The organism is Micromonospora sagamiensis, from assembly GCF_014680085.1.
Lineage (GTDB): Bacteria > Actinomycetota > Actinomycetes > Mycobacteriales > Micromonosporaceae > Micromonospora > Micromonospora inyonensis.
This window is the reverse complement of the sequence record NZ_AP023438.1, coordinates 3,780,568-3,838,238: the sequence shown is the minus strand read 5'-3', so window position 1 is coordinate 3,838,238 and position 57,671 is coordinate 3,780,568. Positions and strand designations below refer to the sequence as shown.

50 protein-coding genes and 1 pseudogene (1 of these 51 running past the window's edge) are annotated in these 57,671 nt (G+C 72.7%); 32 read left to right on the top strand and 19 right to left on the bottom strand.

The window, feature by feature from the left end; translation table 11 throughout:
• Positions 1–177 carry the start of a serine/threonine-protein kinase gene (locus IGA62_RS16970; RefSeq protein WP_145820005.1) on the bottom strand. 1,773 nt of this gene lie to the left of the window's left edge, so only the first 177 of its 1,950 coding nucleotides appear in the window; it begins with the start codon at positions 175–177; the stop codon falls past the left edge of the window.
• A gap of 92 nt (positions 178–269) precedes the next feature.
• Between IGA62_RS16970 and IGA62_RS16965 the strand changes: the two genes are divergently transcribed.
• From IGA62_RS16965 to IGA62_RS16940, 6 genes are all read left to right on the top strand, one after another.
• Positions 270–479 (top strand): acyl-CoA carboxylase subunit epsilon, encoded by a 210-nt coding sequence (locus tag IGA62_RS16965; protein ID WP_145820007.1) that lies wholly within the window; start codon positions 270–272, stop codon positions 477–479.
• Between the two features lie 121 nt (positions 480–600).
• A complete protein-coding gene (locus IGA62_RS16960) occupies positions 601–1,065 on the top strand; it encodes a hypothetical protein (RefSeq protein WP_145820009.1) in 465 nt (154 codons plus the stop codon).
• A complete protein-coding gene (locus IGA62_RS16955; protein ID WP_232624673.1) occupies positions 1,062–2,426 on the top strand; it encodes a hypothetical protein in 1,365 nt (454 codons plus the stop codon). Before IGA62_RS16960 ends, IGA62_RS16955 begins: the two co-directional genes overlap by 4 nt.
• Before the next feature lie 14 nt (positions 2,427–2,440).
• Positions 2,441–3,550 (top strand): type VII secretion-associated serine protease mycosin, encoded by a 1,110-nt coding sequence (mycP, locus tag IGA62_RS16950; RefSeq protein ID WP_145820011.1) that lies wholly within the window; start codon positions 2,441–2,443, stop codon positions 3,548–3,550.
• Positions 3,551–3,628: 78 nt separating this feature from the next.
• Positions 3,629–4,282: a Maf family protein gene (locus IGA62_RS16945; RefSeq protein WP_145820013.1), complete on the top strand. Its 654-nt coding sequence runs from the start codon at positions 3,629–3,631 to the stop codon at positions 4,280–4,282.
• 51 nt (positions 4,283–4,333) lie between these two features.
• Positions 4,334–4,987 (top strand): O-methyltransferase, encoded by a 654-nt coding sequence (locus tag IGA62_RS16940; protein ID WP_145820014.1) that lies wholly within the window; start codon positions 4,334–4,336, stop codon positions 4,985–4,987.
• Positions 4,988–5,083: 96 nt separating this feature from the next.
• On the opposite strand, the gene IGA62_RS16935 is transcribed toward IGA62_RS16940, so the two are convergent.
• Positions 5,084–5,839, bottom strand: coding sequence for an ABC transporter permease (locus IGA62_RS16935; RefSeq protein WP_091457016.1), 756 nt, complete (start codon positions 5,837–5,839; stop codon positions 5,084–5,086).
• A gap of 24 nt (positions 5,840–5,863) precedes the next feature.
• Positions 5,864–6,823: an ATP-binding cassette domain-containing protein gene (locus tag IGA62_RS16930; protein WP_145820016.1), complete on the bottom strand. Its 960-nt coding sequence runs from the start codon at positions 6,821–6,823 to the stop codon at positions 5,864–5,866.
• A gap of 203 nt (positions 6,824–7,026) precedes the next feature.
• On the opposite strand from IGA62_RS16930, the gene IGA62_RS16925 reads away from it, so the two are divergent.
• Positions 7,027–8,778, top strand: coding sequence for an acetyl/propionyl/methylcrotonyl-CoA carboxylase subunit alpha (locus IGA62_RS16925; protein WP_145820018.1), 1,752 nt, complete (start codon positions 7,027–7,029; stop codon positions 8,776–8,778).
• 134 nt (positions 8,779–8,912) lie between these two features.
• Here the strand turns inward: IGA62_RS16925 and IGA62_RS16920 are convergent, their stop codons facing one another.
• Positions 8,913–9,809 (bottom strand): LysR family transcriptional regulator ArgP, encoded by an 897-nt coding sequence (locus IGA62_RS16920; protein ID WP_145820020.1) that lies wholly within the window; start codon positions 9,807–9,809, stop codon positions 8,913–8,915.
• A 69-nt stretch (positions 9,810–9,878) separates the two neighbouring features.
• Between IGA62_RS16920 and IGA62_RS16915 the strand changes: the two genes are divergently transcribed.
• From IGA62_RS16915 to IGA62_RS16895, 5 genes are all read left to right on the top strand, one after another.
• Complete coding sequence (locus tag IGA62_RS16915; protein WP_145820022.1) at positions 9,879–10,484, top strand: LysE/ArgO family amino acid transporter; 606 nt, start codon at positions 9,879–9,881, stop codon at positions 10,482–10,484.
• Between the two features lie 101 nt (positions 10,485–10,585).
• Positions 10,586–12,025, top strand: a complete 1,440-nt coding sequence (locus IGA62_RS16910) for a GuaB1 family IMP dehydrogenase-related protein (RefSeq protein ID WP_145820024.1) — start codon at positions 10,586–10,588, stop codon at positions 12,023–12,025.
• A gap of 131 nt (positions 12,026–12,156) precedes the next feature.
• The gene (locus IGA62_RS16905; protein WP_145820026.1) at positions 12,157–12,711 is read left to right on the top strand and encodes a MarR family winged helix-turn-helix transcriptional regulator; all 555 of its coding nucleotides are present in this window, start codon (positions 12,157–12,159) and stop codon (positions 12,709–12,711) included.
• A complete protein-coding gene (locus IGA62_RS16900; RefSeq protein WP_145820028.1) occupies positions 12,705–14,435 on the top strand; it encodes an ABC transporter ATP-binding protein in 1,731 nt (576 codons plus the stop codon). Before IGA62_RS16905 ends, IGA62_RS16900 begins: the two co-directional genes overlap by 7 nt.
• Positions 14,432–16,573, top strand: coding sequence for an ABC transporter ATP-binding protein (locus tag IGA62_RS16895; protein ID WP_377465440.1), 2,142 nt, complete (start codon positions 14,432–14,434; stop codon positions 16,571–16,573). Before IGA62_RS16900 ends, IGA62_RS16895 begins: the two co-directional genes overlap by 4 nt.
• Positions 16,574–16,627: 54 nt before the next feature.
• Here IGA62_RS16895 and thrS read toward each other — a convergent pair whose 3' ends face one another.
• Positions 16,628–17,827, bottom strand: a complete 1,200-nt coding sequence (thrS, locus tag IGA62_RS16890; protein ID WP_145820032.1) for a threonine--tRNA ligase — start codon at positions 17,825–17,827, stop codon at positions 16,628–16,630.
• 573 nt (positions 17,828–18,400) lie between these two features.
• On the opposite strand from thrS, the gene IGA62_RS16885 reads away from it, so the two are divergent.
• Positions 18,401–19,033 (top strand): DedA family protein, encoded by a 633-nt coding sequence (locus tag IGA62_RS16885; RefSeq protein WP_145820034.1) that lies wholly within the window; start codon positions 18,401–18,403, stop codon positions 19,031–19,033.
• A 26-nt stretch (positions 19,034–19,059) separates the two neighbouring features.
• On the opposite strand, the gene IGA62_RS16880 is transcribed toward IGA62_RS16885, so the two are convergent.
• Positions 19,060–20,463 carry an NAD(P)H-quinone dehydrogenase gene (locus tag IGA62_RS16880; RefSeq protein ID WP_145820036.1) on the bottom strand — a complete coding sequence of 468 codons (1,404 nt, stop codon included), beginning with the start codon at positions 20,461–20,463 and terminating at the stop codon, positions 19,060–19,062.
• 107 nt (positions 20,464–20,570) lie between these two features.
• Here IGA62_RS16880 and IGA62_RS16875 point away from each other — a divergent pair, with 107 nt between their 5' ends.
• On the top strand, positions 20,571–21,026 hold the full coding sequence (locus IGA62_RS16875; RefSeq protein WP_091456986.1) for a gamma-glutamylcyclotransferase: 456 nt from the start codon (positions 20,571–20,573) through the stop codon (positions 21,024–21,026).
• A 106-nt stretch (positions 21,027–21,132) separates the two neighbouring features.
• Here the strand turns inward: IGA62_RS16875 and IGA62_RS16870 are convergent, their stop codons facing one another.
• From IGA62_RS16870 to IGA62_RS16860, 3 genes are read right to left on the bottom strand one after another with little or no spacing between them, the layout of a single operon-like run.
• Positions 21,133–21,903 (bottom strand): SCO6745 family protein, encoded by a 771-nt coding sequence (locus tag IGA62_RS16870; protein WP_145820038.1) that lies wholly within the window; start codon positions 21,901–21,903, stop codon positions 21,133–21,135.
• A gap of 43 nt (positions 21,904–21,946) precedes the next feature.
• The gene (locus IGA62_RS16865; protein ID WP_145820040.1) at positions 21,947–22,939 is read right to left on the bottom strand and encodes a hypothetical protein; all 993 of its coding nucleotides are present in this window, start codon (positions 22,937–22,939) and stop codon (positions 21,947–21,949) included.
• Positions 22,940–22,943: 4 nt separating this feature from the next.
• Positions 22,944–23,576: an MBL fold metallo-hydrolase gene (locus tag IGA62_RS16860; RefSeq protein ID WP_145820042.1), complete on the bottom strand. Its 633-nt coding sequence runs from the start codon at positions 23,574–23,576 to the stop codon at positions 22,944–22,946.
• Between the two features lie 142 nt (positions 23,577–23,718).
• On the opposite strand from IGA62_RS16860, the gene IGA62_RS16855 reads away from it, so the two are divergent.
• Positions 23,719–24,858 (top strand): DUF4349 domain-containing protein, encoded by a 1,140-nt coding sequence (locus tag IGA62_RS16855; RefSeq protein WP_145820044.1) that lies wholly within the window; start codon positions 23,719–23,721, stop codon positions 24,856–24,858.
• Here IGA62_RS16855 and IGA62_RS16850 read toward each other — a convergent pair.
• Positions 24,815–26,074, bottom strand: coding sequence for an amidohydrolase (locus tag IGA62_RS16850; RefSeq protein WP_145820046.1), 1,260 nt, complete (start codon positions 26,072–26,074; stop codon positions 24,815–24,817). The genes IGA62_RS16855 and IGA62_RS16850 overlap by 44 nt on opposite strands.
• Positions 26,075–26,586: 512 nt before the next feature.
• Positions 26,587–28,170 carry an acyl-CoA mutase large subunit family protein gene (locus IGA62_RS16845; protein WP_145820048.1) on the bottom strand — a complete coding sequence of 528 codons (1,584 nt, stop codon included), beginning with the start codon at positions 28,168–28,170 and terminating at the stop codon, positions 26,587–26,589.
• A 208-nt stretch (positions 28,171–28,378) separates the two neighbouring features.
• Between IGA62_RS16845 and IGA62_RS16840 the strand changes: the two genes are divergently transcribed.
• The 3 genes from IGA62_RS16840 (at position 28,379) to IGA62_RS16830 (ending at position 32,780) form a co-directional block, all read left to right on the top strand.
• Positions 28,379–30,580, top strand: coding sequence for a serine/threonine-protein kinase (locus IGA62_RS16840; RefSeq protein ID WP_145820051.1), 2,202 nt, complete (start codon positions 28,379–28,381; stop codon positions 30,578–30,580).
• 47 nt (positions 30,581–30,627) lie between these two features.
• Positions 30,628–32,301, top strand: coding sequence for a phospho-sugar mutase (locus IGA62_RS16835; protein ID WP_145820053.1), 1,674 nt, complete (start codon positions 30,628–30,630; stop codon positions 32,299–32,301).
• Between the two features lie 116 nt (positions 32,302–32,417).
• Positions 32,418–32,780, top strand: coding sequence for a hypothetical protein (locus tag IGA62_RS16830; RefSeq protein WP_145820055.1), 363 nt, complete (start codon positions 32,418–32,420; stop codon positions 32,778–32,780).
• 82 nt (positions 32,781–32,862) lie between these two features.
• Here the strand turns inward: IGA62_RS16830 and IGA62_RS16825 are convergent, their stop codons facing one another.
• The gene (locus tag IGA62_RS16825; RefSeq protein ID WP_145820057.1) at positions 32,863–33,237 is read right to left on the bottom strand and encodes a hypothetical protein; all 375 of its coding nucleotides are present in this window, start codon (positions 33,235–33,237) and stop codon (positions 32,863–32,865) included.
• 238 nt (positions 33,238–33,475) lie between these two features.
• Here IGA62_RS16825 and IGA62_RS16820 point away from each other — a divergent pair, with 238 nt between their 5' ends.
• Positions 33,476–33,664, top strand: coding sequence for a winged helix-turn-helix domain-containing protein (locus IGA62_RS16820; RefSeq protein ID WP_232624672.1), 189 nt, complete (start codon positions 33,476–33,478; stop codon positions 33,662–33,664).
• A 131-nt stretch (positions 33,665–33,795) separates the two neighbouring features.
• Positions 33,796–34,293, top strand: coding sequence for a hypothetical protein (locus IGA62_RS16815; RefSeq protein WP_145820061.1), 498 nt, complete (start codon positions 33,796–33,798; stop codon positions 34,291–34,293).
• A 373-nt stretch (positions 34,294–34,666) separates the two neighbouring features.
• Here the strand turns inward: IGA62_RS16815 and IGA62_RS16810 are convergent, their stop codons facing one another.
• Positions 34,667–35,347: a GOLPH3/VPS74 family protein gene (locus tag IGA62_RS16810; protein ID WP_145820063.1), complete on the bottom strand. Its 681-nt coding sequence runs from the start codon at positions 35,345–35,347 to the stop codon at positions 34,667–34,669.
• Between the two features lie 181 nt (positions 35,348–35,528).
• Between IGA62_RS16810 and IGA62_RS30960 the strand changes: the two are divergent.
• A pseudogene (locus IGA62_RS30960) lies at positions 35,529–36,796 on the top strand (RNA-guided endonuclease InsQ/TnpB family protein); the annotation flags it as partial.
• On the opposite strand, the gene upp reads toward IGA62_RS30960, so the two are convergent.
• Complete coding sequence (upp, locus tag IGA62_RS16800) at positions 36,735–37,367, bottom strand: uracil phosphoribosyltransferase (RefSeq protein WP_145820065.1); 633 nt, start codon at positions 37,365–37,367, stop codon at positions 36,735–36,737. The pseudogene IGA62_RS30960 and the gene upp sit on opposite strands and share 62 nt — an antisense overlap.
• A gap of 153 nt (positions 37,368–37,520) precedes the next feature.
• On the opposite strand from upp, the gene deoC reads away from it, so the two are divergent.
• From deoC to cydC, 9 genes are all read left to right on the top strand, one after another.
• Positions 37,521–38,480 carry a deoxyribose-phosphate aldolase gene (gene deoC / locus IGA62_RS16795; RefSeq protein ID WP_145820067.1) on the top strand — a complete coding sequence of 320 codons (960 nt, stop codon included), beginning with the start codon at positions 37,521–37,523 and terminating at the stop codon, positions 38,478–38,480.
• Positions 38,481–38,485: 5 nt separating this feature from the next.
• Positions 38,486–39,916, top strand: a complete 1,431-nt coding sequence (locus IGA62_RS16790) for an aldehyde dehydrogenase family protein (RefSeq protein WP_145820069.1) — start codon at positions 38,486–38,488, stop codon at positions 39,914–39,916.
• Complete coding sequence (locus IGA62_RS16785) at positions 39,909–40,775, top strand: aldehyde dehydrogenase family protein (protein ID WP_145820071.1); 867 nt, start codon at positions 39,909–39,911, stop codon at positions 40,773–40,775. The genes IGA62_RS16790 and IGA62_RS16785 overlap by 8 nt, the downstream gene beginning before the upstream one ends.
• Before the next feature lie 204 nt (positions 40,776–40,979).
• The gene (locus IGA62_RS16780; RefSeq protein ID WP_145820073.1) at positions 40,980–41,432 is read left to right on the top strand and encodes a BlaI/MecI/CopY family transcriptional regulator; all 453 of its coding nucleotides are present in this window, start codon (positions 40,980–40,982) and stop codon (positions 41,430–41,432) included.
• Between the two features lie 10 nt (positions 41,433–41,442).
• Positions 41,443–42,348 (top strand): M56 family metallopeptidase, encoded by a 906-nt coding sequence (locus tag IGA62_RS16775; RefSeq protein WP_145820075.1) that lies wholly within the window; start codon positions 41,443–41,445, stop codon positions 42,346–42,348.
• A 165-nt stretch (positions 42,349–42,513) separates the two neighbouring features.
• Positions 42,514–43,767 (top strand): cytochrome ubiquinol oxidase subunit I, encoded by a 1,254-nt coding sequence (locus IGA62_RS16770; RefSeq protein WP_145820077.1) that lies wholly within the window; start codon positions 42,514–42,516, stop codon positions 43,765–43,767.
• Between the two features lie 10 nt (positions 43,768–43,777).
• Complete coding sequence (locus IGA62_RS16765; protein ID WP_145820079.1) at positions 43,778–44,785, top strand: cytochrome d ubiquinol oxidase subunit II; 1,008 nt, start codon at positions 43,778–43,780, stop codon at positions 44,783–44,785.
• Between the two features lie 7 nt (positions 44,786–44,792).
• Positions 44,793–46,544 carry a thiol reductant ABC exporter subunit CydD gene (gene cydD, locus IGA62_RS16760; protein ID WP_145820082.1) on the top strand — a complete coding sequence of 584 codons (1,752 nt, stop codon included), beginning with the start codon at positions 44,793–44,795 and terminating at the stop codon, positions 46,542–46,544.
• Complete coding sequence (gene cydC, locus IGA62_RS16755) at positions 46,541–48,346, top strand: thiol reductant ABC exporter subunit CydC (protein ID WP_145820084.1); 1,806 nt, start codon at positions 46,541–46,543, stop codon at positions 48,344–48,346. Before cydD ends, cydC begins: the two co-directional genes overlap by 4 nt.
• A 131-nt stretch (positions 48,347–48,477) precedes the next feature.
• On the opposite strand, the gene IGA62_RS16750 is transcribed toward cydC, so the two are convergent.
• On the bottom strand, positions 48,478–48,816 hold the full coding sequence (locus tag IGA62_RS16750) for a PadR family transcriptional regulator (protein WP_145820086.1): 339 nt from the start codon (positions 48,814–48,816) through the stop codon (positions 48,478–48,480).
• Positions 48,817–48,933: 117 nt separating this feature from the next.
• On the opposite strand from IGA62_RS16750, the gene IGA62_RS16745 reads away from it, so the two are divergent.
• Complete coding sequence (locus tag IGA62_RS16745; RefSeq protein ID WP_145820088.1) at positions 48,934–49,887, top strand: DNA primase; 954 nt, start codon at positions 48,934–48,936, stop codon at positions 49,885–49,887.
• 55 nt (positions 49,888–49,942) lie between these two features.
• Positions 49,943–52,321, top strand: coding sequence for a serine/threonine-protein kinase (locus IGA62_RS16740; protein WP_190289185.1), 2,379 nt, complete (start codon positions 49,943–49,945; stop codon positions 52,319–52,321).
• A 336-nt stretch (positions 52,322–52,657) separates the two neighbouring features.
• Here the strand turns inward: IGA62_RS16740 and IGA62_RS16735 are convergent, their stop codons facing one another.
• The 4 genes from IGA62_RS16735 to IGA62_RS16720 form a co-directional block, all read right to left on the bottom strand.
• A complete protein-coding gene (locus IGA62_RS16735) occupies positions 52,658–53,254 on the bottom strand; it encodes a GTP-binding protein (protein ID WP_088980735.1) in 597 nt (198 codons plus the stop codon).
• Position 53,255: 1 nt separating this feature from the next.
• A complete protein-coding gene (locus tag IGA62_RS16730) occupies positions 53,256–53,633 on the bottom strand; it encodes a DUF742 domain-containing protein (protein ID WP_088985313.1) in 378 nt (125 codons plus the stop codon).
• 102 nt (positions 53,634–53,735) lie between these two features.
• Positions 53,736–54,140, bottom strand: a complete 405-nt coding sequence (locus IGA62_RS16725) for a roadblock/LC7 domain-containing protein (RefSeq protein WP_091456908.1) — start codon at positions 54,138–54,140, stop codon at positions 53,736–53,738.
• A complete protein-coding gene (locus IGA62_RS16720; protein WP_145820090.1) occupies positions 54,137–57,529 on the bottom strand; it encodes a sensor histidine kinase in 3,393 nt (1,130 codons plus the stop codon). The genes IGA62_RS16725 and IGA62_RS16720 overlap by 4 nt, the downstream gene beginning before the upstream one ends.
• Positions 57,530–57,671: the final 142 nt, after the last annotated feature.

Here is a 57,671-nt window from a genome sequence, read left to right as displayed (position 1 = left end):
GCGCATCTCCCGACGTTCCTCGTCGGTGAGGCTGGGCGGCGGGACCAGTTCCTTGATCGCCACATCGCGGTGCAGCACCTCGTCGCGCGCCTTCCAGACCCGACCCATGCCGCCCTGACCGAGCGGCGAGATGAGCCGGTATCGGTTGGCGACGAGTTGGGGAAGCGCGTTCGACATTGCCGAGACGGTACCCGGCGCGGCGGACCCTTACACCGCCGGCACGCCACTATGCGGGATAGGTCAACTTGCCGACGCGTACCCTTGACACCATGTCTGCCGACGAGCCGCTGTTCCGGGTGGTCCGGGGTGTCCCCACCCCCGAGGAGTTGGCCGCCCTGGTGGGCGCGATCCTCGTCCGGTCGCGTCCGGCCACGCCGGCCCCCACCGCTCCGTCCACCTGGGCACGTAGCGGCCGGCCGCGCACCGCGCCCCTCGTCGCCGGTCCCGGCGCTTGGCGCACGTCCGGCCTGCCCCACTGACGGAACGTATCGACATACTCACATGCAGTGACCTGGGCCACCCCGGCGCGGGGCTGCCCGTCGTCACACCGACCGATTAACCTCACTCAGGGGCACCGGGCTGTGACGGGCGGGAGGGCCGATGATCCCTGAGGAAGACCTCGGACCGAGTTGGCTGCGCGACTACGGCGACATCGAGGCCGACATCCGCCAGATGCGGGAGTTCGCCACCCGGCTCGAAGCCGAGGTACGCCGCAACTACGCACCCCACCTGGCGTACATCGCGGACGACATGTCGGTGAAGCTGCCCGACCCGTGTGACGCCTTCATCGAGCTGGTGCACTTTCTCACCGCACACCAGCAGGTCCAGCAGGACTCGACGAACCGGGTCTACGACGTGGCCAGCTACACCGGCGGCCTTGCCAACGCCGCCGGCACGATCAGCCAGCGGTACGAGGGCAGCGACGCGTTCGCCCAGGCCCGGGTCCAGGACGTCGAACGGGCGCTGCGCGGGGTGCAGGGGCCGGTACGCGGCGACCAGCCCTCGGGCCCACCCACCGTGCCCGACCCGGCCGGTGCGCCCACCACGCCGGAGGTGCTGCCGTGATCGAACAGGGCGGCGGCCCGACGTCCGGCCTGACCAACTGGCACAACATGGACGTGGCCACCATGTGGGCCACCCTCCAGGACCACCAGACGGACAACCACTGGCGGCAGGTCGCCGGCTGGCGCAAGACCAGCGAACTGGCCCAGACGCACCTCAGCCGGCTCCGGGAGTACTGGCGAGGGCTCGCCCAGGCGTGGCCGCCGGAGAAGAGCGCCGCCTCGCGGACGTACCTCGCCGAACTGGACCAGCTCATCGACACGGTGCAACAGACGTACGACGCCGCGGTCGCCAACTACACCGCACTCTCCGCCGCCACGAGCGCGATCGGCAGCACGCGCACCGAGCTCAAGAAACTCCACGACCGGTACGCGGAGAAGGTGCGGCTCAAGCAGGCGTACGAGGCGACGCTCGACCAGCGTCCGCTGCACCGGGTCGGACGGTCCACCCCCGCCCGGCCACCGGTCACCGACTCTGAACTGGAGCAGTTGAACGGTCAGGCCCGCAACCTGATGTACGGCCTCAGCGGCGAACTCCAACAGGCCCAAGCCATGCTCAAACCACCCCCTCCCGCACCAACACGGCCCATTCGCCAAGACAGCAATCCCGATATATATGCAGCCGGCTCAGCACCAGTAATCCCTCCCATCGTGCCGGTGCCCCTGCCGGCCTCCGGCGCGACCGGACCGATCGATAAGTCCTCAAAGGCGGCACGACCGATGCCGATGCCGACCGCGCCCGGCTTAGGCCCGATCCTCGGTGGGGCCGGCCCCAATGTGTTGCCGCCTCAGACAAACCCGACGACGCCTCCAGTCACGCCCCCGATGCCGCCCTCCAATCCTGGCGTGGTGCCCCTCCCTCCGGTATCCGCTCCTCCACCACGGAATCCGTTGGGCGCACCGGGCAGGGGCGGCGCAGCTGGCCCGGTCGGCAAGCCTCCTGCCGGGGGCCCCGCAGCCGGGCCTCGACCGCTGCCACCAGGTGGCTTAATCGGAGGAACACCGGGAATGGGTCTGGGTCAACCTGCTCCCGGAGCACCCGCGCCACGCAGGGTGAACCCGATCGGTGGCGTGATCGGCGGCGGTGGTGCGGGCACTGCTCCCAGTGGTGGCGCAGGATCACGGCCCGGCTCGGGCCGTGGACCGTCGATCAGCGGCATGCACGGCATGAGTCCCTTTGGCGGCCCGCCTGGGCTTGCCGGACAAGCGGGCCGACCCGGGCGACGCGAGCCGGACGAGTTGGACCCGCGCCGTTGGGACCCCAACAACCCATGGGAGACCGCTCAAGGCGTGGACCCAGTGGTCCGACCGCCGGACGAGGAGGGTCCAATCGATCCAGGTCCGGCGATCGGCCTTGACCGGTGAGGAAACCTGCCGCAATGGCGGCACTGGCGCTGGCGGCAACCATCGTCCTGCCAGCCACCCCTGCGCACGCAGATCGCATCCGTGACGACCAGTGGCACCTGCGGTTTCTCAATGTGGCCGAGGCGCATCGGATCACCCAGGGTGAGGGCGTGGTGGTCGCGCTCCCAGACACCGGCGTGGACCCACACCCCGACCTTCGCAACAACCTGCTGCCTGGCACGGACATCATCGCGGGCGGCTCCGGCGACGGCCGACGAGACCGCAACAGCCATGGCACCACGATGGCCGGCTTAATCGCCGCACATGGCAGAGGCACTTCAGGTGCTCTTGGTATTGCTCCTGCGGCCAAGATCCTGCCAATCGTATCCTCGCTTGATAAGCAAGGCACGGCAGATCACCTCGCGGCAGCCATTGATCACGCCTTACAGCAGGGTGCCGATGTAATCAGTATCTCTTCCGTTGGCGGATCGAGCACTCGTCTCCAACGGGCAATCGACGCAGCTCTCCAAGCGAACGTGATCATTGTTGCAGCTGCTGGCAACCAACCTCACGATTTTGTCGTCGGCTACCCGGCGCGCCATCCCGCCGTGATTGCGGTAGGCGGAGTCGATAGAGAAGGAAGGCATGCCGCTGTGTCGGTTACCGGACGGGAAATCGACGTGGTCGCACCAGCCACCGACATCTACAGCACGAGTTATGACAACAAGTACGCCAGAGGAAGCGGAACTTCGAGTGCAACGGCGATCGTGGCCGGGGCAGTGGCGTTGATTCGGGCACGGTATCCGGACCTGTCGGCGACCGAGGTGGTACACCGGCTGACCGCCACCGCCGTCGACAAGGGCGCGCCGGGCCGGGACGACGAGTACGGATACGGCGTCATCGACCTGGTGGCGGCGCTGACGGCAGACGTACCACCGCTGGACGCGCAACCGTCGACGGCGAGTGCCTCGGCCGACGCTGCGCCGACCACGACGGCGGCCGGGCCCGGGTCGGATGACGACGGGGTGGTCGGGTGGCTGCTGGCGACGGGCGGCCTGGCGGCACTGGGTGGAGGCGCGGCGTGGGCGCTGGCCGCCCGGCGGCGTCGACGGGACGGCGCGGTGTCCTCAGCCGGGGCCCGCTGATCGGGCGGCGCGGGCACGAGCGGGCACTTTCGGTGTGCCGGCGATCTGCCGTTTGTCGGCAGTCGGTACCCTCCCGGCGTGCCGAACCAGACAGTCCGCCTCGTACTCGCCTCGGCGAGCCCTGCCCGTCGCAAGCTCCTCCAGGCCGCCGGTATCGAACCGGAGGTTCTGGTCAGTGGGGTCGACGAGTCCCAGGTGAAGACCGACCAGCCGGAGGAGTTGTGCCTGACGCTGGCCCGGCTCAAGGCCGTGGCGGTGGCCGAGCAGCTACGTCCGGCCGTGGGTGACCGGCCGTTGGTGCTGGGATGCGACTCGGTGCTCGCCTTCGACGGCGAGATCCTCGGCAAGCCCGCCGACGCGGCGGACGCCACCCGCCGGTTGGAGCGGATGCGCGGCAACAGCGGCGTGCTGTACACCGGCCACTGCCTGGTGGACCTCACGATGGAGAGCCGGGTGGAGGCGGTCGCTGCGACGACTGTGCACTTCGCCGAGATCAGTGACGAGGAGATCGCCGCGTACGTGGCGACCGGTGAGCCACTGGCGGTGGCCGGCTCGTTCACCATCGACGGTCTCGGCGGGGCGTTCGTGGAGCGAATCGAGGGCGACCCGGGGACGGTGGTGGGGCTCTCCATGCCGCTGCTGCGCAACCTGTTGATCGAGCTCGAGCTGAGTGTCACCGACCTGTGGACGCGGCCCGCGCCGGGCGGCCAGACGGTGGATTCGCTGGCCTGACCGCAGCGGGTCGGGGCGGGCTGGGGTGCGCAGGTCAGCTAGCGTCCGGCCATGAGTGTGAAGTCTCTGCCACTGACCGACGAGTTGCACGAGTACCTGGTCGCGCACGGTTCTCCACCGGACGAGATCGTCCGCGAGCTGGTCGAGGAGACCCGGGCCGCGTTACCGGCCGAGGCGCAGATGCAGGTCGCCCCGGAGCAGGCGGCCCTGCTGACCTTCCTGGCCCGTCTGGTGGGCGCGCGGCAGGCGGTGGAGGTGGGCACCTTCACCGGCCTCTCCTCGCTGGCCATCGCCCGGGGCCTGGCCGACGGCGGGCGGTTGACCTGCTTCGACATCTCGGCGGAGTACACCTCGGTGGCCCGACGGTACTGGGCGCGGGCCGGGGTGGACGACCGGATCGAGCTGCGCATCGGCCCGGCCGCCGACGGACTGCACGACCTGCCGCACGAGCGCTACCTGGACTTCGCCTTCATCGACGCGGACAAGGTCGGCTACCCGGTGTACTGGTCGGAGCTGGTGCCACGGATGCGTCCCGGCGGGTTGATCGCGGTGGACAACGTGCTGCGCGACGGCCGGGTGCTCGCCCCGCAGGACGAGGCGGACCGGGCGATCGCCGCGTTCAACGACGAGGTGCTGGTGGACGTACGGGTGGACCTGGTGATGCTGCCGGTCGCCGACGGCCTCACCCTCGCCCGGGTGCGCTGAGCCCGTCGGGGTTGCGACCTGCCGTGGAGGTTTGCAGGGGTCCCCTGCTCGACAAAAATGCACTGCAGGGGGCCCCTGCTACCACCAAGCGCGCGGTCAGCGGACGCTGCGGGCGAAGGCGCGGGCCGCCCAGCTGACGGCGAGCACGGTCAGCACGGTGATGATGCCGAGGCCCTGCCAGACCCGGTCGTTGCCGAGGTCACCGGCGAACAGGGCACGGGTGCCCTCGACCGCCCAGGAGAACGGGTTCCACTTCGCGATGCCCTGCAACCAGCCGGGGGCGAAGGTGAGCGGGAGCAGGATGCCGGAGAGCAGCAGCACCGGCTGGGCGACCGTGTTCATCAGCGGGGCCAGCGCCTCCTCGCTGCGCACCAGCAGCGCGACGCCGTAGGAGACCGCCGAGGTCATCAGCGCGATCAGGGCGAGCATCAGGTACGCCAGGAGCAGGTCACCGATGATCACACTGAGCCCGAAGGCCAGGGCCAGCAGCGTGATGAGGACGGCCTGCACGAGCAGCGAGACGACGTCCCGCAGGGACCGGCCGAGCAGCAGGGCGAGGCGGCTGACCGGGGTGACCCGGGAACGTTCGATGACCCCGGCGCGCAGTTCGGCGAGGAGGCCGAAGCCCTGGAACAGGCCGCCGAAGATGGCGAGCAGCACGAGCAGGCCGGGTACGAAGATCTTGTACGCCTCGGCCTGGGTGGGCGCGTTCAGGGCCGGCTTGAGCAGCGGGGCGAACAGGAGCAGGTACATCACCGGCTGGAAGACGCCGACGAAGACCCAGACCGGGTTGCGGAGCAGCAGTTGGATCTGACGTTGGAAGATCAGCCAGGTGTCGCGGGCGAGTTTCATGAGCAGCCTTTCGGGTCGTACTGATCAGGACTCGCGCAGCGAGCGGCCGGTCTTGGTGAGGAAGACGTCGTCGAGGCTGGGGCGGTGCAGTTCGATGGAGCGCAGGTCGAGTCCGGCGCCGTCGATCCGGCGGAGGATCTGCGGGATGGTGGTGGCGCCCTCGCCGACCCAGAGGCGCAGGCCGCCCTCGTCGAGGCGCTCCAGCCGGTTGACGTAGACCTCGCCGTCGAAGAGCCGGTACGCGGTCGGCGTGCTGTCCGGGTCGAGGCCGACGACCACCACGTCCCCGGAGATCTCCCGCTTCAGCTCGGCCGGGGTGCCCTCGGCGACGATCTCGCCGTGGTCCATGATCGCGATCCGGTCGCAGAGGGCGTCGGCCTCGTCGAGGTAGTGGGTGGTGATGAAGACGGTCATCCCGTCGCCGCGCAGCCGCCGGATCTCGTCCCACATGTGGGCGCGGCTCTGCGGGTCGAGGCCGGTGGTGGGCTCGTCCAGGAAGACGATCTTCGGTTCGTGGATGATGCCGAGGGCGATCTCGACGCGCCGCCGCTGGCCGCCGGAGTAGGTGCGGCACTTGCGGTCGGCGTACTCGGACAGCTGGAACGCGGCCAGGGCGCGGTCGGTGCGACGCCGCGCCTCGGCCTTGCCGATGCCGTACATCCGAGCCTGGAGGACGAGTTCCTCCCGGGCGGTCGACTCGTCCCAACTGCTGCCGCCCTGCGGGACGTACCCGATGCGGCGCCGCACCCCGGCGGGGTCGGAGCGCAGGTCGGCACCGGCGATGGTGGCCTCGCCGCCGTCCGGCTCGATGAGGGTGGCGAGCATCCGCAGCGTGGTGGTCTTGCCGGCCCCGTTCGGGCCGAGGAATCCGAAGATCTCCCCTTCGGCGACGTCGAGGTCCACGCCCCGGACCGCGTCGACCGTCCCGGCCTTACGGCCCGCCCGGGATCGGTACGACTTGCGCAGTCCCCTGGTCCTGATCATGCCCTGCTCCCACCCGTTCGTCGGTTTCGTGGTGCCGAAACCGGTTCGGTCCAGTTCAGCAGACCGGATCCGGCCGGGTTACCGGGATGCGGGGCGTGGCGACGCACCGGAACAGTGCGGCAGACCACACTTAGCGATCGTTAGGGCCTGTCCGGTGACCGTTACACTCCCCGGCAGTAGCCTCCCGGGAGGAGTCACCGAAGGTGCGCAAGGTACTCATCGCCAACCGAGGCGAGATCGCCGTCCGCGTCATCCGTGCCTGCCGCGACGCCGGCCTGGGCAGCGTCGCCGTCTACGCCGACTCGGATCGGGACGCCCTGCACGCCACCCTCGCCGACGAGGCGTACGCCCTGGGCGGTGACACCGCCGCCGAGACGTACCTGCGCATCGACAAGCTGATCGAGGTCGCCGCGAAGGCCGGGGCGGACGCGGTCCACCCCGGGTACGGCTTCCTCTCCGAGAACGCCGACTTCGCCCAGGCGGTGATCGACGCGGGCCTGACCTGGATCGGCCCGACCCCGCAGGCGATCCGCGACCTCGGCGACAAGGTCACCGCGCGGCACATCGCCCAACGGGCCGGCGCGCCGCTCGTGCCGGGCACCCCCGACCCGGTGGGCAGCCCGGACGAGGTGATGGCCTTCGCGGTCGACCACGGTCTCCCGGTGGCGATCAAGGCCGCTTTCGGCGGCGGCGGTCGCGGGCTCAAGGTGGCCCGCACCATGGAGGAGATCCCGCAGCTGTTCGAGTCGGCCACCCGGGAGGCGGTCGCCGCGTTCGGTCGGGGCGAGTGCTTCGTGGAGCGGTACCTGGACCAGCCGCGCCACGTCGAGGCGCAGGTTCTCGCCGACCAGCACGGCAACGTCATCGTGGTGGGCACCCGGGACTGCTCGCTCCAGCGCCGGCACCAGAAGCTGGTCGAGGAGGCCCCCGCGCCGTTCCTCACCGACGCGCAACGCGCCCAGATCCACTCGTCGGCCAAGGCAATCTGCCGGGAGGCCGGCTACCACGGCGCGGGCACGGTGGAGTACCTGGTCGGCGCGGACGGCACCATCTCCTTCCTGGAGGTCAACACCCGCCTCCAGGTGGAGCACCCGGTGACCGAGGAGACCGCCGGCATCGACCTGGTCCGCGAGCAGTTCCGGATCGCCGACGGCGAGAAGCTGCGGTTCACCGACGATCCGACGCCGCGCGGGCACTCGATCGAGTTCCGGATCAACGGCGAGGACCCGGGCCGCAGCTTCCTGCCCGCCCCGGGCACGGTGACCGCGCTGCGCCTGCCGTCCGGTCCGGGCGTGCGGGTGGACACCGGCATCTCCGCCGATGACGTGATCGGCGGCAACTTCGACTCGCTGCTGGCCAAGGTGATCATCACCGGTGAGACGCGCACCGAGGCCCTGGAGCGGGCCCGGCGCGCACTGGACGAGATGGTCGTCGAGGGGATGGCCACCGCGCTGCCGTTCCACCGCCTCGTCGTCCGGGACCCGGCGTTCACCGCCGAGCCGTTCACCGTGCACACCCGGTGGATCGAGACCGAGTTCGACAACACCGTGCCGCCGTTCACCGCCGCCGCCGGCCCCGCCGAGGGTCCGGCCGAACGCGAGACCGTCGTGGTCGAGGTGGGCGGCAAGCGGCTGGAGGTCACCCTCCCCGCCGGCCTCGGCACGGGTACGACCACCGCGTCGCCGGCCGCACGGAAGCCGGCCCGTCGCAGCGGTGGGGCGGCGGCCGGCGCGGCGGTCAGCGGTGACACGCTCACCTCTCCGATGCAGGGCACCATCGTCAAGATCGCCGTGGCCGACGGGGACACGGTCGCCGAGGGCGACCTGGTGGTCGTGCTGGAGGCGATGAAGATGGAGCAGCCCCTCCACGCCCACAAGGCCGGCACGGTCAGCGGGCTCTCCGCCGACGTCGGCGCGGTGATCACGGCCGGCGCTGCCATCTGCACGATCGCCTGACCGTCCGCCGCAGCGTTGTCTGGTGGTAGCAGGGGACCCTTGCTCATCAAAATGCGGTAGCAGGGGACCCCTGCTACCACCACAGCCCAAACCACCACAGCCCAACCACCACAGCGCCGACGGGCAGGGCGCGGTCAGCGGAGCGATTCGGCGGCGACGGCGTGCACGGCGGTGGTGAGCGCGCCCAGCACGGTCGCCTCCAGCCGCCAGTGCTGCCAGTACAGCGGCACGTCCAGGTGCCGGCCGGGGGCGATCTCGACGCACCGGCCGGCGGCCAGGTCGTCCCGGGCGAGCTGCTCGGGCACCAGGCCCCAGCCGAGCCCGAGCCGGACCGCCGCCCCGAAGGCCGGCACCGACGGGACGTAGTGCACCGGCGGGTCGAGCCGCTGCCCGGTGACGATCTCGACGAAGCGGTGCTGGATCCGGTCCTTGCGGTCGAAGACGATCACCGGTGCCTGCGCCAGCGCCTCCGGGGTGGGCCCGTCGGCGAGGTGTCGGGCGGCGAACGCCGGGGCGGCCAGGGCGAGGTAGCGCATCGCGCCGAGCGGTTGGGACCGGCAGCCCTGCACCGGTTCGCGCTCGGCGGTGACCGCCGCCGTCACCGTGCCGTCGCGGAGCAGCTGCGCGGTGTGTTCCTGGTCGTCCTGACGCAGGTCGAACGAACAGGCCAGGTCCGCGGGCAGCCGGGCCAGGGCGGCCGGGAACCAGGTGGCGAGGGAGTCGGCGTTGACCACCACGGCGACCCGGACCCGGGTACGACCACCGGCCAGCGGTGCCCGCGCCTCGGCCAGCGCCTCCTGTTCGAGCAGGGCGACCTGACCGGCGAGCCGCAGCAGCGGCTGCCCCGCCGAGGTGGCCCGGCACGGCTTGGCCCGGCGCACCAGGACCTGCCCGACCGCCTCCTCCAGCGCCTTGATCCGCTGGCTGACCGCCGACGGGGTGACGTGCAGGAGGGCGGCGGCGGCCTCGAAGCTGCCCTCCCCGATCACGGCGGCGAAGGTGCGGAGGTGGGTCGAGTCGAGACCGCTCATCAGACAACCTTAATGGTGTGCAGAAAGGTTAACTGGACTTAAGTGCGCGCCGGCTCCTAGCCTCGCTCCGTGTCCACCGCACTCACCTCCGCCGTCGCCGGGTTCTCCGTCTCCCTCGCGCTGATCGTCGCCATCGGCGCGCAGAACGCGTTCGTCCTCCGCCAGGGGTTGCGGCGGGAGCACGTCGTACCGGTGGTGGTCACCTGCGCCGTGTCCGACGCGCTGCTGATCCTCGCCGGGATCGCCGGCCTGGGTACGGCGGTGGCCAGCCAGCCGGTGCTGCTGAGCGTGATCCGGTGGGGCGGGGCGGCGTTCCTGCTCTGCTACGCCGCCCTGGCCGCCCGCCGGGCGGTGCGTCCGGGGCGGCTCGTCCCCACCGAGCGACCGCCCGCCACGCTCCGGGCGACCGTGCTGGCCTGCCTGGCCTTCACCTATTTGAACCCGCACGTCTACCTCGACACCGTGCTGCTGCTGGGTGGAATCGCCCAGCAGCACGAGCACCGGTGGCTGTTCGGGGTCGGGGCGACGTCCGCCAGCGTCGTCTGGTTCACCCTGCTCGGCGCAGGCGCGCACCGGTTCGCGCCGCTGCTGGCCCGCCCCGCCGCCTGGCGGGTGCTGGACGGCGTGATCGCGGTGGTGATGGCCGCGGTGGCGGTGGCGCTGCTGCTGGGGTGAGTGGCCCGCCGGGGCCGGGGCGGGCCACCGCACGACCCGGCGTGGACCGCCGCCGGTCGGCACCGGCGGCGGAACCGGCGGCGAGCAGGAATGATGTCGAGGTGCGGTTCCTTCATGGCGCGGCTCCCGCGCACGACCTGACCTACAACGACGTCTTCATGGCGCCGGCCCGCTCCGACCTGGGCTCCCGCCTCGACGTGGACCTGTCCACCGCCGACGGCACCGGCACCACGATCCCGCTGGTGGTGTCGAACATGACGGCGGTGGCGGGCCGGCGGATGGCCGAGACGGCGGCCCGCAGGGGTGCCGTCGCGGTGATCCCGCAGGACATCCCGCTCGAGGTGGTGGCGACCGTCGTCGCCTGGGTGAAGCAACGGCACCTGGTGCACGACACGGCGATCACGCTGGGCCCCACCGACACCGTCGGCGACGCGATCCACCTGCTGCCGAAGCGGTCGCACGGGGCGGTGGTCGTGGTCGACGCCGACGGCCGGCCGGTCGGGGTGGTGACCGAGGCGGACACCGTGGGCGTGGACCGGTTCGCCCAGCTCCGGCACGTGATGTCGACCGAGCTGCACACGGTGCCGGCGGACGCGGACCCGCGTACCGGCTTCGACCGGCTGTCGGCGGGCCGCCGCCGGCTCGCTCCGGTGGTGGACGGCGAGGGCCGCCTGGTCGGCGTGCTGACCCGGCAGGGGGCCCTGCGTGCCACCCTCTACCGTCCGGCGGTCGACGACCGGGGACGGCTGCGCATCGCCGCCGCGGTCGGCATCAACGGCGACGTCCGGCGCAAGGCCGCCGCGCTGCTGGAGGCGGGGGTGGACACGCTGGTGGTGGACACCGCCCACGGCCACCAGGAGCGGATGATCACCGCGCTGCGGGCGGTACGCGGACTGGACCCGGCGGTGCCGGTGGCGGCCGGCAACGTGGTCACCGCCGAGGGGGTACGCGACCTGGTCGAGGCGGGGGCCGACATCGTCAAGGTCGGCGTCGGTCCGGGCGCGATGTGCACCACCCGGATGATGACCGGGGTGGGACGTCCACAGTTCTCCGCCGTGCTGGACTGCGCGAAGGCAGCCCGGGAACTGGGGCGGCACGTGTGGGCCGACGGCGGGGTGCGGCACCCCCGGGACGTGGCGCTGGCGCTGGCCGCCGGGGCGTCCAACGTGATGGTCGGCTCCTGGTTCGCCGGCACCTACGAGTCCCCCGGTGACCTCTACACCGACGCGGACGGCCGGCGGTACAAGGAGAGCTTCGGGATGGCGTCGGCGCGGGCGGTCAGTGCGCGGACCGCCGACGACAGTCCCTTCGACCGGGCCCGCAAGGCGGTCTTCGAGGAGGGCATCTCCTCGGCCCGGATGTACCTGGACCCGAACCGTCCCGGCGTGGAGGACCTGATCGACGAGATCGTGGCCGGGGTGCGCAGCGCGTTCACGTACGCGGGGGCGCGCAACCTGACCGAGTTCCACGAGCGGGCGGTGGTCGGGGTGCAGAGCACGGCGGGCTACACCGAGGGGATGCCGCTGCCGACGAGCTGGTGAACGGTGGCGGACGACCCGCTCGACGTCGGGTGGCGTCGGACCGGTCGGGCCGACGAAGTCGACGGCGACGGCGATCGGGCGCGCGGCAATTCCGTTCGGGTCCTGACTGTCAGGGAGCTAAGGTGTCTCCCATGGACCTCCCCGAGCTGCGGGACGCGCCTCTCGGCCGTCTGCTCGTGGTGGCCGGGCATCTGGTGGCCCAGCGGTGGAACCGCAGGCTCACCGAGGAGTACGGCCTCACCCAGGCCGGCCTGGCCACCCTGATGACCCTGGACCGGCACGGCGCGATGACCCACCGCGCGGTGGCCGAGCGGTGCTTCGTCCGCCCGGCCACCCTGACCGGCATCGTCGACACCCTGGAACGGGACGGGCTGGTCAGCCGGCAGCGGGACGAGACCGACCGTCGGGCGGTACGTCTCGCCATCACCCCCGCCGGCCGGGAGAAGATCGCGGCGCCTGCCGGGCTGGTCGCCACCAACCCGCCGCTGACCTCGGTCGACGCCGACCCGGCCCGGGCCGCCGTGATCCGCGAGTTCCTGCTGGAGGTGATCGGCAGCGGCGACCCGCAGGCCGGCGACGGCGAGTCCCGGTCCGGCAGCGGTGAGCCACAGGCCGGCGACGGCGAGCCCCGGCCCGGCAGCGGCGACCCGACAGCCGACCCGCGACCGGGGGGCGCGTCGTGCTGATCCGGCTCCTGCGGCGGCACCTACGCCCGTACGCGCGACCGCTGTCGGCGGTGGTCGTGCTCCAGTTCGTCGGCACGATGGCCTCGCTCTACCTGCCACGCCTCAACGCCGACGTCATCGACCGGGGCATCGCCCGGGGGGACACCGACCTCATCGTCCGGCTCGGCGGGTGGATGCTGCTGGTCAGCGCGGTCCAGGTCGGCTGCGCGATCGTGGCCGTCCGGTACAGCGCGCTGGCCGCGATGGGCTTCGGCCGGGACGTGCGGGTCGCCGTCTTCCGGCACGTCACCCGCTTCTCCGCCCGCGAGGTGGCCCGGTTCGGCGCACCGTCCCTGATCACCCGGAACACCAACGACGTGCAGCAGGTGCAGATGCTCGTGCTGGTCGCCGGCTCGATGCTGGTGACCGCTCCGATCATGAGCGTCGGCGGGCTGGTGATGGCGCTGCGCGAGGACGTCGGGCTCTCCTGGCTGGTGGTGGTCAGCATCCCGGTGGTGACCCTGGCGATCAGCCTGATCACCCGGCGACTCGTGCCGCTCTTCCGGCGGCAGCAGACCCGGATCGACGCGGTCAACCGGGTGCTGCGCGAGCAGATCAGCGGCATCCGCGTGGTGCGGGCCTTCGTCCGCGAGCCGTACGAGACGGAGCGCTTCGCCGCCACGAACGCCGACCTGACCGACACCGCCCTGCGCGCCGGCCGGCTGCTCGCGTTGATCTACCCGGTGATCCTGCTGGTGCTCAACGTCTCCAGCGTCGCGGTGCTCTGGTTCGGGGCGCTGCGGGTCGAGGCCGGCCAGATCCAGGTCGGCGCGCTCACCGCGTTCGTCGCCTACCTCACCCAGATGCTGATGGCGGTCATGATGGCCACGCTCACCCTGATGATGGTGCCCCGCGCGGCGGCCTGCGCCGAGCGGATCACCGAGGTCCTCGACACCGAGCCGTCGGTGGCCCCGCCCCGGGAGCCGGTCCACCCGACCGGGGCGTGCGGCGTGGAACTGCACGACGTGCGGTTCCAGTACCCGGGCGCGGCCGCCCCGGTGCTGCGTGACGTCTCCTTCCGGGTCACCGCCGGCACCACCACCGCGATCGTCGGCAGCACCGGCGCGGGCAAGACCACCCTGGTGTCGCTGATCCCCCGGCTGGTCGACGTGACCGCCGGCGCGGTGCTGGTCGACGGGGTCGACGTCCGGGACCTCGACCCGGAGACGCTGTGGAGCCGGATCGGGCTGGTGCCGCAGCGGCCGTACCTGTTCACCGGGACGGTGGCGAGCAACCTGCGGTACGGCAACCCGGACGCCGACGACGAGGATCTGTGGGCGGCGCTGGAGATCGCCCAGGCCCGGGAGTTCGTCGCGGCGATGCCGGGTGGGCTGGCCGCCGAGATCACGCAGGGCGGCACGAACGTCTCCGGCGGCCAGCGGCAGCGCCTCGCCATCGCCCGCGCGCTGGTCCGCCGCCCCGGGATCTACCTCTTCGACGACTCGTTCTCCGCCCTCGACCTGGGCACCGACGCGCGGCTGCGCGCCGCGCTGCGCCCCGCCACCCGGGACGCCGCCGTGCTGATCGTGGCGCAGCGGGTCTCCACGGTCGTCGACGCCGACCAGATCGTCGTCCTGGAGGACGGGGCCGTGGTCGGGATCGGCCGCCACGCCGACCTCCTCGACACCTGCCCGACGTACGCGGAGATCGTCTCCTCCCAGCAGACCGCGGGGGCGACGGCGTGAGCACGCGGGCCGTACCCGACGGAAAGCGGAAGGGACCGATGGGCGGGGACGAGCGGACGCCACGGCGGCTCCCGCCGGGTGCCCGGCGCGGCGGGCCGGTGACCGGCGTGGGCGTACCGGCGGAGAAGCCGCTGAACTTCGGGCCGTCGGCCCGCCGGTTGCTCGGCCTGCTCCGGCCGCACCGGGGGCGGCTCGTCGCGGTGCTCGCCCTCGCCGTCGGCGGCGTGGGGCTCAGCGTGGTCGGGCCGCTGATCCTCGGGTACGCCACCGACCTGATCTTCGGTGGGGTACTGAGCCGGCAGGTCCCGGCCGGGCTGACCACCGAGGAGGCCGTCGAGCGGGCCCGCGCGGCCGGTGACGACACCCTCGCCGGCATGCTCGCCCGGATGGACGTGGTGCCCGGCGCGGGCATCGACTTCGGCCGGCTCGGACGGGTGCTGCTGCTCACCCTGGGGCTGTTCCTGCTGGCCAGCCTGCTGACCTGGATGCAGGGGCACCTGCTCACCGCGGTGGTGCAGCGGACGGTGCAGCGGCTGCGCGCCGACGTGGCGGCGAAGCTGCACCGGTTGCCGCTGCCCTACTTCGACCGGCAGCCCCGGGGCGAGCTGCTCAGCCGGGTCACCAACGACATCGACAACGTCGCGCAGAGCCTGCAACAGACGCTGAGCCAACTGCTCACCTCGGTACTCACCGTGCTCGGGGTGGTGGTGATGATGGTCGTGGTCTCGCCGCTGCTGACCGCGCTCACCCTGCTGGCGGTGCCGGCGTCGGTGCTGGTCACCCGGCAGGTGGCGAAGCGCTCGCAGCGACAGTTCGTCGCCCAGTGGACGCACACCGGGCAGCTCAATGCCCTGGTCGAGGAGGCGTACACCGGGCACGAGCTGGTCCGGGTCTTCGGCCGCCAGCGCGAGGTCGAGGCGGCCTTCACCGCGAAGAACGACGAGCTGTACCGGGCCGGCTTCGGCGCCTACTTCGTCTCCGGGATCATCATGCCGTCGCTGATGTTCATCGGGAACCTCGGTTACGTGCTGGTCGCGGTGGTCGGCGGTCTGCGGGTGGCGGCGGGGGCGATGAGCCTGGGCGAGGTGCAGGCGTTCATCCAATACTCGCGGCAGTTCACCCAGCCGCTGACCCAGTTCGCCTCGATGATCAACCTGCTCCAGTCCGGGGTGGCCTCGGCCGAGCGGGTCTTCGCCGTCCTCGACGCGCCCGAACAGACCCCGGATCCGGTGGCCCGGACCCCGGAGCTGCCGGCCACCGCCCGGGCCCCGGAGCTGCCGGCCACCGCGCGGGCCCCGGAGCCGGCCACCGTCGCTCGGCCCTCGGTGCCCGCCGGGGCGGTGGTGGCCCAGCGGACCGGTGGTGCCGGGCGCGCCGCCACCGGCCGGGTCGAGTTCGAGAAGGTCTCCTTCCGGTACGACCCGGACCAGCCACTGATCGAGGAGCTGTCGCTGGTCGCCGAACCGGGGCACACGGTGGCGATCGTCGGGCCGACCGGAGCGGGCAAGACCACCCTGGTCAACCTGGTCCTGCGCTTCTACGAGCTGGACGCCGGCCGGATCACCCTGGACGGGGTGGACGTCACCACGATGCGCCGGGACGAACTGCGCAGCCGCATCGGCATGGTGCTCCAGGACACCTGGCTGTTCGGCGGGACCATCCGGGAGAACATCGCCTACGGCCGACCGGACGCCGGCGAGGAGGAGATCCTGGCGGCGGCCCGGGCGACCTTCGTGGACCGGTTCGTCCGGAGCCTCCCGGACGGGTACGACACGGTCATCGACTCCGAGGGCGGCAACGTCAGCGCCGGCGAGAAACAGCTGATCACCATCGCGCGGGCCTTCCTCGCCGAGCCGTCGCTGCTCATCCTGGACGAGGCGACCAGCTCGGTGGACACCCGGACCGAGGTGCTGGTGCAGCAGGCGATGGCGGCGCTCCGGTCGGACCGGACCAGCTTCGTCATCGCCCACCGGCTCTCCACCATCCGGGACGCCGACCTGATCCTGATGATGGAGCGGGGCCGGATCGTCGAGCAGGGCACCCACGAGGAGCTGCTCGCCGCCCGGGGCGCCTACCACCGCCTGCACCACGCCCAGTTCTCCGCCCCGCTCCAGGACGACCCGTCGCCGGTGCCGTGACGCCCACCGGTGGTGCCGCCGGCCGTCGACGGCGGGCAGCACCACCGGTGACGGTCACTCCAGCGGTGGGCGGGCGGCGGCGGTGACCAGGTCGAGGGCGGCCGGGACGGGCAGGGGGTCGAGGAGTCGGCCGTCGCGCTGGCGCAGGCTGACCCGGCCCTCGGCGGCCTCGCGGGGTCCGACCACCGCGACGTACGGGATGCGGCGGCGGGCCGCCTCCCGGATCCGCGCACCGAGGGAGCCGGCCCCGTCCACCTCGGCCCGCAACCCGGCACGGACGCAGTCCCGGGCGAACCCGGCCGCCGGGTCGGCCTGCCGGTCGTCCAGCGGGAGCACCACCACCTGCACCGGGGCGTACCAGGCCGGGAACGCACCCGCGTGCTCCTCGATCAGGTACGCGAAGAGACGTTCCATGCTGCCGACCAGACTCCGGTGCACCATCACCGGTCGACGTCGCGCCCCGCCCGCGTCGACGTACGACAGGTCGAACCGCTCCGGTTTGTCGAAGTCGAGCTGGATGGTGGAGAGGGTGGACTCCCGCCCCGCCGCGTCCCGTACCTGGATGTCGATCTTCGGTCCGTAGAAGGCGGCCTCGCCGGGGGCCTCGGTGTGGTCGATCCCGGCCAGGGCGGCCCGCAGCAGCTCCTCGGCCCGACGCCACTGCTCCTCGTCGCCGACGTACTTCTCCCCCGGCCCGCGCAGCGACAGCCGGAACCCGGCCACCCGTACGCCGAGCGCGGCGTGCGCCGCCCGGATCAGTCCGAGGATCTCCGCGACCTCCGCGCCGGCCTGCTCCAGGGTGCAGAAGTTGTGCGCGTCGTTGAGGGAGATCGCACGGACCCGGGACAGTCCGCCGAGCACCCCGGACCGTTCCGCCCGGTACATGCCGCCCAGTTCGGCGACGCGCAGCGGCAGTTCCCGGTAGGAGCGGCCCCGGGCCCGGTAGACCAGCGCGTGGTGCGGGCAGAGCGCCGGCCGGAGGACGAATTCGTCGTCGGCACCCAGCCGCATCGGCGGGAACATGTCGCCGGCGAAGTAGCCGAGGTGCCCGGAGAGCGCGAAAAGCTCCCGCCGACCCAACGGCGGGGTGTGGACGTGCTGGTAGCCGGCCCGCCGCTCCAACTCCCGGAGGTACTCCTCGACCGCGTGCCGGGCGGCCGCGCCGGCCGGCAGCCAGAGTGGCAGTCCGGCGCCGCTGAGCGGGTCGGAGGCGAAGAGGTCGAGCTCGCGGCCGAGCCTGCGGTGGTCGATCATCGGGGTCTCCTGGTTCGGTAACGACCCCGGAGGCGACCGGTCGGAGCAGCACGAAGGCCCCGGGGCGGATCGCCCCGGGGCCTCGTCGACACGTCAGGTCAGCGCGGCAACGCCGGGGTCTCCCGGCGTCGTCGTCACCACCGCACTGCGCATGCGGCGACGGTACGCCGTCCACCCGGCGGGACGCACCTGATTTGGTAGGGCCGGGGTGGGTCCACCCGACGGGACGAGGCGGGATCGGGGATCCGCAGCCGGCGGAGCAGACGGGCGTGGGGAAGGCGGGCCGCCGGCACGGGACCTGCCGGCGGCCCGCGAGCGGCCCGCTCGTCGGAAACGGGGGACCCGACGCGATCGGACCGCGCTGTCAACGGTACGCGCGCGGCGACGTATCCGCCGACCGTCACGGGACCCCACGACGCCGCCGCTTTCCGTAACCTCTGCGGTAGCTCGTCGTTGTACCAAGGTGGCTCCGCCGGTGGTGGGGGTCACCACCGGCCGGGGCTGTCCGTGGTGACGCGGCACATGCCGTCAGGCTCGGTACACCCCGATCGGCCGAACCGCGAGGTGGCAGTGGTGCCCGACCTACTCACCGACGTGGCGTCACCCGCGTGGGCCTACCTGATCCTGCTCGGGCTCCTGGCGGTGGACGCCTTCGTCCCGGTCGTCCCGACGCAGGCCGTCATGATCACGGGCGGCGCGTTGACCGTGTACGGCGAACTGAGCCTGCCCCTGATCATCGGGATCGGCGCGACCGGGGTGTTCGTCGGCGACCTGGCCTGCTATCTGCTGGGCCGGCGGACGCCGGAGCGGGTGGTACCCCGCCAGCGACGGCCGGGCCGGGCCCGACGCGCCGCCGGTCGGTTCACCCAGGGGCTGCGCCGCCCCGGGCCCCTGGTCATCCTGCTCTGCCGGTTCGTACCGGGCGGACGGATGGCGGCCTGCTTCTCCGCCGGCCGCAGCCGCTACCCGTATCGGCTCTTCGTCTGCTACGAAGCGGTCGCCGCGCTGGGCTGGGCCACGTACGGCGGACTCGTCGGCCACCTGGGCGGCGCGGCGCTGACCCGGTCGGCCTGGCTGCTGGCGCTGATCGCGGCCGGGGCGGCGGCGGGGTTCGCGGCGGCCGGCTGGGCGTTGAACCGGGTCGCCGCCCGTCAGGCGCGCCCGGACGGAGAGCACGAGTCGGTCGGGGCTCCCGGCGTCGGCTGATTGTCACGCCGGGAGCCCGGCGGCGCTCACTCCAGCTCGTGCAGCATCAACTGCCGGGCCGCCTCGGCGATCGAACCGGACAGCGACGGGTAGATGGTGAAGGTCTGCGCCAGCTCGTTGACCGTCAGGTTGTTCTCCACCGCCATGGTGATCGGCAGGATCAGCTCGCTCGCCTTCGGCGCGACGACCACCCCGCCGACCACCTGACCGCTGGCGGGCCGGCAGAACAGCTTGACGAACCCGTCGTTCAGGCCGGCCATCTTGGCGCGCGGGTTGCCGGCGAGCGGCAGCATCACCTGCCGGGCGGGCACCTTGCCGGCGTCCACCTCGTCCTGCGACACCCCGACGGTGGCCAGCTCCGGGTCGGTGAAGACGTTCGCCGAGACGGTCCGCAGGCGCAGCGGCCGGACCGCCTCGCCGAGCGCGTGCCACATGGCGATCCGCCCCTGCATCGCGGCGACGCTGGCCAGCGGGAGCAGCCCGGTGCAGTCACCGGCGGCGTAGATGCCGGGCACGCTGGTGCGGGAGACCCGGTCGACGGTGACGTACCCGCCCTGGGCGAGCTGGACGCCGTACTCGGCCAGGCCGAGCCCGGCGGTGTTCGGCACCGAGCCGACCGCGATCAGCGCGTGCGAGCCGTCCACGACGCGCCCGTCGGAGAGCTGGACCTCGACGCCGCTGTCGGTCCGACGGACCGCCTCGGCGCGGGAGTTGTTGAGGATGGTCATGCCCCGGGAGCGGAAGACCCGCTCGATGGCCATGGCCGCGTCGGCGTCCTCGTGCGGCATGACCCGGTCCCGGCTGGAGACCAGGGTGACCTCGACGCCCATCGCCAGGTACGCGCTGGCGAACTCGGCGCCGGTCACGCCGGAGCCGACCACGATCAGGTGTTCGGGCAGCTCGGGGAGGTCGTAGACCTGCCGCCAGGTGAGGATGCGCTCACCGTCGGGCACGGCGGTGGGGAGCTGGCGCGGGGTGGCGCCGGTGGCGATCAGCACGGTCGACGCGGCGATCGAGTACTCCGGTTCGCCGTCGGCCGGGGTGACCACGACCCGGTGGGTGTGCCCGAGGGTGTCCTCACCGAGCCGGGCGCGGCCCTCGACGACGTGCACCCCGGCCTTGACCAGCTTGGCGTGGATGTCGGCGGACTGCGCCAGGGCGAGCCGCTTGACCCGCTCGTGGACGGCCCGCGCGTCGACGGTGACCGCCTCCAGGCCGTCCGAGTCCACCCCGAACTCCTCGGTGTCCCGGTAGCCGGTGACCACCTCGGAACTGGCGATGAAGGTCTTCGACGGGACGCAGTCCCAGAGCACGCAGGCACCGCCGGCCCCCTCGGCCTCCACCACGGTGACATCGGCGTCCAACTGGGCGGCGACCAGCGCCGCCTCGTACCCCGCCGGCCCCCCGCCGATGATCACGATCCGGCTCACAGCGCCCGCCCTCCGTCGCTTCCCATGATGGTTTTCTTCACTCCAGACTGCCCGACACGCACCGTTCGTATTCTCCCCCGCCCGTCCGCCGGGCTATCGTCATCGCTGTGCGTCATTACGCCGCCTACGGCTCAAACCTGGACCCCGCCCGGATGCGCGCCTACTGCCCGCACTCGCCGATGGTCGGCGTCGGCTGGCTGGAGGGCTGGCGACTCACCTTCGCCGGTGAGGGCGTCATCGGCTGGGAGGGCGCGGTCAGCACCGTCGTCGAGTCCCCCGGCGACCGGGTGTTCGTGGCGCTCTACGACATCCACCCGTACGACGCCGCCCAGCTCGACGAGATCGAGGGGGTGACCGCCGGCACGTACCGGAAGCTGCACGTACGGGTCTCGACCCTGGACGGCGACGTGACCGCCGGGATCTACGTCTTCGCCGGGTACGAGGGCGGGCTCCCCACCGCGTGGTACCTCTCGGAGATCGCCAACGCGGCCGAGAAGGCGGGTGCGCCCGACGACTACGTCAAGGAGCTGCGGTCCCGGCCCACCGGCACCGCGTCCGCGTAGCACGTCCGACACCCCTTCAGTCTGCGCTCGTCGCCGCCGGCCCGACCGACCGACCCCACTTCCAGTCGGCCGGCGCACCCGGGCAGCACCCGACGAGTTGGGAACGTCACGCCCCTGCGCCGGGCCCGGGTCGGTCGCTGGCGGCGTTCACCCGCTGGTGGAGGGCGGTGAGCAGGTCGACCAGCTCGATCCGCTCCGCCGCCCCGAGCGCCCGGAAGGCGGAGGAGACCAGCGCGTCGGTCGCGGCCTCCGCCCAGAGCCGCCGCCGCACCAGCGGGCCCACCGGCGGGTACGGCCGGGGCCAACCGCCGGCCATCGCCCCGGCCTCTCCCTCCGTGCCGGCGAGCACCGCCTCCAACGGGGTCATCCCACTGACCCGGACGGCGAGCAGGTACGCGCCGAGGTACAGCTCCCGCAGCAGGTGCAGCCCCACCGCGACGCGGGCACCCGGCGCGTCGTCCGGCACCGGCATCGCCCGCCAGGCCGCGAAGAGGGGCAGGCCGTGCGCCTCGGCGGCGGTCACCGCCCGGTGCATCAGGTCGGCGAGGCGGGCCGCGCCGGGGGCGTCGTCCAGGTGCTGACGCCCCCAGCGGCAGCACTCGGCGAGGCCGGCGGCGGCCACCTCGCGCGGGCCGGTCACGCGGGCCGCGGCGTCCCAGCCCTCGGCGACCGCACCCGGGGCGATGAAGCCCAGGCATGCGGCGGCGGTCTCCGACCCGACGTCACCGAGCGCGCCGCCCCGGGCGGTGACGTAGAAGGCCCAGCCGGAGATGCCGAGCAGCCGCGCCCGGCGGCGGGTGGTGGGGCACTGGGTGTACGCCTCCCCCAGCTCGACCACGATCGCCCTGCTCGCCGCGGCGGCCTGTTCCGGTGTCATCCGGCCCGTCCACGACGGGTCACCAACCGTACGTCCATCCGGTTTAGTGTGCCGTGTCGGCGCCCGTGCCCGCAGTCCCCTCTTCGGCGAGAAGTGCCTCCCACGCCCCCTCGATGTCACCGGCGTGCCGCCGGGCCGCGCTGGCGGCCCGTTCGGCGGCTCGCCGGGCCAGCTTGCGCCGGCTCACCTCCTGCTCGGCGCCGGCCCGTCGGCGTTCGACCTCGGCCAGCTCGACCTCGATCGCGGCGAGCGTGTCGGCGGCGTCGCGTTCGGCCACCGTCGCGCCGGTCAGTTCCGCCTCGGCCCGGTCCTGGTCGGTCCGCGCCTTGGCCAGCTCCCGTTCCAGCACCTGCCGCCGCTTCGCCCGTTCAGCCCGTTCTGCTCGTTCGGCCGCCCTGGCCCGTGCCGCCCGGTCGGCTTCCCCGGCCGGTGCCGCCCGGTCGGCCTCCCGGGTCCGGCCGGTCCGCTTCGCCGGTTCCCCCGGGGCCGGACGCCCGCCACCCGACGGTTCCGCAGCACCGCCGGTGACCAGCCGGAGCTGCGGCCGGGGCACCTCGCCGAACCCGGCGTAGCTGGCGGCCCGGAGCAGCCGGCCGGAGCGGACCTGGGCGGCCACCTGCGGGTCGGCGAGCGCGGCGTTGAGCGTCGCCTCGACCTCGGCCAGTGGCAAGCGGCTGACCGGAGGTGCGTCCTCGGTGTCGGCGGCCAGCGTCCGGGCCTCGGCCACCAGGGCGGCGACCACCGCGCGCCGCTGCGCGGAGAGTTCCCGCAGTTTCGGCCCCCGCAGGTCACGCTGCGCCGCCCGGAGCGCCTCGGCCAGCTCCGCCAGGCCGGCCACCAGCTCGGGACGGCGGAGGGCGAGCAGATTGACCAGCCACGCCGCCACGGTGGGGCGGCGCAGCTTCGCGATCTCCCGGGCGGTCGCCGGGTCGCCGGTCCGGCGCGCCTCGGCCACGGCCGCGTCCCGGGCGGCCACGAACCGGTCCGGCGGCGTGCCGTAGAGCTGCTCGATCAGGTCGTGGGAGGGGCCGGGCATCGGCTCAGACGTCGATCCGGGTGCCCGGCGTCAACCGCTGGTAGTCGACGGTGGAGAGCCGCCGGAAGTTGCCCTCCAACACGGCGAGCCCGTTGGCGTTGAGCAGCCCGTCGTGCAGGGCGTACGCCCGACGTGGCGCGACCGCCCGGAGGAAGTCCAGGGACTCGGAGAACTTCGCCCACGGTGCGTGGATCGGCAGGAAGAGGGTGTCGACCGGCACGTCGTCCGGGGCGACCAGGGCGTCACCGGGGTGGTAGACGGTCTCGTCGACCAGGTATCCGAGGTTGTCCACCACCGGGATGTCCGGGTGGATCACGGCGTGCCGCCCGCCGTAGGCGCGGACCGGGATGCCGGCGGCGGTGAACGACTGCCCCGGCTCGACCGGACTCAGCACATCGGGCAGGCCGTCCACGGTGGTGGCCAGCGACGCCGGCCCGTACAGGGTGAACGGGCGCCGGTCGAGCTGCCGGGTCAGCGCCGCCACGTCCACGTGGTCCGGGTGCTGATGGGTGATCAGCACCGCGTCCACCCCGTCGAGCGCCTCGGCGGTCTCGCTGAACGTTCCGGGGTCGATGACGAGCACTCCCCCGTCGTGCTCGACCCGGACGCAGGAGTGGCCGTACTTGGTCAGTCGCATTCGTGACTCCTCGACAACCAAATCGTGATCTCTTCAGCGCAGTTTGCCGGAACGGAGACGGCACCGCGCCTCGTCTGATCGATCGCCTCGGCGGATGCAGTCAGCAAATCAGACGGCCGGGGTCACAGGATCGGAGACAAAAATGGTGGATAACGGACGGCGGCGGTGGGGCGTACCGCTGGTGGCCCTGGGCCTGGTGGCAGTGGTCGCCGTGGGCGGGTGCTCCGCCGACAGGGACAGCAGCAGCAGCGCGCCGGCCGCGGACAGCGCGGCCGGGGGCGCACCCGCACCGGAGGCGGCGGAGCGGGGAGACACCGGCGCGAAGGACACGCCGGGCGGCGCTGGCGGCGTGGACCTGCGGGTGGACCAGCGCGCCATCATCTACACCGGGTCGGTGCGGGTGCAGGTCAAGGACGTGGACCAGGCCGCCCGGGACACGATCGCGCTGGTCACCGCGGCCGGCGGTTTCGTCGGTGGGGACGAACGGCGCGGGGTCGACGAGTTCGCCCGCGCCAACCTGGAGCTGCGGGTGCCGGCGGAGCGGTTCACCGGGGTGGTCGACGGGATCGCCAAGCTGGGCGAGCAGCAGTGGCGGGAGGTCCGGACCGAGGACGTCACCGAGGAGACGGTCGACCTGGACGCCCGGATCATCACCCAGCGGGCCCGGGTGGAGAGTGCCCGCCGGTTGCTGGCCCGGGCCTCCTCGATCAGCGATCTCGTGTCGCTGGAGAACGAACTGGGCCGCCGGGAGGCCGACCTCGCCTCGCTGGAGGCGAAGAAGCGCCGGCTGGCCGACCTCACCGCGCTCTCCACGATCAACGTCTCGCTCTCCACCGAGAAGGGCAGCCGCACCAGTGACGAGCAGGAGGAGACCGGTTTCCTGGCCGGGCTCGCCGCCGGCTGGCGGACCTTCCTGGACTCGGTGACCGTCCTGGTCACCGTGCTCGGGGCACTGCTGCCCTGGCTGGTCGTGCTCGCCGTACCGGTGGTGTTGGTCTGGCGGGTGGTGCGCCGGCGGCGCAAGCGACGGGCCGCCCAGGTCGTCCCCGGCGCTCCGGCCTACCCGATGATGCCCGCTCCGGTGCACGCCGGGGTCGGTGCCGCCCCACGGCCGGCGACGCCCGCCCAGCGGTCGGCCGGGGGCGGCACGCCGCCGGGCGGGAGCGGTGGCCTGTCGCAGCCGGCGACGCCCGCACCGCCGTCGGCCGGGAGCGGTACGCCGCCGTCGGCGGGTGGGGTCAGCGAGCCTCCGCCAGCGCCCGGAGCGCGGTCTGCACCATGAGCCGGACGCCGACCGCGATGGCGCGCTCGTCCACGTCGAACGAGGGGCGGTGCAGGTCGAGGCTGGGCCCGGACCGGCCGACCCCGAGCCGGGCCAGCGCGCCGGGGACGTACTCCAGATACCAGGAGAAGTCCTCGCCGCCCATGCTCTGCGGGGTCTCGGCGACCCCGTCGGGACCGAGCGCGGAGATCGTGGCGGCGGTGAGCACCTGGATCGCCTTCGCGTCGTTGCTGACCGGCGGGCGGCCCCGCAGGTACTCCAGGTCGACCGTGGCGCCGGTGGGGGCGAGGACGTCCCGGACCACCTGGGCGACGATCTTCGGCGCCTCCTCCCAGGCCTCCCGGGTCATCGCGCGCAGGGTGCCGGAGGCGACCGCCTCGGACGGGATGACGTTGTAGCGGGTGCCGGCCGTGGCCTGACCGAACACCAGCAGCAGGCCACTGTTGGCCGGCACCCGACGGCTGACCAGCGCCGGAACCTCGGTGACCAGTCGACCGAGGGCGTCGACCATGTCGACGGTGAGGTGCGGCCGGGCGGTGTGACCGCCCGGCCCACTCAGCCGGACGGTGACGTTGTCGGCGGCGGCGGTGATCGGGCCGACCCGCAGGCCGATCCTGCCGACCGGCAGGTTGGGGTCGCAGTGCAGGGCGAAGATCTGGGTGACGTCCTCCAGGCCGCCGGCCTCGATGACCTCCAGCGAGCCGCAGGGCAGGATCTCCTCGGCCGGCTGGAAGATCAGCCGGACCCGGCCGGGCAGTTCGCCGAGGTCGGCGAGCTGGGCGAGGAGCATGCCGACCCCGAGCAGGACGGTGGTGTGCACGTCGTGGCCGCAGGCGTGGCAGACGCCGTCGACCGTGGAGCGGTACGGCACGTCCTTCACGTCGGTCAGCGGCAGCGCGTCGATGTCGGCGCGCAACGCGACCACCGGTCCGTCCGGGCGACCGTTGATGTCGCAGATCACCCCGTTGCCCTTGGGCAGCATGCGGGGTTGCAGCCCGGCCAGGGAGAGCTCCCGGGCGATCAGCGCGGCCGTCTCGAACTCCTCGCCGGAGAGTTCCGGGTGCGAGTGGAGGTGCCGACGGGTGGCGATGAGGCCGGGTGTCCGGAGCGCGAGCAGATGGTCGAGCTCGAACGGCAGGGGCTGGGATCCCGGCGGCGCCTCGTGCCAGGACGACGCCAGATGGCTGCCGTTGGGCAGCGTCAACGCACTCGTCACGTCGATTTCTCGATCACTGTGGATGGGATGGGACTCGGACAGCCTAGACCTTCGACGGTGACGCTGCGCAATTTCGTTACGGTGACCGTCGGAGCGCGGAGCGTCACGAAAGTCCTGGTGGGAGCGCTCGCACACCTGCGGGACAGCAGGTGGATCGCCGTCAAGAGCCTCCATGCGCCCCACACCTCCTACACCGCGTAACCGCTGTCGACCGGCGACAACGGCGTCGACCGCCTACCCCTTAGTTCCGAATTGTCGCATTGGTCGGCCTGGTGGTGGACGCCTCCGACAACGACCCGACAGCGAAGCGTCCCGACATCCGGGAAGCGCCGGGCGCAAGGAAGATCCCGAAGGTCCCACGACAGGACGGGCGCCCACCGCACATCCTGTCCGTTCCCGTCACCCGAGGGGATTACCCGTCCGGTCCGGGACACTCACCCACCCCGGCCCGGTTTCGTCGCGCGGCGGCCCCCGCCGTCAGGACCGGGCGGGGAACGGTCGCGGCGGAGGCGTCAGAAGCGGTCGCTGGGCCGGTACGTCCCCCAGACCTCGCGCAGCGTCCCACAGACCTCGCCGACCGTGGCCCGGGCCCGCAGTGCCTCGCGCATCGGGAGGAGCACGTTCTCCGTGCCCGAGGCGGCGGCCCGCAGCTCGGCCAGGGCCCGCTCGACGGCGGCCGTGTCCCGCGAGCGCCGCAGCGTCGCCAGCCGCTCGGCCTGGGCCGCCTCGATCGTCGGGTCCACCCGCAGCGGCTCGTACGGCTCCTCCTCGTCGACCGCGAACCGGTTGAGACCCACCACCACCCGTTCGCCGGAGTCGATCTCCTGCGCCATCCGGTACGCGGACTGCTCGATCTCGCGCTTCTGGAAACCGACCTCGATCGCGTCCACCACCGAGCCGTGGTCGGCGACCCGGGTCATCAGCTCGTCGACCGCCGCCTCGATCTCGGCGGTCATCGCCTCCACCACGTACGACCCGGCGAACGGGTCGACGGTGGCCGTCAGGTCGGTCTCGTACGCCAGCACCTGCTGGGTACGCAACGCGAGCCGGGCCGCCTTCTCGGTGGGCAGCGCGATGGCCTCGTCGAAGCTGTTGGTGTGCAGCGACTGGGTCCCGCCGAGCACCGCGCCGAGCCCCTGGACCGCCACCCGGACCAGGTTCACCTCGGGCTGCTGGGCGGTGAGCTGCACGCCCGCGGTCTGGGTGTGGAAGCGCAGCATCAGCGACTTCGGGTTCTTCGCGCCGAACTCGTCACGCATCAGCCGGGACCAGATCCGCCGGGCGGCGCGGAACTTCGCGACCTCCTCCAGCAGGGTCGTCCGGGCCACGAAGAAGAACGACAGTCGGGGGGCGAAGTCGTCCACGGCCAGCCCGGCGGCGATCGCGGCACGGACGTACTCCACCCCGTTGGCCAGGGTGAAGGCGATCTCCTGCACGGGCGTCGCGCCGGCCTCGGCCATGTGGTAGCCGGAGATGGAGATGGTGTTCCACTTCGGCACCTCCGTACGGCAGTACGCGAAGGTGTCGGCGACCAGCCGCAGCGACGGCTTCGGCGGGAAGATGTACGTGCCCCGGGCGATGTACTCCTTGAGGATGTCGTTCTGGATCGTGCCGTTGAGGTCCGCGCCGGCGACCCCGTTCTCCTCGGCGACGAGTTGGTAGAGCAGGAGCAGCACCGAGCCCGGCGCGTTGATCGTCATCGAGGTGGAGACCTTGTCCAGCGGGATGCCGTCGAACAGCGTCCGCATGTCCTCGATCGAGTCGATCGCCACCCCGACCTTGCCGACCTCGCCGTGCGCGATCGGGTCGTCGGAGTCGTACCCCATCTGGGTGGGCAGGTCGAAGGCGACGGAGAGGCCCATCGTGCCGGCCCGCAGGAGCTGGTGGTAGCGGGCGTTGGACTCGGCGGCGGTGCCGAAGCCGGCGTACTGCCGCATGGTCCACGGTCGCGAGGTGTACATCGTCGGGTACACGCCCCGGGTGTACGGGAACTCGCCCGGTCCGCCGAGACGGGCGTCCAGGTCTCCGGGGAGGTCGTCCGCCGTGTAGACGTCCTTGATCGGGAAGCCGGACTCGCTTGACCGCCGTTCGCTCATCCTGAGGATGGTAGGACGACCGGCTCGACGGAGGGATGAGGGATTGGGCACATCTTGCTCGACGAGGCTCGACGGGCGACGCTGGGACCAGCACGTATGGTCGTCGGTGAAAGAACGCCCGCCGCGTCGGCTTTCGCATCGGGTGTCGGAACCCGCAAGATAGGGGGGTTGTGTCCCAGCCCCCTCGATTTACTCCGGTGGCTTTTCTGTGACTCAGATCCCGACGTGGAGCGGCGGACCGGCCAGTCCCCCCAACGGGCATGCAGCCCCCGGCACCACCATCGGTGGTCGCTACGAGCTGCGCTCCCCGGTGGGCAACGGCGGCATGGGGACGGTCTGGCGGGCCACTGACACACTTCTCCGACGTGACGTGGCGGTCAAGGAGGTCGTCCTCCCGCCGGGCCTGGCGCCCAGCGACCGCGACGCGATGTACGAACGCACCCTCCGCGAGGCACGCGCCGCCGCGGCCATCCAGCACCCGGCCGTGGTGCAGGTCTACGACGTGGTCACCGAGGGTGGCCGGCCGTGGATCGTGATGGAGCTGCTCGACGCCCGCAGCCTGGCCGACATGGTCATCGAGGACGGACCGGTCGCCCCACGCGCCGTCGCCAAGATCGGCATCGCGCTGCTCGGCGCGCTGGAGGTGGCGCACGCGATGAGCGTGCTGCACCGGGACGTGAAACCGGCCAACGTGCTGATCTGCACCGACGGCCGCTGCGTGCTCACCGACTTCGGCGTCGCCCGGATGCCCACCGACGTCCAGCTCACCACCCCGGGCATGGTGCTCGGCTCGCCGCACTTCATCTCCCCCGAGCGCGCCATGGGGCAGGACTTCGGTCCACCGAGCGACCTGTTCTCGCTGGGCGTGACCCTCTACACCGCGGTCGAGGGGCGTCCCCCGTTCGACAAGGGCGACCCGATCGAGACGATGCACTCGGTGGTCGAGGACGAGCCGGCCCCGCCGACCCGCAGCGGACCGCTGACCCGGGTGCTGATGGGGCTGCTGGAGAAGGACCCGGCCCGCCGCTTCGACGTGCACACCTCCCGGGCCATGCTGCGTGAGCTGCTCGCCGGCCCGCTGGCGAGCAACGCGGCGGCGGTCAACTCGGTCACCGACCCGTACGCGGTGGTGCCGGTGCAGCGGCCCGCCACGCCGCACCCGGTCCCGGTCGAGGCCGAGGAGCCGAAGCCGACCGGTCAGATCGGCGGCCGGGCCATGCTCGCGCCCGGGGAGTCCCTGACCGACCGGCTCGCCGCACTACGGCGGGGCGAGACGCCGAAGGCGATCACCCCGGCACCGGCCGCCGCGCTGGAGGACACCAGCGCGGACGCGCTCGCCGGACCGCTGCACACCCCGACCGGCGCGATGCCCGCACCCAGTGCCCGCGCCGAGCGGTCGGGCACCACCTACGGCGGCCGCGCCGACACCGGCCCGAAGACCACCGGCGCCCCGCCGCCGGCCGTCAAGGAGGACACCGCGCCCACGGTCAACCTCGGGCGCGCGCCCGGAGCCAAGGGCGGCTTCGGGGCGGACCCGACGGTCGCCCTCGGCCGGCGGACGGAGACGCCCCGCCCGGTGACCTACGGCCGGTCGGCGGACGCCACGCAGCAGGTCCCGGCGGGCGGCTCGCCGGAGTCCACCCAGCGCCTCGGCTCCCCGTACGGGTCCACCTACGGCGTGCCGGCCGGCAACCAGTGGTCGGTGCCGGGCACCGGGCAGCCGTGGGCCGTACCGGCCGCCACCGGGCCGGGCAGCGCCCCCGCCGGGGACGGCGGTCGGGGTGGCGTGGGAGGGGTGCTGGAGCAGGTCCGTCGCTGGCCGCGCAAGATCCAGCTCGCCGCCGCCGGTGGGCTGGCCGTGGTGCTGCTGATCGCCCTGGTCGCCGTGTTCAGTGGCGGCGACCCGGAGCCGCCGGCCAACCCGCAGACCCAGCCGAGCGCCTCCGAGCCGGCCACACCCGCCGTGGAGATGCAGGAGCACTCCGCGCGCGGCATCTCGATGCTGGTGCCCAAGGGCTGGAAGAAGGCCAGCGGCGGCAGCTACACCGACTACACCGACCCGGAGGACAGCGGCCGACGGGTCCGCATCATCACCGAGGACTTCTCCGCCACCTCCACCTCGATGCGGTGGGCGGAGATCGCCGCGGACGGGCTACGGACCCGCAACTCCTGCGCCAAGCCGTACAACCAGCTCGCCATGGACGAGCAGGAGCTGGGCGGCAAGCCCGCCGCCCAGCTCGAGTACACCTGCGGCTCGGGCGAGACCATGCGGCACGGGGTGTGGCGCGGTGTCGCCCACGACGGCAAGGCCTACTCGTTCTACCTGACCGCCAACGACTCCCGCTTCGCGGAGAGCAGGCCGATCTTCGACCAGATGGTGAAGTCGTTCCAACTGACCGACGCCGGCTGAGTCGAGCCGACCGGACGTGGTGATCCGCCGCCGTGCTATCAAGAGGCATGGCGGCGGATCTCACTGACACCCTCGACGACCTTCGCGAGCGCGCCCGGCGCTGGCTCGACGACGACCCCGACCCGGCCGGCCGGGAGGAACTCCAGGCCGTACTCGACCGGCTCCCGGAGAGCGCCCCCGAGCTGGCCGACCGGTTCGCCGGGCCGTTGACCTTCGGCACCGCCGGGCTGCGCGGTCCGCTGCGCGCCGGCCCGAACGGGATGAACCTCGCGGTGGTCACCCAGGCCGCGGCCGGGCTGGTCACCTGGCTCGCCGCCGAGGGCGCCACCGGCCCCCTGGTGATCGGGTACGACGCGCGACGCGGCTCGAAGGAGTTCGCCGAGCGCACCGCGGAGGTCGCCACCGGAGCGGGTCGGCCCGCGATGCTCCTGCCCCGCCCGCTGCCCACCCCCGTGCTCGCGTACGCGGTGCGTCACCTCGACGCGGCGGCCGGGGTGATGGTCACCGCCAGCCACAACCCGCCCGAGGACAACGGCTACAAGGTCTACCTCGGCGCGCAGCTCGGCGGGGCCACCGGTGCGGGCGCGCAGATCGTGCCACCGGCCGACCGGGGCATCGAGGCGGCGATCCGGGCGGTCGGCCCGCTGGCCGAGGTGCCGCTCGGTCCACCCGGGCAGGTGCTCGGCGACGACCTGGCCGTCGCGTACGTCAGGCAGGCGGTGGAGGTGATCGGCCCGGACGGGCCCCGGAGCCTGAAGGTCGCGTACACGCCCCTGCACGGGGTGGGTGCGGCGGTGCTCACCGCCGCCTTCAGCCGGGCCGGTTTCGGGGTGCCCGGGGTGGTGCCCGAGCAGGCCGAGCCGGACGGCACCTTCCCGACCGTCTCCTTCCCCAACCCCGAGGAGCCGGGCGCGGTGGACCGGCTGGTCGCGCTCGCCGTGTCGACCCGGGCGGACCTCGCCATCGCCAACGACCCGGACGCCGACCGGTGCGCCGTGGTGGTTCCGGACGCTGCGGCCGGCGGATGGCGGATGCTGCGCGGTGACGAGGTCGGGGTGCTTCTCGCCGACCATCTGATGCGCCGGGGCGTCCGGGGCCTGTACGCCACCACGATCGTCTCGTCCGCGCTGCTGGGGGCCATGTGTGCCGCCCGCGACCTGCCGTACGACGAGACGCTGACCGGGTTCAAGTGGATCGTCCGGGCCGGCGACGGCAGCGCGCCGCTGGTCTTCGGGTACGAGGAGGCGCTCGGCTACTGCGTCGCGCCGGAGCACGTCCGGGACAAGGACGGCATCACCGCCGCGCTCACCGTCGCCGAACTGGCCGCCGGCCTGAAGGCGGAGGGTCGTACGCTCACCGACCGGCTGGACGAGCTGGCCGCCGAGTTCGGCGTGCACCACACCGACCAGTACGCCGTCCGGGTGACCGACCTGCGGCTGATCGCCGACGCGATGGCCCGGATCCGGGCCGCCACCCCGACGACGTTGCTCGGCCGGCCGGTCACCTCGGCACAGGACCTGCTGCCCGACGCGGACGTGGTGATCCTGCGGACCGACACCGCCCGGGTGGTGATCCGCCCCTCCGGCACCGAGCCGAAGCTGAAGGCGTACCTGGAGGTGGTGGCGCCGGTCGCGGACGGCGACGTCGCCGCGGCCCGGGAGCGGGCCAGGACCGCCGTCGCCACGCTGCGCACCGAGGTCGCCGCCGCCCTGGCCCTCTGACGACGGGAGAGGCGGGCGCTCCACGGCTGACCTCGAAAGCGTCGATAGTTCGCGGTCGACCAGATGAGGGGTTGCTCTGCCCGGCGCCCGCCGGGTGCTCACATAGGATGTGCGCCGTGGGATACCTGGTAGTGCCCTCGGGCCGCCTCCACCTTCCGCAGTCGGACGAAGCCGCCGCCGCTGCCGCCGCCATGACCGCCATGACCGGACGAAGCGGCTGGTTCGACCCGGGCGACCCGACCGCGAGCCAGACCCTCACCGAGCTGGGCAGATGGGTGGCGGCGTCGATCGAACGCGACGGTGACTGGATCGAGTTCGGCCCCGAGGACCTGGGCGATGCCAAGTGGTCGGAACAGGCCGAGGCCTTCTACCGCGCGCTCGCGCCGTTCGTCCGCTCGGGGACCGTCCACATCGAGGGTGAGGACGGCGGCCAGTGGTCCTACACCTACGCCGACGGTCAGGTCACCGAAGCGGAGTGACACCTACCCGAGCAGTCGTCGGCGACCCATGCCGTACTCCCCGCCGCAGGTGGGGATGGCGGGCAGTCTGGGGCGAGCCGGGTCAGCGGGTCAGGCCGAGGACGGTGGCCAGTCGCGCAACGTCGGCGGCCGCCGGCCCGCGCCGGATGATCTCGGTGAGCAGGGTACGGCTGGCAGGGCGGTCGCGGACCTCGGCGGGCGCGGTACGGTCGGCGTCGAGCAGCACCTGACCGGCCCGTGCGCCGTTGCCAGCGTCGAGGTAGGCGCGGGCGGCGTCGACGAGGTGCGCGGCGCGATGTTCGGCGGGCAGCCGCCGCCAGCCGTCACCGCGTACGGCATGCTCGTGCCGCAGGACGGCCTCGGCGGTGTCGCCGAGCCGGTGCGCGGCGAGTGACCGGGCCAGTTGCACGGCGACCGGCCCGAAGCCGTGGGAGGCTTCCCGCAGGCACTTCGTCACCCGGCAGCCGCCCCCACTGCTGCTCGACGAGCGTGAGCAGCGGAGAGCTGGTCGGCCGCCGCCGTTCACGCGCGAAGCGTGGCGGCGGATTGATGAGGAACGACGCCATGATCAATAGTTTACTAGAGAACATATGAAGTATGTGTTACCTGCAAAGACGGGCATACCCGGCAAAGCTGTAGGTCGCCCGTGGTGAACTTTCGCCATGCGCCCCTACGTGCCCATGTACCGCAGGATCTTGAACGATCTGAGGGTCAAGATCGAGCGTGGGCTGCTCAAGCCGGGGGACAAGCTGCCGACCACCAAGGAACTTGCGGACGAGTACCAGACCTCGGTAGGCACCGCGCGGAAAGCAGTGGAGATTCTGCTTGAGGCCGGGGTGGTTGAAGGCCGACAGGGGCTCGGTGTCTTCGTACCCGACGAATAGGGCCCTGCCCTGAGAGCCCAGGCTGCTGACTGACGGCCGCAGGGCCACGACGCGCGGGTCACCGGGTGGCAACAACACATCGCGAGCGGCGAACCGGCTCAAGCCCTTGATGGCCTTCCTAGGCTGTAGACATGGGCATCAGCGACCGTCCACCCACCGGTTCGAGAGGTGGTGGGCACCCCCTCAGAGTCGATTTCGCCGAGTGGACGCAAACGGCTGTCTTCTGGGTTGGAGCGTCCGCCACCGCTGGTGTGATCGGCAACGCGGCTTACGACGCGATCAAGGCGGCAGTCGCCCGGCTCAAGTCGGTCCACCCCGCCGGCCCTCGCGATCGTGACCCGGACGCAGTACTCCTCGCCCGATCGACAGTCAATCTTCGATGCGTACAGCTTGGAACAGGTGAACTGGCAGCTGAGACGGTCCAGGAGGTGTTGTGCCGGTGGACTCCCGACGGCTGGACCGTTCAGTTTCTCGGCGAAAGCCTGAATGCCATCGTTGACCTCTCTGCCGGCCCTGGGGGTGAGGGCTTCAGGGCGGAGGTTCGCATGATCGAACACCCGGACACCCACCGCTACAGGGAAATGGACGCGGAGTTGGGGCGGTTCTTCGTGGACAACGGATGGGGTTAGGTTCCGCAAGGCGGTCCGGTTCACGCGAGAGGAGTACGCCTCGTCACCAGTGAACGACTCGGGCCGCTTACGCGGCGGCCCCACACCGTCCGGGCGGGCACCCGAACCTGCTCCAACAGCAGAATCAACTGGCGCGGGCCGGCTGCCTGACCAGGGGTGATCCGGGTGGCCAGGGAACGGCCACGCAACGAGCGAGACTCATGATCCGCAAGACAGACCTTAGGCCTTGAGGCACCGAACGGCCCGCCAGGATCGATCCCGGCGGGCCGTTGGTACGCGCCTGGAGCCCAGCCCGGGGCGGCCCGGATCAGGCGATCGGCTGACGGTACTGACGCTTACGGCTCGGCCGTGAAAACCAGCTCGTCAACGTCGGTCAGGCGCGCTTGCCGAGCGCCTGGTCGACGGCCCGCCCGAGGGCGGCGATGACCAGCGCCACCGAGGGGCGGACGACGGAGTCGTCCATGCCGACGGTGCCGGAGAACCCGGCCCCACCGGCGATCTCCTCCAGCCGGCGGTGGGCGTCGGCGGCGGCGTCCCCGGTCAGCCCGAGGACAGACTCCATCCGCACCGCGCAGACGAGGGTGGCCAGGGCGGCGGTCCGCTCGTCCGGCACCGGACCGCCGGTGAGCGCCTCGGCGAGGCGGCGGCGGGTGTCCTGCTCGACCGACGGGTCGACCATCGGGTAGCGGTGGACGTGGATGAAACCCAGCTCGGTCTCGTCGACGTCCCGCACGACCCCACGCCCGCAGAGATCCCCGAGGATCCGGTCGCGCAGACCGTGGCGGAGCCGCTGCACCCAGGAGGAGGGGCTGCGGGGACTGTCGTCGGCGACGATCCGGGCCAGCACGTCGTCGATGATCGGCTCACCGGTCGGTGACGGGTCGGCCACCACCAGCGAACCGTCGGAGTAGGCGATCCGGCCGGCGAGGGCGAGTTCCACCAGGACCGCGGCGGCCATGCCGAGGTCCAGGCTGATCCGCGGCATCGTCGCCTTGCCGGTTTCGTCGTCGTAGGCGAGGAGCAGCAGCTCTTCGGCAAGCGCAACACCAGTCATCAACAACTTCCCTTCCGGGGATACTCCGGCTTCCGGCCGGGGAGGAAACGGAACCACTGCGAAGCAGGACAGGGACAGCCAACCACCGCTTGGGCTGGGCGGCGTTTGCCCGCGTGTTACCGCGAGCCGTACTCAAGAGCTCACTAGCATGTGGATGGTGACCAAGGCGGTGAGGCGAGCGTACAAGTTCCGCTTCTACCCCACCCTCGAGCAGGCCGACCTGCTGAACCGGACGTTCGGATGTGTCCGGAAGGTCTACAACCTAGCCTTGGCCGCGCGTACCGAGGCGTGGCGGCAGCGGCAGGAACGCATCAATTACAACACCACCTCGGCGATGCTGACCGTCTGGAAGAAGACCGCTGAGCTGGCGTTCCTCAACGAGGTGTCCAGCGTGCCGTTGCAGCAGACGCTGCGGCACCTGCAGGCCGGGTTCGTCGCGTTCTGGGACAGGCGGGCCCGGTATCCGCGCTTCAAGAGCCGGAAGCAGTCGCGGGCGTCGGCGGAGTTCACCTCCCGCGCTTTCCGCTACCAGAACGGCACGCTCACCCTGGCGAAGATGGCCGAGCCGTTGGACATCGTCTGGTCCAGGCCGCTGCCCGACGGTGCGGTTCCGTCGACGGTGACCGTGTCCCGCGACTCTGCCCGGCGATGGTTCGTGTCCCTGCTCTGCGAGGACTCGATCACCCCCGCCACGAACGCGTCGACCGCGCCCGCCTCGTCAAGGCTCATCGGAAACTGGCCCGCAAAGAGAAGGGCTCGGCGAACCGGGCCAGGGCCCGACTCACGGTCGCCCGGATCCACGCCCGGATCGCCGACCGGCGACGCGACCACCTGCACAAGCTGACCACTCGACTCGTGCGTGAAAACCAAACGCTCGTGATCGAGGACCTGACCGTCCGTAACATGGTCAGAAACCATCGCCTGGCTCGCGCCATCTCCGACGCGGCCTGGCGACAGTTCCGTGATTTCCTCACCTACAAGTGCGACTGGTACGGCCGGGACCTGGTCGTGATCGACCGCTGGTACCCGTCCTCCAAGACCTGCTCGGTGTGCGGGACGGTCGCGGAGAGCATGCCGTTGGGCGTGCGGACGTGGACGTGCCGGTGCGGCACGACCCACGACCGCGACGTCAACGCGGCACGGAACATCCTGGCCGCCGGGCTGGCGGTGACGGCCTGTGGAGCTGGTGTCAGACCTCAACGGGACACCTCCCGGACGGGGCAACCGGCGACGAAGCAGGAAACCCCTGGGGCGACCCCGGGAATCCCCCGCCTTCAAGCGAGGGAGGATGTCAAGGCCGGAGACGGTAGCGGGTTGACGCCGCCTCCCGCACCCGTCTCCCCCGGGCCGTCGCCCGGACCCCCGTTCCGGGCGACGGAACCGCTGGTCAGAAGCGGGGCATGCCGCCGAACTGCCGGTCGCCGGCGTCCCCCAGTCCGGGCACGATGAACATCTTGTCGTTGAGCCCGTCGTCGATCGAGGCGGTGACCAGACGCAGCGGCAGGCCGGACCGCTCCAGCCGCTCGATGCCGGTCGGCGCGGCCAGCACGCAGAGCACGGTGATGTCGGTGCAGCCCCGGTCGGCGAGCAGCCGGCAGCAGTGCTCCAGCGAGCCACCGGTGGCGAGCATCGGGTCGAGCACCAGCACCGGCAGACCGGCCAGGTCCCGGGGGAGCGACTCCATGTAGGCGCGGGGCTCGTACGTCTCCTCGTCCCGGGCCAGCCCGACGAAGCCCATCGAGGACTCCGGCAGCAGGCCGAGCGCGGCGTCGGCCATCCCCAGACCGGCCCGGAGTACCGGCACCAGCAGCGGCGGGTTGGCCAGCCGGGTGCCCTCGGTGTCGGTGACCGGCGTACTCACCGGGTACTTCTCCACCGGGAAGGAGCGCGCGGCCTCGTACACCAGCATGGTGGTGAGTTCGTGCAGCGCCGCCCGGAACATGGAGGAGTCGGTGCGGGCGTCGCGCATCGCGGTGAGCCGCGACTGGGCGAGCGGATGGTCGATCACGTGTACGTCCACGGTCGTCCAACCTACCGAACGCCTCGCCGACGGGCAGCGGCCCGGCGGAGCGACCAGCGCTTTCACCGCCGCGTCCCGCCCGCTCCGACGGTCCGGCCGACGATGGGTACGTGATCAGGATCACCGATGTCCCGGGTGCGTAGACTTCGCGGCATGACGGCGACAGCGACGTCGGCCCGGTCGGACCTTTCCGAGCTGGGACGATCCGAGACCGCTCTGCGGACCTTCCTGCACGGCCTACCGGGCGTGGACCAGGTCGGCGCGGAGCAGCGGGCGGCCCAGCTCGGCACCCGCTCCATCAAGACCACGGCCAAGGCCACGGCGATCGACCTGGCGATCCGGATGGTCGACCTGACCACGCTGGAGGGGGCGGACACCCCCGGCAAGGTCCGGGCGCTGGCCGCCAAGGCGCTGCGTCCCGACCCGGCCGACCCGTCCTGCCCGCACGTCGGCGCGGTCTGCGTCTACCCGGCGATGGTCCCGTACGTGGCCGAGGTGCTGCGCGGCTCCGGGGTGCACCTGGCCAGCGTGGCGACCGCCTTCCCGTCCGGGCAGGCCCCGCTGGAGGTCAAGCTCGCCGACACCCGGGCCGCCGTCGCGGCCGGCGCGGACGAGATCGACATGGTGATCAGCCGGGGCGCGTTCCTGTCCGGTCGGTACACGGAGGTCTACGACGAGATCGTGGCCACCAAGGAGGCGTGCGGCGACGCCCACCTCAAGGTCATCCTGGAGACCGGTGAACTGGTCACCTACGACAACGTGCGCCGGGCCTCCTGGCTGGCGATGCTGGCCGGTGCCGACTTCATCAAGACCTCGACCGGCAAGGTTCCGTCGGCGGCCACCCTGCCGGTGACGCTGGTGATGCTGGAGGCAGTCCGCGACTTCCGGGCCGCGACCGGCCGGCAGGTGGGCGTGAAGCCGGCCGGCGGGATCAAGACGACCAAGGACGCCATCAAGTACCTGGTGACGGTCAACGAGACGGTCGGCCCGGACTGGCTCGACCCGGACTGGTTCCGCTTCGGCGCGTCCAGCCTCCTCAACGACCTGCTCATGCAGCGCACCAAGCTGACGACCGGCGTCTACTCCGGTCCCGACTACTTCACCCTGGACTGAGAGCGATGTTCGAATACGCACCCGCCCCCGAGTCCCGCTCGGTGGTGGACATCAAGGCCTCGTACGGGCTCTTCGTCGACGGTGAGTTCGTCGACCCGGCCGACGGCGGCAGCTTCAAGTCGATCAACCCGGCCTCCGAGGAGGTGCTGGCCGAGGTCGCCGAGGGCGGCGCGGCGGACGTGGACCGGGCGGTCCGCGCCGCGCGGAAGGCGTACGAGAAGGTCTGGGGTCCGATGTCCGGCCGGGACCGGGCCAAGTACCTGTTCCGGATCGCCCGGATCATCCAGGAACGCTCCCGCGAGCTGGCGGTGCTGGAGTCGCTGGACAACGGTAAGCCGATCAGGGAGTCCCGGGACGTCGACCTGCCGCTGGTCGCCGCGCACTTCTTCTACTACGCCGGTTGGGCCGACAAGCTGGAGTACGCCGGCTTCGGCTCCCGTCCGTTGCCGCTCGGGGTGGCCGCCCAGGTCATCCCGTGGAACTTCCCGCTGCTCATGCTGGCCTGGAAGATCGCCCCGGCGCTGGCGGCCGGCAACACGGTGGTGCTGAAGCCGGCCGAGACCACCCCGCTCACCGCGCTGGTCTTCGCCGAGATCTGCCAGCAGGCCGACCTGCCGCCGGGTGTGGTCAACATCGTCACCGGGGCTGGCGAGACCGGCCGCGCGCTGGTCGAGCACCCGGGGACCGACAAGGTCGCCTTCACCGGCTCCACCGAGGTCGGCCGGGCCATCGCCCGCGCGGTCGCCGGCACCCGCAAGAAGCTCACCCTGGAGCTGGGCGGCAAGGCGGCGAACATCGTCTTCGACGACGCGCCGGTCGACCAGGCGGTCGAGGGGATCGTCAACGGCATCTTCTTCAACCAGGGGCACGTCTGCTGCGCCGGTTCCCGGCTGCTGCTCCAGGAGTCGGTCGCCGAGCCGGTGCTGGAGTCCCTGAAGCGACGGATGGCGCAGCTGCGGGTCGGTGACCCGTTGGACAAGAACACCGACATCGGCGCGATCAACTCGGCCGCCCAGCTCGCCCGGATCACGGAGCTGTCCGATGCGGGCGCGGCGGAGGGCGCGCAGCGCTGGTCGCCGTCGTGCGAGCTGCCCGAGCGGGGCTTCTGGTTCGCCCCGACGATCTTCACCGGGGTCACCCAGGCACACCGGATCGCCCGGGAGGAGATCTTCGGCCCGGTGCTGTCCGTGCTGACCTTCCGCACCCCGGCCGAGGCCGTCGAGAAGGCCAACAACACGCCGTACGGGCTGTCCGCCGGCATCTGGACCGAGAAGGGCTCCCGGATCCTCTGGATGGCCGACCGGCTGCGCGCCGGTGTGGTCTGGGCCAACACGTTCAACAAGTTCGACCCGACCTCGCCGTTCGGCGGCTACAAGGAGTCGGGCTACGGTCGCGAGGGCGGCCGGCACGGGCTGGAGGCGTACCTCAATGTCTGACAGGTCGGGTGCGAAGGCCAAGGCGAAGCCGCCAGCGCCGCAGCGGGTCGCGGTACGCAAGACGTACAAGCTCTTCATCGGCGGGAAGTTCCCCCGCAGCGAGTCGGGACGGTCGTATCCGGTGCAGAACGCGAATGTCGCCCTCTCCTCCCGTAAGGACGTCCGGGACGCGGTGGTCGCCGCCCGCGCCGCCGTGAAGGGCTGGTCCGGCGCGACCGCGTACAACCGGGGGCAGATCCTCTACCGGGTCGCCGAGATGCTGGAGGGGCGGCGCGAGCAGTTCGTCGCGCTCGGTGTGCCGGGCGACGAGGTGGACGCGGCCACCGACCGCTGGGTCTGGTACGCCGGCTGGTCCGACAAGCTACCCCAGGTGTACGGCGGCGCGAACCCGGTGGCCGGGCCGTACTTCAACCTCTCCGCGCCGGAGCCGACCGGCGTGGTGGGCGTGGTGGCCCCGGAGCGGCCGGCGCTGCTCGGCCTGGTCAGCGTGATCGCCCCGGCGATCGTCAGCGGCAACACGGTGGTGGTGCTCGCCTCGCCGACCGAGCCGCTGGCCGCGATCACCCTGGCCGAGGTGCTCGCCACCTCGGATCTCCCGGGCGGCGTGGTCAACCTGCTCACCGGCCGGATCACCGAGACGGCCCCGACGCTCGCCGGTCACATGGACGTCAACGCCCTCGACCTGACCGGTGTCACCGACGCCGGACTCGCCGCCGACCTGGAGGTCGCGGCCGCGCAGAACCTCAAGCGCGTCCTCCGCCCGGCCCCGGCCGACCACGACTGGTCCGCCGACCCCGGTCTCACCCGCATGACCACTCTCCTGGAGACCAAGACCGTCTGGCACCCCAAGGGGGTGTGACCGCGGTTCTGCCGTGAGGCTTCCGGAGCCCGCCCACTGTGGGGGTTTCCGGGGGGAGCCCGCCCACTCCGGGCGGTCAGGCTTGATCCCTGCGTGGGCGGGCTCCCCCCGGAAACCTGTTCGGGTCGGGGTCTGCGTGGTGGCGTCTTATCAAGGGTGCTGCCCTGGGAAGGGTCTTCTACTACGGGGGGTAGGATTGGGCGCGTGACACGGCTGGGGGACCTTGAACGAGCGGTGATGGACGTGCTGTGGGACGGCGCGTCCGGCGACACCGAGGGCGGGGTGACCGTCCGCGAGGTGGCCGACGCGCTGGCCGCCCGCGAACTGGCGTACACCACGGTGATGACCGTGCTCGACCGGCTCGCGGGCAAGGGCATGGTGGAACGCGAGCGGGAGGGACGGGCCTGGCGCTACCGGGCGGCCGCCACCCGCGAGGCGCACATCGCCCAGCTCATGCTCGACGCGCTCGACCTCGGCGGCAGCCGGGACGCGGCACTGGTGCGCTTCGCCCGGTCGGTCACCGGCACCGAGGCCGACGTGCTCCGGGCCGCGCTGAACGCGCAGGCGGGTCGGGCGACCGGGCCGGGGCGCCAGCCGGCCGACCCGGTCGACGCGACACGGGAGCCGACGCCGGTCGACAAGAGCCCGGACCGGTAGGGCGCCGGCCGTGGCGTACGCCCTGCACTTCGCCGTGACGGTGCTGGCCTGCTGGCTGACCGCCCAGGTGCTCGCCGCCGCCAGCTGGCCGGGGCGCAGTCCCCGGGTGGCCATCCTCTGCTGGCAGGGGGTCGGGCTGGCGCTCGGCCTCTCCGCCATGGGGGTGCCGATCGCCCTCGGGCTGACGCCGTACGACCTGCCGACCGGCAGTGCGCTGCTCGCCCTCGCCGACGACCTGGTCCACGACACCCTGCCGCCCGACCTCGGGGTGTTCCACCTGGCGGGGGTCGGCATCGGGTTCGGCATCGGCACGATGCTGCTGGCCTCCACGGTGCGCAGCGTCGTCGGGACGGTACGCGCCCAGCGTCGGCACCGGGACCTGCTCACCCTGGTCGCCCGGGACGACCCGGCGGCCCCCGGCGCGCTGGTGCTCGACCACCCGTGCGCGGCGGCGTACTGCCTGCCCGGGATGCGGCCCCGGGTGGTCGTCAGCGCCGGCACGCTCGACCTGCTGGACCGCGCCGAACTGGCCGCCGTGCTCGCCCACGAACGGGCGCACGCCCAGGAGCGGCACGATCTGGTGCTGCTGCCGTTCAGCGCGCTGTGCCGGGCGCTGCCGTGGTTCGACTGGGTCCGCGCCGCGCACGAGCGGGTGGCGCTGCTGGTCGAGATGCGCGCCGACGACAAGGCCCGGCAGGCGCACGCCGAGGTCCCGCTGGCCGGTGCGCTCCGCCGGTTCGCCGCCGCCGGCAACCGGGTCACCCCCGCCGGCGCGCTCGGGCTCGGTGACCGCGACCTCGATCTGCGGGTACGACGACTGCTGGTCGCGCAACGGCCACCCCGGCTCCTCGGGGCCACCGTGCTCGCCCTGACCACCACGCTGGCCGCGCTGCCGGTCACCCTGTTCCTGAGCTGAACCCCGGCCGGCGTGGCCGCCGGTGGACCCGGTCCGACCCGGTGACGGACGTCGAGCCGCCCGGCGACACGCCGAAAACTACAAGTCGTAGTAAAAGATGTGCATAAGTAGGCGATCTACCTGTAGGCTCCCGGCAAAAAGCGACACTCCCCCTTGGAGCCGGCCATGGACCCGCTGCTGTTAGCGCGACTCCAGTTCGCCACCACGACGTCGATCCACTTCCTCTTCGTCCTCGTGACACTGGGCCTGATCACGTTACTCGTCTATCTCCAGACGGCGTGGGTGATCACGAAGAAACCGGTCTACGAGCGGATGACCCGCTTCTGGGGCACGCTCTATGTGATCAACTACGTGCTCGGCATCGCCGCCGGCGTGGTCCTGGAGTTCCAGTTCGGGCTGAACTGGAGCGGCCTGTCGAAGTACGTCGGCAACGTCTTCGGCGCGCCGCTGGCGATCGAGACGTTGACCGCGTTCTTCCTGGAGTCCACCTTCCTCGGCATGTGGATCTTCGGCTGGCACCGGCTGCGCCGGGGCGTCCACCTGACGCTGCTCTGGGGCGTGGCGCTGACCGCGTACGTCTCGGCTTTCTGGATCATGGCCGGCAACGCCTGGATGCAGAACCCGGTCGGGTACGAGATGCGCGACGGCATCGCCCACCTCACCGACTTCTCCGCCCTGGTGACCAACCCGGCCTTCACGATGGCCTTCGTGCACGCCACGCTCGCCGCCCTGGTCACCGGCGGCATCCTGATGGCCTCGATCAGCTCCTGGCACCTGATCCGGCGCACGGCCGACTTCGAGCTGTTCCGCAAGTCGCTGCGGATCGGCCTGGTCACCGCCGCGGTCACCGTCGGCCCGCTGCTGCACTTCGGCTTCATCCAGCTCGCCGACATGGCCCCGCTCCAGCCGACCAAGTACGGCACCCCGGAGGAGAAGGCGGCCAAGATCGCCGAGCTGACCGCCACCTTCGGCCCCGGCGACTACGAACCGCCGACGGCCTTCCTGAACAGCCTCAGCTTCATGTTCATCATCGGCTTCCTGCTGGCGCTGATCTGCCTCCAGTTCGTGCTGCTGCCCAAGGACCGGCTGATCCGGCTCCGCTTCCCGCTCTGGATCCTGCTGTTCGCCCTTCCGCTGCCGTTCGTCGCGGCCATCCTCGGCTGGCTCGCCCGCGAGATCGGCCGCCAGCCCTGGGCGGTGTACGGGGTGCTCCGGGTGGAGGACGCGGTCTCACCGGTCAGCGGCGGGGTGATGCTCACCTCGTTCCTCGGCTTCACCCTGCTGCTCGGCACCCTCGCGGTCATCAACTGGACCCTGATCGCCAAGCACGCCGCCCGGGGTGCCCACGACGATCTCGCCCTCGGCCGCCCGCCCGAGCAGCAGCCCGCCGACGACCGTCCCGACCCCGCCTTCGTCTGAGGAGCCGACCGTGGAACTCGCCTGGTACGCCCTCCTGGGCGCCTTCTTCGCCGCCTACCTGGTGCTCGGCGGCTACGACTACGGGACCGGCCTGATGCTCGCCCGGACCGGTGACCCGACCGCCCGGCGCGGCCTGCTCAACGCGGTCGGCCCGTTCTTCCTCGGCAACGAGGTCTGGCTGATCGCCGCCGTCGGTATCCTCTTCGGCGCGTTCCCGATCCTGGAGGGGGAACTCCTCGCCGGCCTCTACCCGGCCTTCGCCGGGGCGCTCACCGGCGTGATCCTGGTCACAGCCGCCGTGCAGTTGCGCAGCCGGCCGGCGGGCGACCGGGCCCGTGCCGCCTGGGACCGGGTCATCGTCGTCGGCTCCGCGCTCGCCGCGCTGGGCTGGGGCGCGGTGCTCGCCGGCATGCTCCAGGGCGTACCGCTCAACGCCGAGGGCAGGGTGGTCGGCATCGGGCACCTCTTCACCCCGTTCGCGCTGGTCGCCGCAGTGACCATGGTGGCGCTGGTGGCCGTGCACGGCGCGGCCTTCCTGGCCCTGCGACTCCCGGCCGACGAGGCCGGGCCGATCACCGCGCTGGGCCGCCGGCTGGCACCGGTCGCGCTGGCCGCGAGCGTCGTCACCACCGTCGTGGGTCTGCTCTCCGACCGGGTACGCGACGCGGCACAGCAGCCGGCCGCCGCGATCGCCATGCCCGTACTGCTGGTGGTGGCCCTGCTGGTGGCCCTGGTCGGGTTCGGCCGCCGGAGCCCCGGCCTGGCCTTCACCGCCACCAGCGCGGCGCTGGCCCTGCCGGTGCTGCTGGTCGGGGCGACCCTCTGGCCCAACGCGCTGTACTCCACGATCGACCCGGCGGCCAGCCTGACCGTCGCCGACGCGGCGGCCAGCGGGCCGACCCTGCGTCTGCTGGGCTGGCTGACGGTGCCGCTTCTGCCGGCCCTACTAGGCTTCCAGGTGATGTTGTGGTGGGTCTTCCGCGGACGGACCGGCGGCAGGGCACCGGTGTACTGGTGATGCATCGGTGAACCGTCGTCCCTTCGACCCGCGTCTGCTGCGCCGGGTCCCCGCGGTCCGGCGTCATCTCGCCGTGCTCGGCGGGCTCGGCGTACTGACCGCGCTCCTGGTCGTCGCCCAGGCCACCGCGCTGGCCGTCCTCCTCGCCACCGCCTTCGACGGGCGGCTGCACCGGGGGGCGCTCGCCGGCCTCGTCGCGGCGGTCGCCGCCCGCGCGGCGGTGGTCTGGGCCCAGGGGACGGTGGCGGCGCGGGCCGCGGCGACGGTCAAGGCCGCCCTCCGCGCCGACCTGCTCGGCGCGGTGGGGCGGCACGGACCGGGCTGGGTGGCCGGGCAACGGGCCGGGCAGCTCGCCACCCTGGCCGGGCGCGGCCTGGACGCCCTGGACGCCTACTTCACCGGCTACCTCCCCCAGCTCGTGCTGAGCGTCACCGTGCCGGTCGCGGTCCTGGCCCGACTGGTCCTCGCCGACTGGAGTTCGGCGCTGATCATCCTGGCGACGCTGCCGCTGATCCCGATCTTCGGGGCGCTGCTCGGCTGGCAGGCGCAGGCCGCCACGGAACGGCAGTGGCGTCGCCTCTCCCGCCTCGGCGGGCACTTCCTCGACATGGTGGCCGGGCTGGCCACCCTGCGTGCGTTCGGCCGGGCCCGGGCCCAGGTGGACGTGGTGCGGCGGATGGCCGACGGGCACCGGGTCGCCACCATGCGCACCCTGCGCATCGCCTTCCTCTCCGGGCTGGTGCTGGAACTGGTCGCCACCCTCTCGGTGGCGCTGGTCGCCGTCCCGGTCGGCGTACGGCTGCTCGGCGGCGGGCTCACCCTCACCACCGCGCTGCTGGTGCTCCTGCTCACCCCGGAGGCGTACCTCCCCCTCCGGGCGGCCGGTGCCCGGTTCCACGCCAGCATGGAGGGACTGAGCGCCCTCAACGACGCCTTCGCCGTGCTGGAGGGGGCGGACGCCACGCCTGAGGCACCGACAGGTGAGGCACCGGCCGCTGAGGTGCCGGCTGCTGAGGTGCCTGCAGGGGCCCCCTGTTCGACAAAAAGCGGTAGCAGGGGACCCCTGCTTCCACCCCACCCCGGCGAGATCCGGTTCGAGGCGGTCACCGTGGCCTACGAGCGGACCACGGCGCTGCGGGACGTCACGCTGACCATCCGCCCCGGCGAACGGATCGCCGTCGTCGGGCCGAGCGGGGCCGGCAAGAGCACCCTGATCGGCCTCCTGCTGGGCTTCGTCACCCCGACCAGTGGCCGGGTCACCGTGGACGGCGTCGACCTGGCCACCGTCGACCTGGACGACTGGCGTCGCCGGCTGGCCTGGGTGCCCCAACGGGCCCACCTGTTCGCCGCCACGCTGGCCGACAACATCCGCCTCGGCGCGCCGGAGACCCGCCCGGAGGCGCTCGCCGCCGCGGTCCGGGCCGCCGCGCTGGACGAGGTGGTCGCCGCCCTGCCCGACGGGCTGGAGACCCGGCTCGGCGAACGCGGCCACGGCCTCTCCAGCGGCCAGCGGCAGCGGGTGGCGCTGGCCCGGGCGTTCCTCCGGGACGCCCCCGTCGTGCTCCTCGACGAGCCCACCGCCCGGCTCGACACCGCCTCGGAGGCCGTGGTGCTGGACGCGACCCGTCGGCTCGTCGCGGGACGTACCGCTCTGCTGGTGGCACACCGTCCGGCGTTGCTCGCCGACGCCGACCGGATCCTGCGGGTGGTCGACGGGCGGGTCACCGAGCTCACCCGGACGGGGGAGGTGGTCGCATGAGCCAGCCGGACGCCGGGTCACCGGACGGAACCGCCATGCCCCTGGCGGGGATGTCGGGGCGACTGGGGGCCGAACGGGCCGTCCTGCGGCTGGCCCGGCCGTACCTGCGCCGGTTGCTCGGCGCGGGGCTGCTCGCCACCGCCACCGAACTGGCCGCCCTGGCCCTCATGGCCACCGCCACCTGGCTGCTGATGAGCGCCGCCGGCCGGCCGCCTCTGGACCGGCTGACCGTGGCGATCGTCGCGGTCCGGGCGCTCGCGATCGGCCGGGGCGTGCTGCGCTACACCGAACGGCTCGCCGGGCACGACGCGGTGCTCCGCATCGTCACCGACGTGCGCGCCCGGGTCTTCGCCACCCTGGCGGCCCGCCGGCCGGCCGCCGAGCAGCGCTCCGGGGACACCCTGAGCCGGCTGGTCTCCGACGTGGACACCGTCCAGGACCTGCTGCTGCGGGTGCTCGTACCGGGAGCGGCGGCGGCCCTGGTGAGCGTGCTCGCGGTCGTCGGGGCGGCGCTGGTGTCCCCGGCTGCGGCCGGCTGGCTCGCGGTGGGTCTGCTGTTGGCCGGCGGCGCGCTGCCGCTGCTGGCCGCCGTGCTGACCCGGCGCGGTGCCGCCGAGGTGGCACCGCTGCGCGGCGCGCTCGCCTCGGACGCGGTGGACCTGACCCACGGTGCCGCCGACCTGGCCGCCTTCGGCGCGACCGGTGCGGCCCTGCGCGCGGCGACCGAGCGGGCCGACCGGCTCGCCCGGTTGGAGCGTCGCCTCGCCACCACCGGCTTCGCGGTGGACGCCCTCGGCGTGCTGGTCGCCGGGGCGACCTGCGCGGCGGTGGTGGTCGCCGCCCTCCGGGCCGACGTCTCCGGGGTGCTGGTCGGCGTCCTCGCGGTGGGCACCCTCGCCGCTGCGGAGGTGACGTCGGCGCTGGTCGGGGCCGCCCGGCAGTGGACCGGGCTGCGGGCCGGGCTGAGCCGGGTCGCCGCGTTGCTCACCGGCCCGACCGGCGCCCCGTCGACCGGGGACCGGCCGGTGCCCGGCGCAGCCGGACGCCACGTACGCCTCGACGGGGTGAGCGTCCGTTACCGCGAGGGTGCCCCACCCGCGCTGGACGGGGTGGACCTCGATCTTCCCGCCGGCCGCCGGGTCGCCGTCGTCGGGCCGAGCGGGGCCGGCAAGAGCACGCTGGCGGCCGTGCTCACCGGCGCGGTGCCACCGGACCGGGGCCGGGTGACCCTGGACGGGGTCGAGCTGTCGGCGTACCGGGCGGAGGAGCTGCCCCAGGCGATCGGCGGCCTGCTGGCCGAGGCGCACGTCTTCCACGCCACCGTCCGGGAGAACCTCCTCCTCGGCCGCAGTGGGGCCGACGACGCGGCGCTCGACTCGGCCGCCCGGGCGGCCGGGCTGCTCGACTGGGTACGCGATCAACCGGAGCAGTGGGACACCGTGGTCGGCGAGGACGGCGGGCAGCTCTCCGGCGGCCAGCGGCAGCGGCTGGCGCTGGCCCGGGCGCTGGTGGCCGCGCCGGGTCTGCTGGTGCTGGACGAACCGACCGAGGGACTCGACCCGGTCGCCGCCGACGCGGTGCTCGCCTCGACGCTGGCCGCGGTGCCCGCCGACCACTCGGTGCTGCTGATCAGCCACCGGCTCAGCGGCCTGGCCGGCTTCGACGAGGTCGTGGTGCTGGACGCCGGCCGGGTGGTCCAGCGGGGGCGCCACGACCAGCTGGTGGCGACGCCCGGCTGGTACCGCGACCAGTGGCTGATCCAGGCTGCGGCCGAGCAGGGCTACCTGGCCCTGGCCCCCTGACCGGGGGCGGACCGGCGGCGCGTCCGGGGGCAGACCGAGGGCGGACCGGCAGCGCGTCCGGGCTGGGGCAGGCGGTCGCCGGGCCGGGCGGAGTCGGGCGGTCGCCGGGGGCGCGTCCGGGCCGGTCGGGGTCAGGCGGTCGCCGGCGGCGCGTCCGGATTGAGGAACCGCCCGACGGTGGAGCTGAACTCACGCCAGCCGGCCCGCTCGCCAGCCAGCGCCCGCCGCCCCGCGTCGGTGAGCTGGTACGTACGCCGTTCCCGCCCGTTGACGGTGTGCCAGGAGCTGGCCACGTAGCCGGCGCGTTCCAGCCGGCGCAGCGCCGGGTAGGTCGTGCCGGTGGGCAGATCCAGGCTGCCGCCGCTGCGGACCCGGAGCGCCTCGATGATCGCGTATCCGTGCAGCGCACCATCCTCGAGCACCGCCAGGAGCAGGGCGTCGAGGTGTCCGTGCAGCGTCTGGCCCTTCACAACACACCACGCTACTGACTGTCCGGGACGTAGCCAACGGGGTGCGGGCACCGGTCCCGCCGGATCGCCCACTAGGGTATGTGCGCAGAGTCACCCGGCGGCACGGACTACCGCCGGGTGGGCAGCCCGAAGCACACGGAGGTCAGCGTGGCCCGCCAGTCGCCCCAACGGCCCGACGCCGACGAGCCCCAGCTCGACGAAGCGACCGCACCGACCGAGCCGGAGGAGGCCGGCGACACCGTCGCCAGTGCCGGCGAGCCGGACCGGTCGCTCTGGGAGGATCTGCGGATCGACCCGGTGGAGATCGCGCTGCCGGCCGGTTCCGGCTTCACGCTGCGCGCGTACCGGCCGGCCCGGGAGCTGACCCCCACCGACGTCGCCGAGCGGGACTCCGACGACCCGTTCCTGGCCCGCGGCCGGGAGGTCGTCGAGGAGGACGAGGACGACGACGAGACCGTGGTGATCCTCGACGAGGAGCTCGCGGAGGAGTTCGCCGAGGCCGACGAGGAAGAGAAGAAGGCCGCGCGGAAGGACGACGGGGCCGAGGCGGACGCCGAGGACGAGGACGAGGACGCCACCGGCGACGAGGAGGTGCCCGTCTTCCTCAGCCACCGGGGTCGGCTGCTGTTGTTCAAGACGCCCGAGTCCCTGGTGAGCTTCGTCCGCTCCGGCGCTCCGCACGACATGTCCCAACTGGACAGTTGGAATGAACTGTCCGAACGGGTGGAACCGGCGGACATCGTCCCCCTCGACGAGGACGCCTACGAGCTCGACCTCGTGGTGGAGAACCTGCGCGGCGGGCACGACACCTGGGACGCGACCCTGCTCATCGAGGCCGGCGAGGCGGCCCGTGACCTGGCGTACGCGCTGCGGCTCCCCGCCGTGCTCGACATGCTCTCCGCCGGGTCCAGCCTGGACGACCTGGACGAGGCCCTGCGTGCCACGGTCGGCGGCGGGATCGGGGGCTTCATGGGCCGTCGGCGGCTGAAGAAGATCGGTGCCCAGACCGCCAGCCTGGGGTGGCGGACCATTGTCGGGAAGATCTCTGCGGTCGTGGACTGGCGCGACTGAGCTGTAACAGGGAGCATCAGTCTCTGGCACAGAAACCCGGGAGGAGGACGACGCCGTGGCGCTCGTGCGCGTGTACTGCGGTCTTGCCTCGGCCGACTCAGCAGACCGACCGGCTTCGGCCAGTTCGACGCTGACGTCCGCCGTGGTCGACGACGCAGGCCGGCTGCTCCACGTCTGCGAGATCGGCGACGATCCGGCCGGCTACGCCCGGCTCGTGGCGTTGCTCGTGGAACGGTCAGGCGGCCCGAGCGGTGCGGCGATCGCCGCCGACAGCGACGACCACACGGTCACCTCGCTGCTCAGCGCGGCCGGTCGGCCGCTCGCGATAGCCGACGACGACTCCGTCGACGACTTCGCCGAACGGTTCGCCGACGACGACTCGCTGGAGGAGATGCAGTCGCCACCGGCGCAGCGCCGGGCCGTCGGGCTGGCCCGGGCGCTCCAGGCCGGCGCGCTCTCCGCAGTCACCCTGCCGGCCCCCCGCGACCTCGCCGGGTACAAGCAGGTCCTGGCCGCGCACGCCGCGCTCGCCAACGGCCGGCACACCGCCGCGGTGGCCCTGCGTGAGGTGCTGCGCGAGCTCTATCCGGCCGCCCTGCGCGCCTACCCCGACCCGGCCGAGCCGGTCTCGCTGGCCGTGCTCGACGCCCTCCCGGAGCCCGGCATGCTGGGCGGCACCGTCGCCCGTGGCCGGGACGTCTCGGTCGCCGCCGACGCCATCGTCGCCCACCTGGCCGCCGACGGGGTGGCCGACGCCGACTCGATCAACGACGCGGTGACCGCGCTGCGGGTGGCCATCGCCGAGACCCCGCGCCGGGCGGCGGTCAGCCGGGCACTCACCTCCGCGGTGGCGGAGACGGTACGCCAGGCCGTCGCCGCCGTCCGCGCCTGCGACGCCGGGTGTGACGCCCTGGTCGGGGCGCTCGGTGCCCGGATCAGCGCCCCTTCCCCGGTGTCCGGTCGGCGCGCCGCGCCGGCCGACGCCCGCACCGAGGTGGGCACCGGCGGCGGACTCCGCGCCGTCGACCCGGCCCCGCCGCAGCCGACCGGGCGACGTAGCCGGCCGGAACCCGTCGGTGGCGGTCTGCCCACTCCGCCGCGTCCGCTCGGCCCGCCCCCGGTGGCTCCGGCCCCGGTCGCGCCGCCACCGGCCGCGCCGGCTCCGGTCACTCCGGCCGCCTCGGTCAAGCCGCCGGTCAACGGCGCGCCGGGGCGGGGCGACACCCCGGTTCTCCCGGCGGCCCGCCGGGTGGACGGGCCGACGAACCGGCCGGTGTCCGCGCCGCCGCCACCCCCGCCCGGCATCACCCCGATCGCTCCGGCCCAGCGGGGCAACTCGCCGGCCGACGCGGGTGAGCCGTTCCGTCCCACCCTGACCACAGCCGCGATCAACAACGCCCGGGCCGAGCGGCAGCGGACCATCATCCCGCCGCGCCCGAAGACCACCGGGGACTCCCCGACCGGCGGGTTCGCGGTCACCGACCTCAGCGTGCCGGTGCCGAACCCGGAGCAGGAGGCCCCGCCACCGGGGTCTCGGGCCAACTGGCCGCTGGTCAACAACCCGGAGGACCCGGCCGACAGTTCGCCGCGCAACCCGGTCGCGCAGTCCGCCCACGAGCGGGGCGAGCGGCAGATCGACGCGCACACCGACCCGGGGCGCCCGGAGGGCCGGGTCACCCCGCCCTGGCTGGCGGACGACCTGCCCCCGGAGCCACCGATGCTGCGCCTGGTGGAGCAGCAGATGCCCGGCCGGGCGGACGCGCCGTCGGCCCCTGCTCCCCGGACCGCCCCGCGTGCCGAGCGCGGCGGCGACCCCGTCGACCCGAACGCCGACCGCAACGCCCGCACCGGGTTCATGGCCCCGGCCGACGACCGGACCGTCCTCAATCCCCCGGCCGCTTCCCGCCCGGAGAACCCGCCGCTGCGGCTGGTGGACCGGAAGGACGCACCCCGTCTCCCCGAGCGGCCCGTCGCCGAGCGCCGCCGGCCGCCGGTCTCCGACGAGAACGACGGTGACCTGCTCATCTTCGCCCAGGCCAAGTCCGCCTGGTTCGTCGGGCACTCGGACGACACCGACCTCGAATGGTCCAGCATGGCCGACAGCGGCTGGCAGGCCGCGGAGCAGGCGGCGAAGCCGGTCAAGGGAGACGAGACGCCGGCCGGGCTCCCCCGTCGGGTCCCGCAGGCCAACCTGGTGCCCGGCTCGCCGCTGCGCGAGGAACGTCCGCTGCGGATCGTCCGGGACGCGGCGCGCATCGCCGAGAACACCACCGGCTACTTCCGGGGCTGGCGCCGTGGACAGGAGATCGGCGGATTCGCGGTGGGCGGTCGGCCGGGTCGTGAGGCCGCCGGTGGCTGGGACTTCACCCGGGACCACGGCGACCGCGACGACGACCGGGAGTACGAGTACCGCTCCGCCGGCTACCGTTCCTGACCCGACCGAGCCGCTTCCGTCCGGTGCACCCCGCTCCGGAACGTGACGGTGGCCGGTCACGGGCGGCACTTCTGCGGTAGGCCCGCAGCGGTGTCGCCCGACGTCGGGAGGGCGGCTCGCGGCGCTCCCGACGCTGCGACAGTCCAAGGCGGCGTGCCGGCCGGGCCCGCTGACGTGCCCGCTGGGCGCCCGGCGGAGGCCGTTGGTGGCCCGACCCGGGGCGGCACGGCGACTCGGGCGCAGCGGCCCGTTCAAGGCTGCGCGCGCCGTACCACCACCGAAACGACGCACCGCCCGGTGCCGGCCGGAGCCGGCACCGGGCGGTGCGTGGGTCGATCAGGCCGGGGCGACCGCGCGCGAGCGCCGCATGGTGAGCACGTACTCGACCAGCGAGATCAGCACGTGCTTGGTCGACTCCCGCTGCCGGGCGTCACAGGCCACCACCGGCACCTCCGGGGAGATCGCCAACGCGTCCCGGACGTCCTGCGGGTCGTGGTACTGCATCCCGTCGAAGCAGTTGATGGCGATCAGGTACGGCAACCGCCGGTGCTCGAAGAAGTCGATGGCCGCGAAGCAGTCGGCCAACCGACGGGTGTCGACCAGGACCACGGCGCCGATGGCGCCCCGGACCAGTTCGTCCCACATGAACCAGAACCGCGTCTGACCCGGTGTACCGAAGAGGTACAGGATCAGGTCACGGTCGATCGAGATACGACCGAAGTCCATCGCCACCGTGGTCGTCGTCTTGCCCGGCACCTGCCGGGTGTCGTCGACGCCCACACCGGCCGAGGTCATGATCGCCTCGGTGGTCAGTGGCGTGATCTCCGAAACCGAGCCGACCAGCGTCGTCTTGCCAACGCCGAACCCACCGGCGATTACGATCTTCGCCGATGTCACGCGCCCGCTCGACGGAGTCGGCGGCCGGTGCGACATGTCAGAGCCTGCGAAGTCCACTCAGCACCCTCTCCAGCAGTTCAGTGCCCACCGCGTCGTCGGAGTCGTCCAGGATGGTCGGCTCGTGCACCGCGACCAGGCCGTCCGTAGCCATGTCGGCAATGAGCACCCGGGCCACCCCGAGTGGCAGCTGCATCCGCGCCGCGATCTCGGCGAGTGACTGCAGCCGGCCGTCACACAGCGCGGCGATGTACTGGTGCTCCCGGCCCTGACCACCGTTGCCGTTGGCAGCAGTCCGACCGCGCACCGTCGTCTCGACGAGCGCCTCCAGCGCGATGTCGAGGCGGGGACGGGTACGACCGCGGGTGACGGCGTATGGACGGACCAGTGCGCCGGTCGGCTCGTCACGATCGACCATGTCGCCGCTCACCTCCTTCCGCGTACCCGCCACCGACTCGCTGCGGTGGAACCCGTCGACTCATTCGTTGTTGGTCCGCCGACCCTAAGGTCAGCGCCCGTGTCAACCCAGCATTCCCGCGGCGGCGCGCGGCTGCGGGGTCAACGCGTCGCCGACCCGGTCGACCAGCAGCGCCATCTCGTACCCGACCTGCCCCACGTCACAGCTCCTGGCAGCGAGCACCGCGAACGACGACCCGTCGGAGATGGACATGAGGAACAGGAAGCCATTGTCCATCTCGACCACTGTCTGGAGCACCGCACCACCCTCGAAGCAGCGAGCCGCTCCCTGGGTGAGGCTGACCAGGCCGGACGAGATCGCCGCCAACTGGTCGGCGCGGTCACGCGGCAGGTCCCGTGACGACGCGAGGAGCAGACCGTCCGCGGAGACGGCGACCGCATGCGCGACACCGGGCACCCGGTCGGCGAAGTTGGCCAGCAGCCAACCGAGATCCTGCGTAGTTGTCATCCTTCTTGCTCCTTCTGCCTGCTCCCGGCCAGTGGGCCTGAGCCAGACTGCGAGGACTGCTGCCTGCCCGGAGTCGCCTCCAGGCCGGGCGAGGGGCTGTCCGCGTGGTTGCTTCGGCCGCGTTGCACGCCACGATGGTATGCCGAGAGAAGTCCGCGTACCGCCTCCGGCGTACGACGTTGCACCGACGCCACCGGCTTCTCGACCCCACCCGGCACGAGCTGCGCCATGGGGACCCGCTTGGGCAGGCCGGTCTGGGTGGTCTCGACCACCGGCACCTCTTTGGCCGCGCTGGCGGCACGCCAGCCGTCGTCCGCCGCGGTCTGCCAACCGCCGGCCGGCTGCGGGGTGCGCCGGCCGGCGAGGCTCTCGGCGTACGCGGAACGGTCGCTCCCGTTGGTCGCCGCACCGTTGTCGTGCGACGTGCCTCCGGTGTTCGTTGCCATCGGTGCGTTACCTGTCGTCCCTGCTGGTTTCTGGACAGCCGGACGGCTCCGCTCGACCGCAGCGAACTGCTGCGTCTGGGCGTCGTCGAGGCCCCCGAGGGTGGCCCGGGCACCGCCGGCCGTCTCGTCGTTGACCGGTCGCCGGGTACGGAACCAGGCGGATTCCAGCTCCCGGAAGATCGGCAGTTCCATCGTCTCGTCCGCGTACCGCTGCCGGTCGTGGACCGCCGGGGCGGACGCCGGCTGTCCGGCCGGGGCGGAGGGGCCGTTCGGAACGGCCGACGGATCCCCTGCCGAACGCGGCAGTCGGGGCAGCTCCGTGGTCATGTCGAGCGCTGCGGCGAGCCGCTCGGGCACGGGTGGGGTGGGTACCTCCCGCTCCGTCCCGGCCACCGGCGGCCAGGCCGGCGGAGCCGGTGCGGCCGGGGCCGGTCGGGGCGGCGGTGCGGACATGGGCGGGGCCGACATCGGCGGACCGGAGACCGGCGGAGCCGACACGGGCGGACCGGAGACCGGCGGGGCCGACACCGGCGGCGGGGCCTGCGGGTAGGTGGTCCGCGCCTCCGGGTTGGCGGGCATCTGCCTCGGCACGACCGGCGGCTGGCCGCCCTCGGTCGGCTCCTCGTCAGCGGTCGCGCGGCGCTGCGGCAGCGCGTCCGGCTGCTGCCCGGTGGCCGGACGCGGAGTGAAGGCGTCGCTGCCGTTGGCCCGGACGTCCACACCGGTCAGGTCGGACCATGCGGGCAGCGGCCGGCCGGTGCTGCCCGGCGTGCCGTTGCGCGGCCCGGGCTCGAACGGCCGTCCACCGAGGGTGACCTGGTTGCCGGAGCCCCCGGGACGCGGTGCCGGTGCCGGTGACGGGGCGTTGCCCAGCGCCGGCAGCGTACCGATGGTGGGCAGCGGGGTGGCCGGAGCGGGGCCGGGGGCGGGCAGCCCCGCCGGCTGCTGCACCCGACCGGAGAGCGTACGCGGCACCAGGACCGAAATGGGCAGGTCGACCTCGGCGACCATGCCCCGCTCGGTGCCGGGCCGCAGCTCGACCCGGACCCCGTGCCGGGCGGCCAGCCGGGCGACCACGACCAGGCCCATCATCCGGGAGACCGCGACGTCCACCTGTGGCGGCGTGGCGAGCCGCTGGTTCAGGTCAGCGAGCTGCTCGGCGCTGATGCCGATGCCCCGGTCCTCGACGTAGAGGGAGGCGCGGTCGCCCACCCGGCGGGCCTCCACCATGACCTGGGAGTCCGGCGGGGAGAACGCGGTGGCGTTGTCGAACAGCTCGGCGACCAGGTGGACCAGGTCGTTGACGGCGTGCGCGGCGACCTCGAGGTCCCGGTCGATCACACCGAACTCGATCCGGGTGTAGTGCTCCACCTCGGACTGGGCGGCCCGGAGCACGTCGATCAGGGCGGCCGGCTGCCGCTGCACCCGGGTGGAGTCCGCGCCGGCGAGGACCAGGAGGTTCTCGTCGTTGCGGCGCATCCGGGTGGCCAGGTGGTCGAGTTGGAACAGCTCGGCCAGCCGGTCCGGGTCCTCCTCGCCGCGCTCGAGCCGGTCCAGGTGGCCGATCAGCCGGTCGACCAGGATCTGGGACCGGCGGGCCAGGTTGACGAACATGGTCGCGACGGAGGCACGGAGCGCGGCCTGCTCGGCCGCCGTCCGGACCGCCTCCAGGTGGACGGCGTTGAACGCCTCGGTCACCTGGCCGAACTCGTCCTTGCTGCGCACCGGGAGCGGCTCGGCGATCTGGTTGGCGAGCTGCATCGGGGTGAGCTGGCCGGTCACCTTCGGATCCCGCAGCCGGGCCACTGCCTGGGGCAGGCCGTACTGGGCGATGGAGAGCGCGCCCTGCCGCAGGTCGCGCAGGGAGCGGGCCATCGACCGGGCCACCAGGTAGGCGAAGAAGATCGCCAGCAGCAGCATGCTGAGCAGCAGGCCGGTCTCCAGGAAGACCCGACGCTGCACGTCGGAGCGGAGTTGGTCGGCCAGGCGGACCACGTCGCCGTCGAGCTCGGCCTCGACGGTACGGATCAACTTGGCGTTCGCGACCATCGCGGCGTCCCACTCGTTCGCCCCGAACGGCGCACCGGTCATGCTGTCGGTGGTGTTGCCGTTGATCCAGCCGAGGTAGTTCTCGACCTGGCGCTGGTCCGAGCCGGCGACGGTCTGCTGGTACAGCTCGGACTCGGCCTGGTTGGCGACCGCCTGGAAACTCTGTAGGGCCTGCTGCTGTCCGGTGCCGGTGGCGATGTAGTCGGTGCGCAGCACCGGGCTCATCGAGCCCTGGATCAGCGCCCGGTGCACCACGACCCGGCGGACCGAGAGGAACTCCTTGGCCCGGGCGCTGGCGGCCACGGCGCGCATCCGCTCACTCAGGTCGGTGTCCCCGGCGAGCTGGCTCGCCGAGTCCCGGATGTCCAGCAGGTCGTTGATCAGACCCTCGTAGGACCGGGCCGCGTCGGTGAGCGGGAGCTTGTTGTTGAAGACCTGGCTACGGGTGCCGGGCAGGTCTTCGAGGCCCTGGTCGATCCGGTCGAGGACCTTCTCGAAGTTGTTGGGCAGTCCGTCGAGTTCGGCCCGCTGCCGGGAGTACGGCCCCCGGGCCCGGTCGACCCGCTGGTGCACCTCGGTGTAGGCCTTGTTGTACTGCTCCCGGGTCTGCGCGTTCGACCCGAGCAGCAGCACCGCGGCGGCCCGCTCGTCCTGGAGGGTGTCGACCAGCGCACCGGAGTAGCCGGTGAGGTTCGCCAGGTCACCCGCGCGGTTTGCGTTGTTCAGCGTGTCCAGGTGGTCGATCAGACCGTTGGTGCCGACGACGACTGTGGCGATGGTCGGCACGATCATGATGAGGCCGAGCTTCGACCAGATCGGCATGTCGCGAAGCCGACCAGCTGGCCGGCGCATTCGCGACAGGAAGGAGCCCGCCGTCTTTGGTCGTTTGCTCACGTCACCGCCCTCGCGATCTCAGCATCCGCCGCGTTGCTCCGGGCAACGCCCAGCGACCGACCCGACGGGTCGGACCTCCGAGATTCCATCACGCCGCCTCTCAAAGAGAAAGCCCAGGTTGTCCCTCGCCCGGAGTGTGATG

Bases quoted from the DNA above. Each gene is read 5' to 3' on its own strand.
- IGA62_RS16960 (WP_145820009.1), top strand. From the start codon at position 601: ATGATCCCTGAGGAAGACCTCGGACCGAGTTGGCTGCGCGACTACGGC.
- cydC (WP_145820084.1), top strand. From the start codon at position 46,541: ATGAGCCAGCCGGACGCCGGGTCACCGGACGGAACCGCCATGCCCCTG.
- deoC (WP_145820067.1), top strand. From the start codon at position 37,521: ATGACGGCGACAGCGACGTCGGCCCGGTCGGACCTTTCCGAGCTGGGA.
- thrS (WP_145820032.1), bottom strand. From the start codon at position 17,827: ATGATCGACCACCGCAGGCTCGGCCGCGAGCTCGACCTCTTCGCCTCC.
- IGA62_RS16725 (WP_091456908.1), bottom strand. From the start codon at position 54,140: ATGACAACTACGCAGGATCTCGGTTGGCTGCTGGCCAACTTCGCCGAC.
- IGA62_RS16860 (WP_145820042.1), bottom strand. From the start codon at position 23,576: ATGCGACTGACCAAGTACGGCCACTCCTGCGTCCGGGTCGAGCACGAC.
- IGA62_RS16855 (WP_145820044.1), top strand. From the start codon at position 23,719: ATGGTGGATAACGGACGGCGGCGGTGGGGCGTACCGCTGGTGGCCCTG.
- IGA62_RS16730 (WP_088985313.1), bottom strand. From the start codon at position 53,633: ATGGTCGATCGTGACGAGCCGACCGGCGCACTGGTCCGTCCATACGCC.
- IGA62_RS16870 (WP_145820038.1), bottom strand. From the start codon at position 21,903: ATGACACCGGAACAGGCCGCCGCGGCGAGCAGGGCGATCGTGGTCGAG.
- IGA62_RS16845 (WP_145820048.1), bottom strand. From the start codon at position 28,170: ATGAGCGAACGGCGGTCAAGCGAGTCCGGCTTCCCGATCAAGGACGTC.
- IGA62_RS16815 (WP_145820061.1), top strand. From the start codon at position 33,796: ATGGGCATCAGCGACCGTCCACCCACCGGTTCGAGAGGTGGTGGGCAC.
- IGA62_RS16865 (WP_145820040.1), bottom strand. From the start codon at position 22,939: ATGCCCGGCCCCTCCCACGACCTGATCGAGCAGCTCTACGGCACGCCG.
- IGA62_RS16835 (WP_145820053.1), top strand. From the start codon at position 30,628: ATGGCGGCGGATCTCACTGACACCCTCGACGACCTTCGCGAGCGCGCC.
- IGA62_RS16965 (WP_145820007.1), top strand. From the start codon at position 270: ATGTCTGCCGACGAGCCGCTGTTCCGGGTGGTCCGGGGTGTCCCCACC.
- IGA62_RS16735 (WP_088980735.1), bottom strand. From the start codon at position 53,254: ATGTCGCACCGGCCGCCGACTCCGTCGAGCGGGCGCGTGACATCGGCG.
- mycP (WP_145820011.1), top strand. From the start codon at position 2,441: ATGGCGGCACTGGCGCTGGCGGCAACCATCGTCCTGCCAGCCACCCCT.
- IGA62_RS16770 (WP_145820077.1), top strand. From the start codon at position 42,514: ATGGACCCGCTGCTGTTAGCGCGACTCCAGTTCGCCACCACGACGTCG.
- IGA62_RS16810 (WP_145820063.1), bottom strand. From the start codon at position 35,347: ATGACTGGTGTTGCGCTTGCCGAAGAGCTGCTGCTCCTCGCCTACGAC.
- IGA62_RS16940 (WP_145820014.1), top strand. From the start codon at position 4,334: ATGAGTGTGAAGTCTCTGCCACTGACCGACGAGTTGCACGAGTACCTG.
- IGA62_RS16790 (WP_145820069.1), top strand. From the start codon at position 38,486: ATGTTCGAATACGCACCCGCCCCCGAGTCCCGCTCGGTGGTGGACATC.
- IGA62_RS16930 (WP_145820016.1), bottom strand. From the start codon at position 6,823: ATGATCAGGACCAGGGGACTGCGCAAGTCGTACCGATCCCGGGCGGGC.
- IGA62_RS16935 (WP_091457016.1), bottom strand. From the start codon at position 5,839: ATGAAACTCGCCCGCGACACCTGGCTGATCTTCCAACGTCAGATCCAA.
- IGA62_RS16905 (WP_145820026.1), top strand. From the start codon at position 12,157: ATGGACCTCCCCGAGCTGCGGGACGCGCCTCTCGGCCGTCTGCTCGTG.
- IGA62_RS16785 (WP_145820071.1), top strand. From the start codon at position 39,909: ATGTCTGACAGGTCGGGTGCGAAGGCCAAGGCGAAGCCGCCAGCGCCG.
- IGA62_RS16920 (WP_145820020.1), bottom strand. From the start codon at position 9,809: ATGAGCGGTCTCGACTCGACCCACCTCCGCACCTTCGCCGCCGTGATC.